Origin of the sequence: Sphingobacterium sp. UBA1498 (assembly GCF_002325125.1) — a bacterium.
Taxonomy (GTDB): Bacteria; Bacteroidota; Bacteroidia; order Sphingobacteriales; family Sphingobacteriaceae; genus Sphingobacterium.
This window is the reverse complement of sequence record NZ_DCRG01000014.1, coordinates 1-57,671: the sequence shown is the minus strand read 5'-3', so window position 1 is coordinate 57,671 and position 57,671 is coordinate 1. Positions and strand designations below refer to the sequence as shown.

48 protein-coding genes, 1 pseudogene and 1 riboswitch (1 of these 50 running past the window's edge) are annotated in these 57,671 nt (G+C 40.0%); of the genes and pseudogenes, 19 read left to right on the top strand and 30 right to left on the bottom strand.

Annotation, left to right across the window (positions count from 1 at the left end; genetic code table 11):
- Positions 1-1,374 carry the 3' portion of a lipopolysaccharide biosynthesis protein gene (locus B3139_RS09085; RefSeq protein WP_293882100.1) on the top strand. 63 nt of this gene lie to the left of the window's left edge, so only the last 1,374 of its 1,437 coding nucleotides appear in the window; the start codon falls outside the window, past its left edge; it ends in the stop codon at positions 1,372-1,374.
- Positions 1,375-1,433: 59 nt separating this feature from the next.
- Here the strand turns inward: B3139_RS09085 and dusB are convergent, their stop codons facing one another.
- From dusB to trmD, 13 genes are all read right to left on the bottom strand, one after another.
- The gene (gene dusB, locus B3139_RS09080) at positions 1,434-2,429 is read right to left on the bottom strand and encodes a tRNA dihydrouridine synthase DusB (protein ID WP_293882098.1); all 996 of its coding nucleotides are present in this window, start codon (positions 2,427-2,429) and stop codon (positions 1,434-1,436) included.
- 66 nt (positions 2,430-2,495) lie between these two features.
- The gene (locus tag B3139_RS09075; protein ID WP_293882096.1) at positions 2,496-4,937 is read right to left on the bottom strand and encodes an outer membrane beta-barrel family protein; all 2,442 of its coding nucleotides are present in this window, start codon (positions 4,935-4,937) and stop codon (positions 2,496-2,498) included.
- A gap of 28 nt (positions 4,938-4,965) precedes the next feature.
- On the bottom strand, positions 4,966-6,099 hold the full coding sequence (locus B3139_RS09070) for a PepSY-associated TM helix domain-containing protein (protein WP_293882094.1): 1,134 nt from the start codon (positions 6,097-6,099) through the stop codon (positions 4,966-4,968).
- A gap of 111 nt (positions 6,100-6,210) precedes the next feature.
- Positions 6,211-7,419 (bottom strand): hypothetical protein, encoded by a 1,209-nt coding sequence (locus B3139_RS09065; RefSeq protein ID WP_293882092.1) that lies wholly within the window; start codon positions 7,417-7,419, stop codon positions 6,211-6,213.
- A 2-nt stretch (positions 7,420-7,421) separates the two neighbouring features.
- Positions 7,422-9,845 (bottom strand): TonB-dependent receptor, encoded by a 2,424-nt coding sequence (locus tag B3139_RS09060; RefSeq protein ID WP_293882090.1) that lies wholly within the window; start codon positions 9,843-9,845, stop codon positions 7,422-7,424.
- A gap of 113 nt (positions 9,846-9,958) precedes the next feature.
- Positions 9,959-11,047 (bottom strand): hypothetical protein, encoded by a 1,089-nt coding sequence (locus B3139_RS09055; RefSeq protein WP_293882088.1) that lies wholly within the window; start codon positions 11,045-11,047, stop codon positions 9,959-9,961.
- Positions 11,048-11,189: 142 nt separating this feature from the next.
- Entirely contained in the window at positions 11,190-11,828 is a 639-nt protein-coding gene (locus B3139_RS09050) for a hypothetical protein (protein WP_293882086.1), read from the bottom strand.
- Between the two features lie 56 nt (positions 11,829-11,884).
- Positions 11,885-12,400 (bottom strand): RNA polymerase sigma-70 factor, encoded by a 516-nt coding sequence (locus tag B3139_RS09045; RefSeq protein ID WP_293882084.1) that lies wholly within the window; start codon positions 12,398-12,400, stop codon positions 11,885-11,887.
- A 67-nt stretch (positions 12,401-12,467) separates the two neighbouring features.
- The gene (gene trpC, locus B3139_RS09040) at positions 12,468-13,250 is read right to left on the bottom strand and encodes an indole-3-glycerol phosphate synthase TrpC (protein ID WP_293882082.1); all 783 of its coding nucleotides are present in this window, start codon (positions 13,248-13,250) and stop codon (positions 12,468-12,470) included.
- An 11-nt stretch (positions 13,251-13,261) separates the two neighbouring features.
- Entirely contained in the window at positions 13,262-13,837 is a 576-nt protein-coding gene (locus B3139_RS09035) for an anthranilate synthase component II (protein WP_293882080.1), read from the bottom strand.
- Positions 13,824-14,117, bottom strand: a complete 294-nt coding sequence (locus tag B3139_RS09030; protein WP_293882078.1) for an isochorismate pyruvate-lyase — start codon at positions 14,115-14,117, stop codon at positions 13,824-13,826. Before B3139_RS09030 ends, B3139_RS09035 begins: the two co-directional genes overlap by 14 nt.
- Positions 14,114-15,517, bottom strand: a complete 1,404-nt coding sequence (locus B3139_RS09025; protein ID WP_293882076.1) for an anthranilate synthase component I family protein — start codon at positions 15,515-15,517, stop codon at positions 14,114-14,116. Before B3139_RS09025 ends, B3139_RS09030 begins: the two co-directional genes overlap by 4 nt.
- 259 nt (positions 15,518-15,776) lie before the next feature.
- A complete protein-coding gene (gene trmD, locus B3139_RS09020) occupies positions 15,777-16,454 on the bottom strand; it encodes a tRNA (guanosine(37)-N1)-methyltransferase TrmD (protein ID WP_293882074.1) in 678 nt (225 codons plus the stop codon).
- A gap of 84 nt (positions 16,455-16,538) precedes the next feature.
- On the opposite strand from trmD, the gene B3139_RS09015 reads away from it, so the two are divergent.
- Positions 16,539-18,170, top strand: a complete 1,632-nt coding sequence (locus tag B3139_RS09015) for an ABC-F family ATP-binding cassette domain-containing protein (RefSeq protein ID WP_293882120.1) — start codon at positions 16,539-16,541, stop codon at positions 18,168-18,170.
- 122 nt (positions 18,171-18,292) lie between these two features.
- Here the strand turns inward: B3139_RS09015 and gndA are convergent, their stop codons facing one another.
- Positions 18,293-19,708, bottom strand: a complete 1,416-nt coding sequence (gene gndA, locus B3139_RS09010; protein ID WP_293882071.1) for an NADP-dependent phosphogluconate dehydrogenase — start codon at positions 19,706-19,708, stop codon at positions 18,293-18,295.
- Between the two features lie 181 nt (positions 19,709-19,889).
- On the opposite strand from gndA, the gene B3139_RS09005 reads away from it, so the two are divergent.
- The 9 genes from B3139_RS09005 to B3139_RS08965 all read left to right on the top strand — a co-directional run bounded on the left by B3139_RS09005 (position 19,890) and on the right by B3139_RS08965 (position 31,018).
- The gene (locus tag B3139_RS09005) at positions 19,890-21,401 is read left to right on the top strand and encodes a gluconokinase (protein WP_293882069.1); all 1,512 of its coding nucleotides are present in this window, start codon (positions 19,890-19,892) and stop codon (positions 21,399-21,401) included.
- A 16-nt stretch (positions 21,402-21,417) separates the two neighbouring features.
- Positions 21,418-22,740, top strand: a complete 1,323-nt coding sequence (locus tag B3139_RS09000) for a gluconate:H+ symporter (protein WP_293882067.1) — start codon at positions 21,418-21,420, stop codon at positions 22,738-22,740.
- 125 nt (positions 22,741-22,865) lie between these two features.
- Positions 22,866-24,350: a TPM domain-containing protein gene (locus B3139_RS08995; RefSeq protein ID WP_293882065.1), complete on the top strand. Its 1,485-nt coding sequence runs from the start codon at positions 22,866-22,868 to the stop codon at positions 24,348-24,350.
- A 164-nt stretch (positions 24,351-24,514) separates the two neighbouring features.
- A complete protein-coding gene (locus tag B3139_RS08990; RefSeq protein ID WP_293882063.1) occupies positions 24,515-25,120 on the top strand; it encodes a CDP-alcohol phosphatidyltransferase family protein in 606 nt (201 codons plus the stop codon).
- Positions 25,113-25,958: a phosphatidate cytidylyltransferase gene (locus B3139_RS08985; protein ID WP_293882061.1), complete on the top strand. Its 846-nt coding sequence runs from the start codon at positions 25,113-25,115 to the stop codon at positions 25,956-25,958. Before B3139_RS08990 ends, B3139_RS08985 begins: the two co-directional genes overlap by 8 nt.
- A gap of 70 nt (positions 25,959-26,028) precedes the next feature.
- The gene (locus B3139_RS08980; RefSeq protein WP_293882059.1) at positions 26,029-27,060 is read left to right on the top strand and encodes a patatin-like phospholipase family protein; all 1,032 of its coding nucleotides are present in this window, start codon (positions 26,029-26,031) and stop codon (positions 27,058-27,060) included.
- An 82-nt stretch (positions 27,061-27,142) separates the two neighbouring features.
- Complete coding sequence (locus B3139_RS08975) at positions 27,143-27,898, top strand: SDR family NAD(P)-dependent oxidoreductase (RefSeq protein ID WP_293882057.1); 756 nt, start codon at positions 27,143-27,145, stop codon at positions 27,896-27,898.
- Positions 27,880-29,205 (top strand): phosphatase PAP2 family protein, encoded by a 1,326-nt coding sequence (locus tag B3139_RS08970; RefSeq protein WP_293882055.1) that lies wholly within the window; start codon positions 27,880-27,882, stop codon positions 29,203-29,205. Before B3139_RS08975 ends, B3139_RS08970 begins: the two co-directional genes overlap by 19 nt.
- Positions 29,206-29,311: 106 nt before the next feature.
- Positions 29,312-31,018, top strand: a complete 1,707-nt coding sequence (locus tag B3139_RS08965; protein WP_293882053.1) for a bifunctional alpha/beta hydrolase/class I SAM-dependent methyltransferase — start codon at positions 29,312-29,314, stop codon at positions 31,016-31,018.
- A 395-nt stretch (positions 31,019-31,413) separates the two neighbouring features.
- On the opposite strand, the gene B3139_RS08960 is transcribed toward B3139_RS08965, so the two are convergent.
- From B3139_RS08960 to B3139_RS08920, 9 genes and pseudogenes are all read right to left on the bottom strand, one after another.
- Positions 31,414-31,797, bottom strand: coding sequence for a helix-turn-helix domain-containing protein (locus B3139_RS08960; protein ID WP_293882051.1), 384 nt, complete (start codon positions 31,795-31,797; stop codon positions 31,414-31,416).
- Between the two features lie 118 nt (positions 31,798-31,915).
- Positions 31,916-32,050 (bottom strand): annotated as a pseudogene (locus B3139_RS08955) (type II toxin-antitoxin system YoeB family toxin); the annotation flags it as partial.
- Positions 32,051-32,085: 35 nt separating this feature from the next.
- Positions 32,086-32,292 (bottom strand): DUF2683 family protein, encoded by a 207-nt coding sequence (locus B3139_RS08950; RefSeq protein ID WP_108636245.1) that lies wholly within the window; start codon positions 32,290-32,292, stop codon positions 32,086-32,088.
- A 239-nt stretch (positions 32,293-32,531) separates the two neighbouring features.
- A complete protein-coding gene (locus B3139_RS08945) occupies positions 32,532-37,376 on the bottom strand; it encodes a DNA repair ATPase (RefSeq protein WP_293882045.1) in 4,845 nt (1,614 codons plus the stop codon).
- A 102-nt stretch (positions 37,377-37,478) separates the two neighbouring features.
- A complete protein-coding gene (locus tag B3139_RS08940) occupies positions 37,479-39,596 on the bottom strand; it encodes a flotillin family protein (protein ID WP_209577633.1) in 2,118 nt (705 codons plus the stop codon).
- An 88-nt stretch (positions 39,597-39,684) separates the two neighbouring features.
- Positions 39,685-40,410 (bottom strand): OB-fold-containig protein, encoded by a 726-nt coding sequence (locus tag B3139_RS08935; RefSeq protein WP_293882041.1) that lies wholly within the window; start codon positions 40,408-40,410, stop codon positions 39,685-39,687.
- Positions 40,411-40,422: 12 nt separating this feature from the next.
- Positions 40,423-40,617, bottom strand: coding sequence for a DUF4177 domain-containing protein (locus B3139_RS08930; RefSeq protein WP_293882039.1), 195 nt, complete (start codon positions 40,615-40,617; stop codon positions 40,423-40,425).
- The gene (locus tag B3139_RS08925; RefSeq protein WP_293882037.1) at positions 40,604-41,311 is read right to left on the bottom strand and encodes a PspA/IM30 family protein; all 708 of its coding nucleotides are present in this window, start codon (positions 41,309-41,311) and stop codon (positions 40,604-40,606) included. The genes B3139_RS08930 and B3139_RS08925 overlap by 14 nt, the downstream gene beginning before the upstream one ends.
- Before the next feature lie 4 nt (positions 41,312-41,315).
- Positions 41,316-41,705 (bottom strand): YbjN domain-containing protein, encoded by a 390-nt coding sequence (locus B3139_RS08920; protein ID WP_209577641.1) that lies wholly within the window; start codon positions 41,703-41,705, stop codon positions 41,316-41,318.
- A gap of 90 nt (positions 41,706-41,795) precedes the next feature.
- Here B3139_RS08920 and B3139_RS08915 point away from each other — a divergent pair, with 90 nt between their 5' ends.
- On the top strand, positions 41,796-42,455 hold the full coding sequence (locus tag B3139_RS08915) for a helix-turn-helix domain-containing protein (protein ID WP_293882033.1): 660 nt from the start codon (positions 41,796-41,798) through the stop codon (positions 42,453-42,455).
- A 111-nt stretch (positions 42,456-42,566) separates the two neighbouring features.
- Here the strand turns inward: B3139_RS08915 and B3139_RS08910 are convergent, their stop codons facing one another.
- Positions 42,567-42,962, bottom strand: coding sequence for a single-stranded DNA-binding protein (locus B3139_RS08910; protein ID WP_293882031.1), 396 nt, complete (start codon positions 42,960-42,962; stop codon positions 42,567-42,569).
- A 174-nt stretch (positions 42,963-43,136) separates the two neighbouring features.
- On the opposite strand from B3139_RS08910, the gene B3139_RS08905 reads away from it, so the two are divergent.
- Complete coding sequence (locus B3139_RS08905; protein WP_209577646.1) at positions 43,137-43,502, top strand: hypothetical protein; 366 nt, start codon at positions 43,137-43,139, stop codon at positions 43,500-43,502.
- A gap of 31 nt (positions 43,503-43,533) precedes the next feature.
- On the opposite strand, the gene B3139_RS08900 is transcribed toward B3139_RS08905, so the two are convergent.
- Positions 43,534-44,124, bottom strand: coding sequence for a helix-turn-helix domain-containing protein (locus B3139_RS08900; protein WP_293882028.1), 591 nt, complete (start codon positions 44,122-44,124; stop codon positions 43,534-43,536).
- Positions 44,125-44,547: 423 nt separating this feature from the next.
- Between B3139_RS08900 and B3139_RS08895 the strand changes: the two genes are divergently transcribed.
- Positions 44,548-45,078: a hypothetical protein gene (locus B3139_RS08895; protein WP_293882026.1), complete on the top strand. Its 531-nt coding sequence runs from the start codon at positions 44,548-44,550 to the stop codon at positions 45,076-45,078.
- A 95-nt stretch (positions 45,079-45,173) separates the two neighbouring features.
- Here B3139_RS08895 and metE read toward each other — a convergent pair whose 3' ends face one another.
- The 3 genes from metE to B3139_RS08880 form a co-directional block, all read right to left on the bottom strand.
- Positions 45,174-47,486 (bottom strand): 5-methyltetrahydropteroyltriglutamate--homocysteine S-methyltransferase, encoded by a 2,313-nt coding sequence (metE, locus tag B3139_RS08890; protein WP_349676341.1) that lies wholly within the window; start codon positions 47,484-47,486, stop codon positions 45,174-45,176.
- Between the two features lie 77 nt (positions 47,487-47,563).
- A riboswitch (SAM riboswitch) is annotated at positions 47,564-47,667 on the bottom strand.
- 185 nt (positions 47,668-47,852) lie between these two features.
- The gene (locus B3139_RS08885; protein ID WP_209577652.1) at positions 47,853-48,542 is read right to left on the bottom strand and encodes a response regulator transcription factor; all 690 of its coding nucleotides are present in this window, start codon (positions 48,540-48,542) and stop codon (positions 47,853-47,855) included.
- Between the two features lie 101 nt (positions 48,543-48,643).
- Complete coding sequence (locus B3139_RS08880) at positions 48,644-50,476, bottom strand: sensor histidine kinase (protein WP_209577654.1); 1,833 nt, start codon at positions 50,474-50,476, stop codon at positions 48,644-48,646.
- A 400-nt stretch (positions 50,477-50,876) separates the two neighbouring features.
- Between B3139_RS08880 and B3139_RS08875 the strand changes: the two genes are divergently transcribed.
- The gene (locus B3139_RS08875) at positions 50,877-51,209 is read left to right on the top strand and encodes a hypothetical protein (protein WP_209577656.1); all 333 of its coding nucleotides are present in this window, start codon (positions 50,877-50,879) and stop codon (positions 51,207-51,209) included.
- Positions 51,210-51,253: 44 nt separating this feature from the next.
- On the opposite strand, the gene pyk is transcribed toward B3139_RS08875, so the two are convergent.
- Both pyk and B3139_RS08865 read right to left on the bottom strand, forming a co-directional pair.
- Positions 51,254-52,681, bottom strand: a complete 1,428-nt coding sequence (gene pyk / locus B3139_RS08870) for a pyruvate kinase (RefSeq protein WP_209577658.1) — start codon at positions 52,679-52,681, stop codon at positions 51,254-51,256.
- A gap of 134 nt (positions 52,682-52,815) precedes the next feature.
- The gene (locus tag B3139_RS08865; protein WP_209577660.1) at positions 52,816-53,280 is read right to left on the bottom strand and encodes an IPExxxVDY family protein; all 465 of its coding nucleotides are present in this window, start codon (positions 53,278-53,280) and stop codon (positions 52,816-52,818) included.
- Positions 53,281-53,597: 317 nt separating this feature from the next.
- Between B3139_RS08865 and B3139_RS08860 the strand changes: the two genes are divergently transcribed.
- The 4 genes from B3139_RS08860 to hisS all read left to right on the top strand — a co-directional run bounded on the left by B3139_RS08860 (position 53,598) and on the right by hisS (position 57,347).
- Positions 53,598-53,834 (top strand): acyl carrier protein, encoded by a 237-nt coding sequence (locus B3139_RS08860; RefSeq protein ID WP_028070665.1) that lies wholly within the window; start codon positions 53,598-53,600, stop codon positions 53,832-53,834.
- A gap of 27 nt (positions 53,835-53,861) precedes the next feature.
- On the top strand, positions 53,862-55,115 hold the full coding sequence (fabF, locus tag B3139_RS08855) for a beta-ketoacyl-ACP synthase II (protein ID WP_209577662.1): 1,254 nt from the start codon (positions 53,862-53,864) through the stop codon (positions 55,113-55,115).
- A gap of 84 nt (positions 55,116-55,199) precedes the next feature.
- The gene (gene rnc / locus B3139_RS08850; protein ID WP_209577664.1) at positions 55,200-55,940 is read left to right on the top strand and encodes a ribonuclease III; all 741 of its coding nucleotides are present in this window, start codon (positions 55,200-55,202) and stop codon (positions 55,938-55,940) included.
- A 24-nt stretch (positions 55,941-55,964) separates the two neighbouring features.
- Positions 55,965-57,347 carry a histidine--tRNA ligase gene (gene hisS / locus B3139_RS08845; protein WP_209577667.1) on the top strand — a complete coding sequence of 461 codons (1,383 nt, stop codon included), beginning with the start codon at positions 55,965-55,967 and terminating at the stop codon, positions 57,345-57,347.
- The last annotated feature ends 324 nt before the right edge of the window (positions 57,348-57,671 follow it).

Sequence of the window (57,671 nt, the reverse complement as noted above, 5' to 3'; positions counted from 1 at the left end):
ATCTATTCTAATTTTTATGCCTGGATGTCTATGTTGAATGCTGTGCTGGCATTTGGTATGGAGACGACGTATTTTCGCTATTTGCAAAAGGTCGAAACACAAGATAGATCCAAAGTATACAATAATAGTTTCTTTATTACGTTAGTCACTTCGTTTATTTTATTGTTATCTGTCTTTGTATTTACGCGGCCCATTGCAGCATGGTTTGCAGATGGTGGCGATGTTGATCTGTATGAACAATATATTAAATATTTCGCTTTTATTCTTGTTGCTGATGCCCTTGCCGTTATCCCATTTACAAAACTTCGCGCTGAAGGAAGGCCCTATAAATATAGCGCACTAAAATTCGTTAATATTGGAGTTACGGTGATTTCAAACCTGTTCTTCATTTATTTCTTGCCTGATTGGGTTCACCAGTATAGCTTTTGGGCTGATTTTGCCGGAACATGGTTTAAAGAAGGCTGGATTGGCTATGTCTTTATTTCCAACCTTTTCGCGAGTGTTGTTACATTAATCCTACTACTGCCTGAATTGCTCACTTTCCGATTTAGTCTAGATCGAAAATTACTGCATGAAATGTTAACTTATAGCTTCCCAATTTTAGTCGCTAATATTTCATTTATTATTAATGAGAATCTAGATAAAATGTTCTTTCTGAAATTGTTGCCCGGAGAGACTGGGAAAGACGAATTAGGTATCTATGGTGCGGTTGCTAAATTGGCCGTATTTCTAAGCTTATTTGTTACGGCTTTTCGGCTAGGGGCAGAACCCTTTTTCTTTTCGTATTCGAAAAATCAGAATGCATCGAAAACCTATGCACTCATCATGGAGTATTTTGTTATTTTGATGGTCATTGCAATGGTTGGACTAACCGTTAATCTCGATTGGCTTAAGTACTTCATTAAAGGAAATGAATCGGAGGTTGCGGTTTACTGGACCGGACTCAAAATTGTTCCAATCCTACTGTTTAACTATGTCCTACTAGGGATATATATGAACCTGTCAATTTGGTACAAGTTGACAGACCAGACACGATATGCACTCTATATTTCAGGAATAGGAGCTTTATTAACGATTATGCTGAATGTTTGGCTGATTCCGGTGTATTCCTATGTTGGGGCTGTTTTGTCTACGACAGTGGTGTACTTGGTGATGATTGGTTTTTCATTGTACTGGGGTCAGATGTATTATCCTATACCTTATAAATTGATAAAAATTGCCATTTATCTTGGGGTAGGGCTTCTGATTTCATGGATGAGCTTTCAAGTTTTTCATAGTAACATCTGGATAGGCAATGGGATGCTATTGTTATTATTGGGCTTCACTTTTATGCTTGAAAAGAATCGGTTGATGGGGTTGGTACGACGAAAATAATCTTATTTATACCTCTTACAAACAAGGCAATAGTTTTATCTTATTGCCTTGTTTCTTTTTTAGGCTCCTTCGGGAATGAAGGAATTTTCAATCTCATGGAGTACCTCTAAAATTTCAGCCTGGCGCTGCAAACTGACTAATTTCATTCGATACTCTTTAAAATTAGGAATTCCTTTGAAGTAGTTCGCATAATGTCTACGCATTTCAAAAATACCTAATTTGTCACCCTTCCATTCGATGGATTTGTTCAAATGGGTTCTACAAACTTCGACGCGTTCGGCAATGGTAGGTCCTTCAAGACGTTCTCCAGTATTGAAAAAATGTTTGATCTCTCTAAAGATCCAAGGGTATCCGATTGCTGCACGGCCAATCATAATGCCATCCACCTCAAACTCCTGGCGCCAAGCTGCTGCTTTTTCGACAGAATCTACATCGCCATTGCCGAAAATTGGGATTTTGATACGCGGATTACGTTTGATATCCCGAATCATGGACCAGTCCGCCTGACCTTTGTACAGCTGCGCACGTGTACGTCCATGAATTGCAAGTGCTTTGATGCCTACATCTTGTAATCTTTCAGCAACCTCATACACATTTTTTGTGTTGTCATCCCATCCAAGGCGTGTTTTCACCGTTACCGGTAAATCAGTAGCTTCAACAACAGCTTTGGTCATGGCAACCATTTTATCAATATCCTGTAAGAGGGATGAGCCAGCACCTTTGCAGACTACTTTTTTAACAGGACAGCCATAATTGATGTCAATTAAATTAGGTCCTGCTTTTGCGCAGATTTCAGCCGATTGACGCATACTTTCGATATCACCGCCGAAGATCTGGATACCAATAGGTCGTTCATATTCAAAAATATCTAGCTTTTGAACAGATTTGGCAGCATCACGGATTAGTCCTTCCGAAGAAATAAATTCAGTATACATTAAATCAACACCATTTTGTTTGCATACGTAACGAAACGGAGGATCACTTACATCCTCCATAGGAGCTAATAGCAACGGGAATTCCCCCAAATCAATATTTTCACCAATCTTGACCGACATCTTCGATAATTTTTTACAAAGGTACAAAATTTGGTGTTAGTATAAAGTTAGCGAACTGTCACGAGTTTAGAGCCGACTTTTGATTTCCTCAGAGCTTGTTGAACGTTGACTGTTCAAAGTTCCAGCTCCTCCAAAGCGATAATTGAAAGATAGGATGGCTGTCCTGCTGTCGGGATTCGACTGTCCAATAAGTCGAATTGTTGAAGAAACGGTTTCGTATCGGCGACTGTTCGTTCTAAAAATGTCATTTACCACCAGTTTAATGGACGCTTTTTTATTGAGAATGTTCTTTTGGATACCGCTATATAACTGGCCATAGCTTTTGATCTGGCTTAACCCTATCGTCAATCCGGAGGTGTAGCTCCCGCCCACTTCTATGGACCAGTCGTTCGGTAGTTTGAATGTATTCTGGCTATTCAGGGTCAGCGTATTGCCTTTACGGTTAATCAGTATGCCGTCCTGTGGAATTTCATATTCATTACGGTAGTAGTTTGTGAAGTGCGTGGCTGACCACCAACTTGTCAATTGGGTCGGAGCGATAAAAGAAACGCCAAAATTTTTGAATGAGCCGATATTCTCTGGCCGTTCGTAAGTTATATACGGATTGGATAAATCCCTTCCTAGGATGTCGTTGACAACGTCAGTTCGTGAAGCATAATTCAGTGTGAAAATATATTTGTTAGAAAAAGTATATCCCAGCTCAAATGCATGTTCATATGCCGGGTTCAGACGGGCATTTCCCTCCGTATAAGAAAACGGATCGGTGTATACACGAAATGGATTGAGGTTCCAAAAAGACGGTCTCTGAACACGATAACTATAACTTGCCTGTAGTTTGTTTTTTTCATTGACAGCGTAAGTTAGAAATGCTGATGGAAATAGTTTGAAATAGGATTTTTCAAAGTGTTCATTCAGCGTAATTTGATGGCCTGATGTATGTGTGTGTTCTCCCCGCAAGCCAACCTGAGCCGAAATTTTTTTCCAACTTTTGGAAAGATTAATATAGCCTGCCTGTATGGTTTCTTTGTAAATGAAATGATTGCTTGTTGTCAGGTCAGAGACATATTGATCATTTTGTAAGGTATCGTAATGTAGGTCATTTTCTGTACGGACATGACTGGCTTTCCAGCCAGCCTCCAGTTTATACCCTTCGGCCAGGGGCAGTGTATAATCCAACTTGGCGACGTACACTTTATTGTCTGAGGGGATGTCGCCTCGACGTGAAGAAGGCCGATTGAGCGGAGTGCCATCTGCTTTTATATAGTTGGTGTTCAGTTCTTGATCCATTTTGGAATAATGGTCTACAAGATCAAGATCGATTTTTAATTCGTGTCCTTTCTCATTAAATTTAATGCCGTAGTTGAAATTATAAAGCATATCCCGCCAGCGTTCTTTTCCTTCCGTTATCGTAGATGAAGACCATATTAATCGATTATCGTCAAAGGTACTGAAGCTATTTGTCGTGGGTTCATACTTCGGGTATTTGCCGAATCCACCATTAATAAGCACGCCCAGTGTTTGTCTGGAATCTATGTTGTAATCTATACCAGCTCTAAAGTTATTAGATCGAAGTTTGGGCTGTATCTTATTTTCCTGTTGTGTATAAGATTCGGGGCGGTTACCTTGATCCGAATAGAAGTAGCGTGTGAGGGAATTAAAGTACTCCAGGTTCTGATGATACTGATTATAGATTCCGAATACATTGAGTTTTTCAGTGCGGTAATTAAGATTAATACCTCCGCCAAAATGCGGCCCTCGGCCTGCACCGCCATTGAGGGAAATAGAACCATTCCATCCCTCTCTTATTCCTTTTTTCAAAACAATATTGATGATTCCGGCCGATCCGGCCGCATCCTCTTTGGCACTAGGATTAGTCATGACTTCAATTTTGCTGATATCAATGGAAGATGTGCTCCGTAATAGATTTGCCAATTGGTCACCAGAAAGATAAGTCAGTTTTCCATTGATCATTACCGTTGCACCTGATTTCCCTTTAATGAATAATGTTCCGTTGTCATCTGCTACTACGCCCGGTAGCTTGTTGAGCAATTCAAGCCCGCTATTTCCCTCCGCAAGCATGGAATTTTCAATATTAAATACTAGTTTATCCCGTTGCTGTTCAATAAATTGCTTTTTGCGTACCACAAGCACCTCGGCTAAGTATTCATTATTTGTTAGCAATACAATCTGACCAAGGTCGTATCCACCGAGTTGTTCATCCAAACTGAAATGTGGACTAAAGGTCTCTTGGTGTGTGATGCTTTTTACTTTTATATAATAACGGCCTGCCTTTGTGTCACCGAAAATAAAATGTCCGGTACTATCAGCGGCGATAGTTTTTGTTAATGTGCTGTCTTTCGCTTGATGAAGGCTGATATTCACATATGGAATTGCCTGCTTATCTTCACCGATAATTTGACCTTTGATGTGGCTTCTTTTTTGGGCAAAGCTACTGGATACTGTACAAATTAATAGTAGACTAAAGATATGACGATTGAAGTAGCGCATAATGGTATAGTTACGGTATTGCTAAAATTTAGGGTGTTGCTAATGGAGTGCGTTTCGTTTTTTTTATCGCTTTTCTTTTCTTCCCCCACCAGATATAAAATCCTGTTATTGGTAGGGTTGAACATATCAGTGAGGCGATAAAATAGATGATTTGCGTTATCATTCCTCCAATATAACCCGTGTGTAGTGCATAATTGGAGCGCATCAACCATTCTGTCGCACTGGCCTCATCAATGGGTCCTTGTTTCCGGCCTGTAAGTTCAAGTGTATTTCGATCGAAATTGAGATCTCGCCAGGTGCCGCCTTCCATATCGGTACATGCGTATACTGTTTTGTCTTCGCTCTCGGGATAATGGACAATAACTGCTTCTTTGTTGTATTTGGCATACTCATGGCGTACCTTATACCAAATTTGGTCGGCAACTTGTAGCGCGTCATTTAAAGGCTGATCGATTTGACTGCTGTGGTCTACTTTTTCTATTTTATTGTCCTGAGGATAACCGCCTGTCAGCCAAACAACAGAATTTCTTATCCAAGGAAAGCTCATAATGAGTCCTGTTAAACACATGACAAAAGCTAATGTAAGTGAATAGAAGCCGAGTACATTATGTAAATCATAGTTGACTCGCTTAAACTTAGCTTTCCATTTGATTTTAAAACTTTGTTCTTTTGATTTTTTATTCCATTTTTTTGGCCACCACAGAATAAGTCCTGTGATCAGCAAGATAAAGAAAATGAAAGTACTCCATCCAACAACCTGCCGGCCTATTTTAACAGGCATCCATAGATGGCGGTGCCCTTCATCCATAAAATGAAAGAAATCTTCATGATCGACAATAGCCAATACTTCCGCTGTATAGGGGTTTACATACACCAGACTGTCGGAATGATCCAAACTGACCTTGACAGATTTATCAAGTCCATAATACCATGAACTTGCAATTTCTTTATCCGGAAGGATGTTGTTTACGGCCTTGTAAATCGCTGAAGGTGGAAGTTGCTCATCTGCCCTTCGTGGTTCGATGTGGATATAGTTTGTTGTTAATTCTTTGATGTCATGTTCAAAGACAAGTACGCAGCCTGTAATTCCTAATATAATAACGGGTATACCGGCAGCAAGCCCTAACCAAAGATGGAGCCAGGCATTAATTTTACTTAGCATAATTGACGGATTTGATCATCGTCCCCTAGTGAGGACTGAGGGAAAGACGTTTTGTAGGCATCGGGAATAGTTCTTCTATAATGCTTACAAAGTGACTTTCTTTAATTATAGTTATAATTTGACCATTTTATTGACGGCATTTATACCTTCAAGTTTTAGTCCTCTAGAGACAGCTTGAGAAGAAGTGTTGTATTGATACACATAGTAACCCTCTGCTGTATTCGCAGCAATGTAAATATTGTCCCCATCCGACACTACGTTTTCGGCAAAAGGAGTTCCTTTGGCCAAAGGGATATTGATTTTTGACTTGGTCTGTGCTTTTACGTCAACCAAATAGAAGCTTGTGATATATGCTGTTCCATAAGAATCTGAGTCCTTAATTTTAGTTTTATCCAAGATTCTAACAACAGCCTTGTTGTTACCGACATAGGTAAGTCCAACAGCTTCTTCTTTTGTGCGGTCGGTCAATTCGTAGAAATAGGTTGGATCGATCTCTTTTGAATTGTTCTGTACCCTAAAGATTCCGAAAGGTTCACCCGTTGTTTTTGTTGACCAAATCGTAGGTGAAGTAATAAAATAAGCTGTCTGATCTTGCGTAAATGAGGATTGTACATTCAAGGTGTAATGACTTGGGAAGGTGAACCGGTCATCTTGTGTCACTGTAATGTTGCTCATCGAAGGATAGTCCATACTCGCCAGATACGTTTTGCTTACAGAGATGCCTGTATCATTGTTTTCCTGTGTGTAGGCTAAATACAATTTATCACCAATAAAAGCGGCATTGTAAGCCCAGAAATAATATCCGTCCATTAGGCCGGGAATATTCAATTTACCACTGCTGGTAATTTTCATATTCTCGACATCGAGGATAGCATATTCAAATTGAATTGCAGCATCTGAACTAAACAAGACCAGTGTTTTGTCATCTTTCCATTTATAGAAACTGGAGTAATATGCCCAGCTAATTGCAGGAAATGGAATTTCTTTGACAACTGTAATTTTGGAGTTATCACTTGTGTATTTGACTAATGTTTTAGAATCTGTGTCGATCCCGTAATAAAATTCACCTTTTGAGGTTATGGCTGCGTAATTGGATTTTGCACCGTTAGCGGCAGTGGTAAGAATTCCTTCTGTTAGGGAGTTGGCAACAAGATTGTAAGTTGCGGCTGGTGTTCCTGCCTCGACAACAAAACCATATGTTGCACTTTCCTGTGCAGGAGGCTCTACTTCGCTACCGGGATTGCTTTTGGAACATGCGGCCAATGTTACCATAAGACTCGCGCTAAAGAGAACTGCTGTGGATTTTAAATTTGAAAACATAATTAATTGTGATTAAAGCTATTTAAGAAATATCGGAGTTTGACGTGAAATGAACGCCCTGGTTTTTGTAACCTAAAGTTGTCATAAGCCAGCTCATTGGTCAGGTTTCTGCATTCGACAGAAATATTGTATTTGTCTTTTACAAAAGAATAGGAGAGAGCTGCATTGTGGATAAACTGTGTAGGTATTTGGTTTTTAGATTCCTTACTACCCACACTTTCCCAATCCAAGTAATACCAGTGGGTGTAATTTGAGGACCAGATAAACTGCAATTTCGTATCCGGTGCCAACCAATTATTTTTATAGATGCTCAAATTAAGATTCCCATACAACCAAGGTTGATTGGGTACTCTGTCGTTATAGGTTATGTCGGGGTTAGCGGTTTGCCCATCAATGTATTTGGATTTATTCGTTGAATTTTGGTACGTACCGTTGATCGAAAAGTCCAGCAAATTAGCATACTGATATTTTAATTCTGCTTCAAGGCCATTGATTGTAGTCTTATCCAAATTTTGGTAACTGGAAAACTTTCCACCCGTGGGCTTGAAATAGATGAAATCGCTTGCATACCGTAGGAAATAGGAACTTTCAAAGTTAAGGCTGTGTCTACCGAAGTGTTGATTGAGATAGAGCCCAGCATTGATGTTGTTGCTATTCTCAGGTTTTAGCTTGTTATTGGCGATGATATTGATCCCATCACCAAACATTTCTTGCGATTCCGGAAGACGATAGGTGCGTTCGTAGGATGCCTTGATTCCGAGATTCTGCCTTAGGCTGAACCGGGAGGCAAGACCATAACCGATATAGTTTTTATTGAACCTGTTGTCTTTATTTGTATAACCGTTGCCATCGCTGCCACTGAAATAGACGACGTCTCGGGCAAATGTTCCCAAATTATATAATTTCGTAAAAATGGATGTACTAAGACGTTTGTCCAGTGCAAGATTTTGATAGGCAAGTCCTAAAATATTTTTGGATATGGTGTTGGGAGTTCCCAATGGATTGCTTTTCGCATTACCAAGTTGTTCTTCTGCAGACCTGCTGCTATGTGCAAAATTATAGTTGAGGTTGAGCGCGTTGAATTCGTCCAACTCATAACTAAAGTTTGTACGTATTAGTGCGCTTTTGTTTTTATAATGATAGATGGTTTTGATGTCATTGAGTTCTCCCGAAATTGCTAATGGGATTCCTGTTCCACCGCCCCAGCCATAGCTTTGGCTAGCTGTATCGATGACACGGTATCTGTCGATACCATAAGAAGCATAGGCGTTCATATTTAGCTTTTCGATCAAAAAGTTGTCTTTTTTGTATTTGAAAGAAGGCATTATATAGTTGCCCACAGTACGGAGTTCACCGTATACCGTATTTTGGGTAGCACCGGTCTGTATTTCTTTGTTGAAGTACGAATATGTCAATCCGAATGAAATCTTATCTGCCCAAGCTTTGTCGGATAAGGATATTTCGAATTGTGCCATATCGGAACGGTACCTATCGTGAAAGCGTTTGACATCGCGTTCTATGATTTTTTCATTTTCAATCACTTTAATCGGTGCCTCATTTTTAGGATTGTTGCGCATCCAGTAATTATTGTCGGAAAGATTATGGAAGGCTCCTAATTGAATGGACAGGCCAGTTTTGTGATCTGTAAATCGACCATTTACTGCAGCACGCATGGTATTGAAGGAGCCATAAGCAAGGCTGGCATCCAGCATATTGCCGGCAGACTGATTGGTGATGATATTGACGGCACCGCCGAGTGCATCCGAACCAAGATATGCTGGAACGGCACCTTTAAATACTTCGATGCGTTCAATTAGGTTAACAGGTATGTTGTTTAACGTCAATCCTGATCCGAAGTTTTCCATTGGAATGCCATCAATAAAGAAGCGAACCTGTTTTTCTGAAAGTCCATTGATAGAAAATTTAAAATCAGAACCGAGACCCGCCGATTCGCGGATATTTACACCGAGACTGCGGGATAATACCTGATTGATGTCGAGATTTAGATTGGCAAATTGTCTTGTTTCTATCGCATTAACAGCAAAGCCTGTTTCCTTCAGTTTGGTGCTTTCCGATTTTCCATCCACTTGAGCTGTACCCAATTGTTGCGCTGTTGGATCGAGATCAATGTTTAATTTTTTTGTAGCAATAGCAGATATATCAATTTGAACTTCTCGACTAGCGTAACCTACGGTAGATATAAGTACTTTATATTTCCCGAAGGGAATATGCGGCAGTTGAAAATTTCCCGATGCATCGGATGTTGTTCCTAGTTGCGTATTTTTTATTTTGATACTAACCGAATGTAATAAGCTCCCATCTTTCGAGCTTTTTATTTGTCCTTGCAATACGCCGTATTGTTGTGCAAAGAGTGCGGAAGAAAACGACAGCAATGCACAGGTAGATATCGCTCTAAAATTTGACATACACTTATTTAGATTAAATACATATTAACTAAGTAGCGTATGCCTAGATTTACCGAAGGTCTTGCGTTGAAAAAAAAGAATATTTATTGTAATCACCTGTTTTACAGGTGGAATTAATTTAGTCGATCTATCCTTACGATAAAGTCCGTAGCCTGATCCAGTTGAAGCCCCGCCTTTATCTCTTCTGATTTGATATCATAGATCCAGACCTGATGTCGGTCTGAGCTGTCGTCGATAGCAATATAGGCTTTGCCATTTTCGACGAGAACAGATTCTTTGCGGGTTCCTTTGTCGAAAGGGAGGTCAAGTTTGTGCGTAGTCTTTTTGACGAGGTCAATGCGGTAATATTCGAATTGATAGGTTGAGTGGTGGTCGCTGAAATCTGTATAACGATCTTTGCGTTCGCTTCGTATAATAGCTTGGTTGTTACCTAAATACCAGATTCCGTAGGCGTGATTGTGGGTTTGTGCTGTTACATCAAAGAAGTAATTTGGATCGATCTGTGTGGATTCTTTCTCAATCTTAAAGATTGCTGTGGGCTTTGAAGGTATATTGCCCAAGGCAATACCGGGACAGGCCATAAAGTAGTAATTTCCGTTTTCATCATTGAAACTGTAAGATTGGACGGTGTTTATTCCACCTGGATAAGTAGATCGGGTATCTTCTTGGACTCCCTTTAGCTTTAGTGTTGTTTTATCTAGGGTAGCCACATATAGGGTATCTATTGTGGTAAAGTCTGTTTCATTGATAATTTTATTAAACGTGTAACCAATTAGCAGCTGTTGCTGGTGTATGGTACTAAAACCAACCGAGATAATATTAAAGTCAGGAGCTGAGGAAGGTATTTTTAATTCTTGTTGCTGAACGATTTTAAAAGGTTTGATAGTGATCTTTGTGTACCATAGACGCCGGTTAGTTTTGTTGTCTGATGTAAATAAGAGCAGTGTATCGTTATTTATCCAGTTGATATTTTCTATATGCTGGTCGGGCATTGGCAGTTGTCCAATTTCTTTTAGACCTGATTTTTCGAGTGTATATTTTCTGAATTTCCCTTCATTGAGGAAATAAAATTTACCATTTTTAACAATGATACTGCGATCGAACTCCTGCGTAGGAATAGCCACTCCATTTTGCTGAATAGTCAATTTTCCGCTATTCATGCTGTTAGTCGTGACGATAGTGTTACCTAAATCCTTATCCATTGTATAGAGGCTATATTTGCCTACTAAGCTCTTCTCCCTATGTTCTGATTGGCAACTTATCATTAAGCCAAAAAGCAAAAGTGGGAGAAATAAGATAAGGCGGCTTGATAGCATAGTACTATGGGTGGTGGAGTTTTGTCGATTAAATGATGTTAAATTGCAATTTAAGTTCGTGTTGTAATGTCGGCGCCAGAAAGGTTAGTTCGGATTTTGCAATAATAACCTGTTTCCCATTTTTTTGTGGCTGCAGAACAAAATAGATTTCGCCCGTTTTTAATTCTTTCTTTTTATCAGCCCCCGGCATGCTAAAAGCAAAGTTCCTTTTGGGGATAAAGAGCATATTGCCTGTAGTCTTAATTATCCCTGTATCGGTATTGATCTGAGCCGTCGCATTTTTACCCAAAACTATTTTATAATTTTGTTGATTGATATATTTCAAGTTCCCATTCCGCGCGTTGTCAAATGTTGCATCAGTTTTCTCCTTCATGTTATTGAACTGATGGAGGCCAAAGCTAAGCAGGATTAGGAAGGAAGCTGCAATGCCAACATATTTAAGCGGGTATTTTTTGCTCTTAATTTCTATCGGAGCTTCTGCGGTCTCGATATAGGTGTTGATATCTGCCCAGATATCGTTTTCCAATTTATTTTTTTTAGCTGTTGAAATCGGTATTGGGTTAGATTCGAACGTATCATCCATCAGCCATTCTTCTACCAGCAGTTTTTCTGTTGGAGAGCATTGCCCCAAATGGTATTTCGCTATTAACTTATGATCTATTTTCATCCGTATATTCAACTCAATAACAAAAGTACGAGATTTCTCTTTTCTGCATCAACAACTTATGATATATATTCTATTAATTCTGTCTTCAATGTTTTTAGGGCTCTAGAAATATGATATTCTACAGCTCTTTCAGAGATTACCAATTTCTCTGCAATTTGCTTATTTGTGAGTCCTTGCTCTCTACTCATCTGAAATACTTTTCGGCATTGGTTAGGCAATGTGGTTACCAGATAGGAAATTTTGTCTGCAAGTTCTTCGGCAATCAGTGTATTGTCTGAATATTGAGATTCCGTTATGTTCGAAATATTGTTCAGATGTTGTTGGCGGGATACTTTATTACGTATATATTCAAAAGTCTTGAGTTTGACAGATCGGATCAAATAGCGCTCAACCTCCCTCAGACGGAGTTCTTCCTTGCGCTCCCAAAGTGATTTAAAAACATCCTGTACAATTTCTTTTGAATGCTCTTCATCGTGGATATTGCTAAGGCAAAAAGCAAACATACCTTCCCAGTGGCGAAGATATATTTGCTCAAAACTCTTTCTATCGATAATAAAAAAATCCGTTTCCAAAATACAAAGACCTTAGCATATGTCTTTGGCAAAGATAGTTTTATTTAGATTGGTTTTAAATAAGTTTTTAGATTTCTTTTACGAATTCCTTGATCGCTCGACCAGGATCGGCTGTCTTCATAAAATTTTCACCAATTAAGAATCCCTGGAATCCAGCTTTTTTAAGTGCTTTAATGGTTGAAGGATCCGATATACCGCTCTCCGATACCCGGATATATTCTGTTGGAATTTGGTCTAAAAGATTATAAGAATGTTGAAGATCCACCGAAAAGTCTTTCAGGTTTCTATTATTGACACCAATTGCATCAATGTCGTCAAAAAGATTGTCTAATAGCTCCTGTTGATTGTGTACTTCGAGCAAGACATTTAAGCCAATTTGTTTAGCATATGCGGCGAATTCCTGTACTTCTTCCTTTTTCAGGCATGCAGCGATTAAAAGGATGACGTCTGCACCATAGGCTTTAGCTTCAGTAATCTGATATTTATCCACGATAAATTCTTTTCTTAAAATAGGGATACTGATTGCTTCACGCGCTTTAGATAGATCCGCTAAATTTCCTTTGAAAAACTCTCCATCAGTGAGAACAGAAACTGCTGAAGCACCGGCTTCTTCGTATGCCTTAACAACATCTTCTACGGTGGAGGTACTGTTGATTTCTCCTTTTGATGGTGATGCTCTTTTATACTCGGCTATTATTCCTGTTTTTTCAGGATCAAGAATAGACTCTCTCAACGATAGGCAAGCAACGCTGAAATAGGGATAGTTTAATAACTCCTCGAAGGGAACTGAAGCTTTTGCTTTTTCCACTTCTATCTTTTTTCTTTCAATGATTTTATCCAGTATAGTCATTTTTATAAATTTTAGATTCCCAACCAGTTTTCAATTAACTTTTTTCCATTCGTCGTCAATACCGATTCGGGGTGAAACTGCATCCCCCTAACATCGTATTCAGTATGGGTTAAGGCCATAATAATGCCATTCTCATCAACTGCTGTTACCTTAAGGCATGTCGGTAATGTATTTTTACTTACGGCCCAAGAGTGGTAGCGTCCAATTTTCGAATCTTTTGGGAAGTCTTGGAATAGCTTTTCCGATTCATCAGTAACGGTGATATTTGTTGCCACGCCATGTAAGGGTTTCTCCATATTGAACAGTGTGCCTCCAAATACCTCCGCAATAGCCTGTTGGCCTAAGCAAATACCCAATATACTTTTGTGCGGGGCATAGGTGCGGATGACATCAAGCAGTAGCCCTGCTTCTTCCGGAATACCTGGACCGGGGGAAAGAAGTATCTTATCGAAAGCATCAATATCTTCCAGTTTAAACTTATCATTTCTCCATACAACATACTCTTGATCTAACTCCTGTAATAAATGGACTAAGTTGTACGTGAAGGAATCGTAGTTATCTATAACGACTATTTTATTGTTGCTCATAACCTTTTGCTATAAAATCTTGATGAATGTAGTGTTCAATTTCTTGGAATATGGATTGAATAAATTCAGTAGGCAAATTAAATTTTTTTGCTAGTACCCCATAATGATTGTTTAAATTCCGAATTGGTGGCTGTTCTTCTGCTTGCTCATCGTCTAGCGATTTGCCTTTGTCAATATAGGATTTTCGCAGGGCCAATAGCTCCACAATGCGGTTATCAATGGTATCTATTGACGTGCGGATATGATGCTTATCGACGCAGTATTCCAATGGTCTGATCATAATGTTTCTGCTAGTTGTAGTGCTTTTCGCAATGCAGCGATTTTGTTATTTACTTCTTGAAGTTCCATTTCAGGATCTGAATCGAGAACAATACCACCGCCTGCTTGGTAATGTAAGGTGTTTTGTTTGCTTAGGAAGGAACGAATCATAATGGCGTGATTAAAGTCTCCGTTAAAACCCATAAATCCAATTGCACCGGAATAAAAAGAACGTTGCAATCCTTCATAGCGATCGATTAAGGTCAGCGCCATATGTTTTGGTGCCCCCGACAATGTGCCGGCGGGATATGTATCGCCTACAATGTCAAACGGATTGATGTTATCTTTCAATCTGCCCGTTACTTTGGAGACCAGATGGATAATATGGGAGTAATATTGCGGTTCCATGTAGGACTCAACTTTAACTTGTGTACAATGTCTACTTAAGTCATTGCGGGCAAGATCGACAAGCATAACGTGTTCAGAAGTTTCCTTTGGATCTTCTTTGAGTCTGGAGGCAATTTTCTGATCTTCCTCCATGTTGCCCGTACGTTTGAATGTTCCTGCAATGGGGAAGATGGTTGCCTGTTTTCCGTGAATGCGTAATTGCGCTTCTGGCGAGGATCCGAAAAGTTTAAAATCACCGTAATCGAAATAGAAAAGGTAAGGTGAGGGATTGATGGATCGCAATGCACGATAGACATTGAATTCATCACCAGAGAACGGTGTTTTAAACCCTCTGGATGGAACAATCTGAAAAACATCGCCACGTTGGATATGTTCTTTCATTTTCTTGACCAACTGACGGTGCTCTTCATCGGTACGATTGGAGCTTTCTTCACCGGCAAGTTTAAAGGAATATTCAGGAAAGTTTTTGTTCTGAATTAGAAACTGCATTCTTTCGAGTTCTGATTCTTCGTCATCCAGCAGGTGTTCAAAGATGTAGAGTTGGTTTCGGAAGTGGTCAATAGCAATAACATATTTGTAGATATGATATTGCATAAATGGTATTTTCCGCGCCGGATCTGGCGAAGTGGTCAGTTTGATATCTTCAAAGTGTTCGATACAATCGAAGGTGAAATATCCAAATAAGCCATTGGAAATGAGGTTAAGTTCGGCGATTGTATGGTCTTCGAAGGAGTTTCTAAAATCGGATACTTCCTGACGTAATTCGATTTCCTTCGCATTTTTTACGATACGCTCCCTATTAGGATACGTAAGCGTTAGCTCTTTTTCATCGAGCTGGATTCCAGCAATTGGCTGGCAACAGATGTAGCTAATGTTATTGTCGCGACTATGATAGTCGGAGCTTTCCAATAGCAATGAGTTTGGAAAGATATCTCTTAGACGAAGATAGATGCTCACTGGCGTAGTTGTATCCGCAAGCAACTTTCTGCTTTTTGTTTTGAATGTATACTTCATTTTTTGTGTCTTATCTTCTTGTTGTAAATTTATGCATAAAAAAACCCCGATACTGGTTAGCATCGGGGTTGGAATTTCCATAAATGGTTTTGGTTGATTATGAAATATTATAACAATACCAATTGATTCCCGATGCTTATTGCTCCAGGCCACCACCAATTTGTATTTGTATATCTTCGTGTCATTATTACACAAATTTATAAAAAAAAATAAATAAGCAAACTTTTTGTGACAAAAAAACAAAAATTCCCCTTATTTCTTAATCATTTAATAAATCAGGGCGTCTTTCTTGTGTCCTTCTCAACTGTTGTTCATCTTTCCATGCGGCGATTTTTGCTTCGTGACCGCTGAGTAGAATATCGGGTACTTTATGGCCTTTCCACTCTGCAGGGCGTGTATAGATAGGTGCGTCGAGCAATCCATCCTGAAATGAATCGGAAAGAGCGGAAGTTTCGTCTGATAATACTCCAGGGATTAATCTGATAATAGCGTCTGTAACAATTGCGGCCGGAAGTTCTCCTCCAGATAGCACGTAATCGCCGACCGAAATTTCTTTTGTTACGTAGATATCACGAATACGTTGGTCAATTCCCTTATAATGTCCACAGAGGATCATCATATTTCCTTTTGTAGATAGTCCGTTCGCAATATCCTGATTGAATGTTTCACCGTCTGGAGTCATATAGATGATCTCATCGTATACACGTTCGGATTGCAGTTGCTCAATACACTTTGCAAAAGGCTCGATTTGAAGAACCATACCGGATCCGCCGCCGTAGGGATAATCATCGACACTTTTGTGTTTATTGGTTGAATAGTCTCTTAAGTTGTGAACATGTATTTCAGCCAAACCTTTATTCTTCGCTCGTTGCAAAATTGAGTGTGCAAATGGACTTTCAAGTAGGTCTGGTAAGACCGTAATAATATCAAAACGCATGGCGCAAAGATACACAAAAATGCACCATTGTCTATTTATAAGATTGATTCGCTTATCTTTGTGCCAAAATTAAGTGAACATACAGTGATTGACGTAAATAATATTTCCGTTTCCTTTGGGGGAACGACTCTTTTTTCAGATGTGTCTTTCTCGATTAATGAGAATGACAAGATCGCATTGATGGGCAAAAATGGTGCTGGTAAATCTACCTTGTTGAAAATTATAGCGGGGGCAGGAAAGCCTACGACAGGTCATGTTTCGGGGCCAAAGGATGCGATTATAGCCTATTTACCGCAGCATTTGCTGACACAGGATAATGTGACTGTTTTTGAAGAGACATCTAAGGCTTTCGAAGAAGTCTACGGAATGCGTGATGAGCTGGAAGGCTTGAATGAGCAGTTGAATATTCGTACGGATTATGAATCTGATGATTATATGCAATTGATCGAACGGGTATCTGAATTAAGTGAGAAGTTCTATTCGATTGAGGAAGTTAATTATGATGCGGAGGTTGAAAAGGTCTTGAAGGGTCTTGGTTTTGAGCGTACGGATTTTACTAGACAGACTTCTGAATTTTCCGGGGGCTGGCGTATGCGCATCGAGTTGGCTAAGATATTACTAAAAAAGCCAGATTTGATTTTATTGGATGAGCCTACCAATCACATGGATATTGAGAGTATTCAATGGCTTGAGGACTTCTTGGTCAATTCGGCGAAAGCAGTTATTGTGATCTCGCACGACCGGGCTTTTGTCGACAATATTACGAATCGGACCATCGAGGTGACGATGGGACGGATTTATGACTATCGCGCCAAGTACAGTCATTATCTGGAATTACGTCAGGAGCGTCGTCAGCATCAGTTAAAAGCGTATGAAGAGCAGCAACGTTTTATTGCAGACAACCAAGAGTTCATAGACCGTTTTAGGGGTACATATTCAAAGACTTTGCAAGTACAGTCGCGTGTAAAAATGCTGGAAAAATTGGAAGTTATTGAGATTGATGAAGTGGATACTTCAGCGCTGCGCCTTAAATTTCCGCCATCTCCACGTTCGGGCCAATATCCGGTTATTGTGGAAGATCTGACGAAAGCTTATGGCGATCATGTCGTCTTTCAGAAAGCAAATATGGTTATCGAACGTGGAGAAAAGGTGGCTTTTGTAGGGAAAAACGGTGAGGGTAAATCGACGATGATCAAAGCAATTATGGGTGAAATCGATTTCGAAGGGACGTTAAAGGTTGGGCACAACGCGAAAATTGGTTACTTTGCACAAAATCAGGCGGCATTGCTGGATGGTGAAATGACCGTTTTTGATACCATTGATCAAATCGCAGTAGGTGAAGTACGTGTTAAGATGAAAGATCTTTTGGGCGCTTTTATGTTTAGTGGCGATGATACGACCAAAAAGGTGAAAGTGTTATCTGGAGGAGAAAGAACGCGTTTAGCCATGATAAAATTATTGTTGGAACCGGTGAATGTACTTATCCTCGATGAGCCGACCAACCATTTAGACATGAAGACCAAGGACATTATTAAAGATGCTTTAAAAGATTTTGATGGTACGTTGATCCTTGTTTCGCACGACCGTGACTTTTTGGATGGCTTAGCCGAGAAAGTTTTTGAATTTGGAAACAAGCGTGTACGTGAGCATTTCGAGGATATCAAAGGTTTCTTGGAATACAAGAAAATGAGCAGCTTAAAGGATATCGAACGTTAGCCTCTAGATAAAGGGCATATAAAACCGATAGGGATTCAGTTGTAAAAAGCGGCTTTTATATAAAAGAGCCGCTTTTTTGCATTTCAAAGGAAGATTCAATTGAATCTTCAAGCTTTTTTCGTTTAATCCCAAAGTGTATGAAAGATGCCTTCTTGATCAATCCGTTCATAGGTATGTGCGCCAAAATAGTCTCGTTGTGCTTGTATCAGATTTGTCGGTAATTTCTCCGATCGGTAGGCATCAAAATAAGCGAGTGCGTTTACGTATCCGGATACGGGTATCCCGTTTGCGATAGCATCTTTGACTACCTCGCGAACGCTGGCCTGCGTGCTCAGTAGCTTCTGTGCAATGGTGCTATCAAGTAGGATATTGCGTAAGCCCGGATTAGTCGCATAGGCTTTTCTAAAATCTTCGAGCAAAGACGCGCGAATGATACAGCCGCCTCGCCAAATTTTGGTTACCACCTGTAAATCTAGCTCATAACTATAGTTCTCTGATGCGACAGTGAGCTGTGCCAAACCTTGCGCATAGGTCGTGATGATCACAAAGTACAATGCATCTTTTAAGCGAGCAATAAGCGTTTCGGCGGGCAGATCAATAGGCTGTCCATCCCATTTAAGTAGTTTTGCCGCCTCCACACGTTCGGGTTTGTATTTGGACATATCGCGCATATTGACCGCTGCATCAATCACCGGCACTGGCACCTGTAGATCCATCGCATTTTGCGAAGTCCATTTACCCGTTCCCTTTGATCTTGCCCAATCTGAAATCAGGTCCACCAAATACTGGTCGCCCTCTTTTTTCTTCAGAATCTGAGCGGTAATCTCAAGCAAGAATGCGTTTAAATCGCCCTTGTTCCATTCTTCGAAGGTCTGCTGTATGGTTTGGGTATCAAAACCATATAATTTTTTCATCAGGTCATAGGTCTCTGCAATTAACTGCATGATACCATATTCGATACCGTTATGTACCATCTTTACATAATTTCCGGCCGACCCGTTGCCTAAAAATTCCACACAGGGTTCGTCGGCTACCTTGGCCGAAACCGCCTCGAATATTGGCCTTAGTCTTTCGTAGGCCTTTCTGTCGCCTCCGGGCATCAAGCTTGGGCCACGACGAGCGCCACTTTCTCCTCCAGATATGCCCATTCCGAAGAAATGTATACCCTTAACGGAAAGTTCATTAAATCTTCTGTCTGTATCCGCGAAGTATGTGTTTCCGCCGTCGATGATTATATCTCCTTTATCTAAAAGCGGAACAAGACTGGCAATCGCCATATCAACCGGCTTTCCGGCCGGCACCAACAGCATAATTGCTCTGGGCTTTTGCAAAACTCCTATAAACTCTTCTACTTGGGTTGTCACTTTGATGCGATGTCCTTCACTTGCTTCAGCTTCCAATGACTCAGCTTTGTGTGGATCGAGGTCTAAGCCTGCTACCGCGAAACCGTTGTCGGCGATGTTGAGCAATAAATTACGTCCCATTACGCCGAGTCCAACTATTCCAAAATCGCAGTTATTCTTTTTATCTATGCTCATCGTTTAATATCGTTTTTCTAAGTTGAAATTTACCATTTTTGTTGATACTATGAAAGACAAATTATCAGCAGATCGTTATAAGGCGTTTTTCTCCCTTCAATTACTCCGCTGGTAATGAAGCTTTTGTTGTAAACCCACAGATAATTCGTATATTGAACTCTCCTAAACATCAATTTTATTTATGATTATTGGATTAGACATTGGTACATCATCTGCGAAAGCTGTTGCATTTGACTACGCGGGGAACATCTTGTCACAGCATAGTATATCTTATCCCATATTAAATCCGTCGGAAGGCTGGTATGAGCAAGATCCAGAGATTGTTTATGACGCATGTATTGATTCTATTAGGTATGTCATGATTAGCCTAAAGCGATCTATTGCTGAGATACCGAAACCTGTGTGCATTGCGGTGAGTAGTGCTATGCACGGGCTGATCGCTGTTGACGCGACAGGGAATCCACTTAGCAATTGCATGATATGGGCAGATCGCAGAAGCGAGGATATCGCGGTTGCCTTAGAGACGAGTGAGCTGGGCCGACTGCTTTATCAGCGGACAGGAACGCCAATACATCCCATGTCTTTGCTTTGCAAATTAATGTGGATGAAGTCCAACGATCAAAAATTATTTGCTCAGTCGCACAAGTTTATCGGTATCAAAGAATTTCTTTTTTACCGGCTCTTTGGCGTTTATGTGGTCGATCATTCCATTGCGTCTGCAACAGGGCTTTTCGACATACATCAATTAACATGGTCTGATCAGGCGTTAAGGTTGGCCGGCATATCTGAAGAGCAATTAGCATCTCCAGTTCCGGTCGATCATGTTTTAAATATGCCTAACCGAGAAATTGCGGCCTTGATGCACATCCCTGAAAATACCCCTTTTGTGATAGGTGGTAGCGATGGTTGTTTGGCTAATCTCGGTGTAGGAGCTATACGTCCTGGAGTGGCTTCGGTAACTATCGGTACGAGTGGAGCTATTCGCGTAGCGAGTTCGCAGGCAAATCAAGAAAAAAAGCAAAGGCTATTTACATACCTACTGAGACCAAATGAATATATAATTGGTGGCGCGGTCAACAATGGCGGTGTATTACGCAACTGGTTTCGAGACAACTTTTTACGCGAATTTATTCAAATGGAAGCAGATGGAGATCCTTCCGCGTCGTTAGATGTTTTGATCGACTCCGTCGTTCCCGGGGCAGAGGGCTTGATATTCTTGCCCTATCTCACTGGTGAACGGGCACCACATTGGAATTCCAATGCAAAGGGCGTTTATTTTGGAATACAGTTGCATCACGGCAGGGCACACTTCGCACGTGCCATGATGGAAGGGATGTTGTTTGCAATTTACAGTGTAGGAATCGCATTAGAGGAGAACACCGGGCCAATTCATACGCTCTTCGCAAGTGGCGGCCTGGCGCGTTCATCATTGTTGGTGCAGATGCTTGCAGACATTTTCAATAAACCTGTATTCACCAAAAATACAGTAGAAAGCTCTGCATGGGGAGCAGCATTGATCGGCTTGGAAGCATTGGGTATACAGGGAGGTGAGCCCACTATAAAAAGCAAACAAGCGCAAGGAAAGCTAGATCCCGAACACTATTATAGACCGAGTGAGGAGAATCACGCCGTATATATGAAAAACTTCCAGAAATTTGAACGCCTGTACCATATATTGGAAGGTGAGTTTTAACTAGATATAAATTATTATGCCGCTAATCATCGTTATTTTGGGAGTAGCTTTATTACTTCTCTTAGTTACTGTCGTCAGATTAAACACGATCTTTTCATTACTGATAACTTCTGTTGCGGTCGGTTTTGCTATGAATATGAGTGCTGTCGATATCCTTAAATCTGTTGAAACCGGAGTGAGCAGTACCATGGGCCAGTTGGCACTTTTGTTGGCTTTCGGGTCTTTACTCGGGAAATTGATGGCGGAGGGTGGTGCTGCAGAGAAGATTACAACGGTATTAACGGCTGTGTTTGGGAGAAAGAACTTACCGTGGGCAATGGTTCTCACGGGCTTTTTAGTAGGGATTCCCTTATTTTACAATGTCGGTTTTATCGTTTTGGTTCCGTTTGTTTTCATGGTATGTGCTTCCAATAAAATGCCTTTACTTTATGTCGCTATTCCGCTGCTCGCAGCGCTTTCCGTGACGCACGGGTATTTGCCGCCACATCCGGGAGCTACAGCCATAGCGGTTACTTACAATGCGGATATCGGGTTGACGATGGCCTATGGCATTGTTGTGGCCATTCCTGCCATAATTATCGGAGGACCACTCTTTGGCAGGATGCTTAAGCACATTCCGACCAACCCACCGACCGAGTTTTTTCCTGAACAGAATAACGCAGATAGAAAAGAGCTCCCCGGATTTGCAATTAGCATATTTACGGGTCTTTTTCCAATAGTTTTAATTGCTTTTGGTTCATTTTCACATCTCATATTTCCAGCAGGTTCTTCTTGGTTGACGGCACTACGTTTCTTGGGTGACCCAGTGGTGGCTTTAATGATCGCATCGCTAATGGCGATGTACACCATGGGTATTCGTCAAGGCAAAAGTTTGCGGGACCAGTCCGCAAGTGTGGAAGAAGCAATCCGCGGGATCATGATGATCCTTTTTATCATTGCAGCATCAGGCGCCTTCAAGCAAATTTTGGTAGATAGTGGTGTAGCGAACTACATCGCTGACCTAACCGCAGACCTGAGCTTGTCACCTCTTGTGCTTGCATGGTTGATAGCTGGTATCATCCGTCTAGTGATTGGTTCGGCTAGTGTTGCTGGGCTAACGGCGGCGGGCATTATGCTTCCCATTGTGCAGGCAGGCGATGTTACTCCCGAATTAATGGTGCTAGCGACGGGAGCGGGTAGTCTCATGTTCTCGCACGTCAACGATCCGGGATTTTGGATGTTTAAATCTTATTTTGGAGTGAGCATGAAGGATACGTTTCGCTCATGGACTGTGATGGAAACGCTCGTCTCTGTTGTTGGATTGATCGGTGTCTTGATTTTACACTGGCTTGGTCATTGACAGCGATGAAATAGTTTCATACGGATACTTTCACCCTTTTTCTAGGCATCGCCCTTTAAATAAACAACATAAATTTTTTTTTCTTAATATCGTGAAAATGAACCGAATTTTGCTGTTCTAAAATTATGCTGAAGTTACATCGATTTTATATCTTTTTTTTGTTGTGGTTGGGAACTTTCCTAACTGGACTAACATCTTTTGGACAATCTACTGCTTATACAGTAGATAATTTGCCCAATCCAAAAATAAAGGGGCAGGATTATTTTGTGTCCAATCCCGATGGGATTCTATCTTCGGGTGCTGTGTCTGAGTTAGATGGTTTGTCGTCACAGATTGAGGCCGCTACAAAAAGTGAATTTGCCATCGTTGTTGTTAACAATTATATGGGTGACAGTGATTTTGAATTTGCTTTAAAATTATTCAATACATGGGGTATCGGTAAGAAAGAAAGCAACAATGGGCTTTTATTGTTTATTGCAAAAGAGAGGCATGAATACCGCTTTATTACTGGATATGGTATGGAGAGTATCTTGCCAGATGCTTATCTTAAACGTATAGGAGAGAAGTATCTCGTACCCAACTTCCGAAATGAAGATTATGACCGCGGTGTTTTAGAAGCTTCGGGTTTTATAAAAACAATACTGACTTCCGCAGACAGCAAGGCTGAACTGGAGCGCTTAATGCCGGAAGCGATACCTGTTTGGAGCTTTAAAAGTCCTATCCTGCGCAACGCTCTTTTGGTCTTGGGCTTGTTTGCAATATGTTATATCTGGCTGGGTGAGGTGACTAGAGCAATAAAGGGGCAGCTGACGAAAAAGAGTAAGTATTTTCCACCTTTGGTAAGCGGATGTGGCTGTATGGGGATACTAATGTTTATCAGTGTGTTTATCTGTGCCTTTGCCTTAAACAATTTTGAGGTGGTTTATCAGTGGAAAAATTTACCCTATTTTATATTTGTATTTGGCAGCATCACTTTGGCGATGAAATATAATGCTAGCCGCACACAGATTGTTAACTCCTATCGCGATGAGGAGAATATTCAGCGGGCCTTACGTAAATTTCGTGTGTGGGGACTTGTACCACTATTGCTTAGTCCATTGGCCTTATTTGATCTTATTGGATTGAATAAACGGATTCGGAAAAATGAACTGCGGCTGGCCCCGCCTGATAATTCAGGACGTTGGTTACGGATGAATAAGGATGATGTATCTACGCGAGAAAGCGCATATCTGGATGCTGGCCGGCTTTTGGAAGAGAAAATTGGCAGTCGATCTTACGAGATCTGGATAAACCAGACAAGCAATGAAATCAAGCTGGTTCCATGGGATGAAAATGCTGGCTTTGTCGATTGTCCTGCATGCCATTATAGAACCTTTGAAACAGGGCGTACTAAAACGATCCGAGCCGCAACCTATAGTTCACAAGGGCTAGAAGAACGTTTTGACCTCTGTAAGAATTGTGGACATCGTGTATCTCATGGGGAGCATTCAATTCCTGTGAAGGTGCGGTCTACATCAAGCAGTTCTGGCGGTGGATCTAGTAGTAGCGGTGGTGGCGGTAGCTTTGGCGGTGGATCTTCTGGCGGCGGAGGTGCCGGCGGACGATGGTAATCCATAATTTAAGGACAAAAAAAAAGGTTTTCAAACGGGGAGAATGAAAACCTTAAATAACCAATTATAAACCTAAATTATGATGACACAAATATAGTGTATTTATTACACTATGCAAATTTTTTTAAAAAAAAAATAAAAAAGAGAGCTATAGCTCGTACAATATGATTTCTATTTATAAATTAAAACCAAAATTTCAGCAGTTGTTGATGCCCATTTTGAACTTTTTGCATCGAAAAAAGGTGACCGCAAATCAAATTACGATCGGGTCGATCGCACTGTCTATTCTTATAGCGCTGCTGTTTTGGTATGCCGATCGTTTCCCGGTTTTCTTTTTGGCATTGCCAGTCGGATTATTGTTTCGAATGGCGTTGAATGCATTGGACGGTATGATGGCCCGTCTTTTCAATCAGACGAGTAAAACAGGTGAAGTTCTGAACGAGGTGGGCGATATTGTCTCCGATGTCCTGATCTTTTTCCCCTTGCTGAAATTTCATCCCGAGAGTTTATACCTGGTTGTATGCTTTATTATGCTGAGCGTGATCAATGAATTCTGTGGTCTAATTGGAAAAGTGGTTACCAATGACCGTCGTTATGACGGGCCCATGGGGAAAAGTGACCGTGCACTGCTGTTGGGGTTATATGGTATTTTGAACTTGTTGCAGATCTCAATAACGACTATTTCGGTCTATATTTTTGCTGTGCTATGTTTATTGTTGGTCTTGAGTTCGATAACGCGATTGAGAAAGGCATTGGTGGTCCATGAGTGAGTTATCCAATCCGAAGGACAAGTTTGCTGACGTACCTATCCGGGTAAGAAGCTGGGGCTATATTGTGCTTGTACTGGCGATTGCTTTCGTTTCCCAAACGACATCTTTACTGTTTGTTTCCTGGCTGACGTTTCAGGGCATGCGCGAATTTATGAAGATGTTTGTGCCAAATTTTAATCTTGTATTGGTCTTTGCTGTTGCAACAGGCCTATTGCAGCTGATCCTTTTACTGTACTGTTCATACAGCGGCTACCTATTATGGGCGACACTATTGTGCATAGGGATTGGGCTGTTTTTCAGGTTGGGGCAGAAAGCAACGATGGATGTTGTTATCGGAATGACCTTTGGAGCGGCTGCTTGCCTACTTGCATTCAGCCAGCTGGCTTTTATCCGGGCAGTAGAAATTCATCAGAATGAGTGGATGGGATTGCAGCTTTTGGCCTATATCATCGTTTTAACGGAACTGAATGATGTATTCCAATACCTCATGGGCAAATTCTTTGGTAAGCGAAAGATCGTTCCGCGCATCAGCCCAAATAAAACTGTTGTCGGATGTATCGGCGGTATCGGAGTGACGATAATTCTGAGTAATATCTTGGGCTATTTGTTATTACCCTTCGGAGATTTTATCTGCTTTTCTTTGTTAGGTCTACTCTTTGGTGTTTTAGGCTTTTTCGGTGATGTGCTTTTTTCCTTTTTGAAACGTAGGACGGGAGTCAAGGATACGGGAACATTAATCCCCGGACATGGTGGATTGTTGGATCGGATAGATAGCCTACTTTTTAATACGCCTGTTTTCTATGGTTTGATTTGTTTGATAGAAATGACGAATTTGTAATGGTGACTAAAAAATTGGGATTAGGTCTTGACCTTGTAAAAGGATACACGCACATCTAATATATCGCGAAATGCATTATCAACGGGCAGTTTTATTTTCAGGTGGTGGTACTCGTTTTGGCTTGTACCTAGGAATGTATGCGGCGTTGGGCGAACTGGGGTTAAAACCGGATTTACTGATAGCTACCTGCGGTGGATCATTGGCTGCTGCGATTATTCAGGCTTTTGAAAGGGATGCAGAACGGAAATCCTATCTCCAGTCCGAAGAGTTTTACCGCTTCTTCTGTGGACATCAGCTTACGGAGCAGCGCCATCTGGGCAAACTTGGTTTATATGTATTGAAAAAGCAATGGGATAAACGATCGGCTCCTTATCTGGAAGATGTCTTTGATCGCTACCTGGTCAAGATGGAACATGATCTTTCCCCCTTATTACCGACTTTGAACCGCCCATTTTCCCAGGAAATACCCTCAATTATTATTGGTTCGAGAATGCTTTTTGACCGTTCGGAAGTTGGGGAGAGACGTGGCGAACGTAAGCTCTATCAGAAAGTCCTGATGGGGAATGCAACTGCCCTGTCGAACGTAAATCTGGATGGTATTCAACTCCAAGGTGTAAACTATGCACAAAGTGCTGTTGCTCCAACGACAGTGATCAATAGAACGGTAACATTGTTGGAGGCTGTTCGTATTTCGATGTCCGATATGTTTTATATTGAGCCAATAGAGCGGAATGGGGAGTATTATGCCGGCGGAGCCATTGATCTGGTGCCTGTGGAGCTCGCGCAGTCTTTGGCGACAGAAGTGATCGGTGAACGGAAGCAGCTATACAAATTGCAGGAAGAAGGATTGGTCAGAGCTGTATTAGGCTTCAGTGGGAATCAACGTCTGAGGGATATTAATCAGCAATTTCGGGAAATCCGATGGATTGATACAAGGGATGCTGCGGAACAGCTGGTAGGAAGCTATTGCAGAAAAGGTATAGATTGGCGTAAATTTGAAATAACATTGTCCCTGCCGACCAGTCTGGATGAATTTGCGGCTGCTATGGAAACACAGTGGAATTATGGATATAGCAAGACGATGGAACTGGGGATGGGCTAAGGAACGACGGATTGGAATAAGTGGAATTCGGGGGAGGTTCTGAAGAGGTGGAAATAGTATATGATTTGATCATTCTTTTAATATGAAGGTATTTATCGCAGGTGGAACAAGTGGAATAGGTCTAGCATTAGCAAAAAGCTACCTCCAACAGGCGGCGGAAGTTGCCGTATGTGGCCGGGACCTTTCAAGGCTGACTAATCAGCCAGCATACGATGCGCTCGTCAAGTTTAAAGCAGATGTATGTGATCGGGATGCTTTGGCTGCTGCTGTTGATTCTTTCTGTCATCATGAAACATTGGATCTTTTTATCAATTGTACAGGAAGCTATGCCGATGATGTAGCACAGTGCATCAGTTATGAGGAGGCAAGTGCTATGCTCCGAGTCAATATGTTGGGTACCTTAAACTGTTTTGAAGTCGCCCGCGAAGTCATGCGTGGACAATCAAAGGGGCAAATTGCAACAATAGCATCCGTCTCGGGAACTTTAGATTTTCCGAATTCCAGTTTGTACAGCAAAACAAAACGAGCCGCAATCCAAGTGGCTGATGCTTATCGGAGGGCATTGCTTCCGCTTGGGATTGCAGTGACAGTCATCGCACCAGGGTATGTGGATACAGCCAAGCTCCGTCAGCTTAACCAGCAGGATCTCTCCAAAAAGCCCTTTTTGATCGATGTAGATGATGCCACGCAGCGCATCTTAAAAGCGATACAGCAAAAGAAAGAAATCGTGATTTTTCCGAAGCGTATGAAATGGCTGATGGGATTTTTAGGCCTTATCCCCCATGTATTATTAAGTAAAATCATGTTTAGGAAAGCCAAATGGATGAAAAACGATTAAATAAAGTAGGAGGGCAGCTCTTTGTTGCCATCTATTGCCTGTTGCTTTTTCAATTTACCTATCCCTTTACAGCAGCCTACGCGTCTGGTTTAGCTGCGGTCCCTTCTTTTGTATTCGACTTTGAACAGCATATTCCGTTCATTCCATGGATGATTTTGCCTTATATGAGCAGTGGACTTTTTTTTTGCATTGTGCCCTTTTACTGTGGGGAAAAGAAGGAACTTCTGTGCTATGCAAAGCGATTTACGTTTGTCACCTTGATTGCAGCTCTATGTTTTCTTCTCGTTCCGCTGCGGTTTTCTTTTGACCGGTCGCAGGTCGAAAATCCTTTATTTGCAATTTTCTTTTCCTTCTTAACGGAACATGATTCGCCTTTCAATCAGGCACCCTCCCTTCATGTCGCTTATGCCTGTCTTTTTTGGTCGGTGCTGCGCCGGAGGTTCAACGGATGGAAGAAAATAATCTTGGGCATCTGGATACTGATGATGGGCTTAGGGACATTGACTGTATATCAGCACCACGTGATCGACCTATTGACAGCTTGTATACTGGTTCAGTTCAGTTTTATCCTCTTCCCGAATGCCATTGAACAATCGGCACAAAGGGTGTCTATAGCGAATAGTTATTACCTCGTCGGGTGGATATTCACGCTGCTAGCACTCCTCTGCGAGGCATATGTGTTGCCCTTGATTGTTTTTGCTTGGATAGCTTTTGTCTGCTTTGCGGTAGGTTACAGTTACCTGCGCAATAATACGGGGTTTTTAAAGGGTCATCAGGGTCGAATACCGCTGATAAAGAAAGTATTTTATGCTCCTTACCAATTTGCTTACTGGTTGATGTGGCGTTTTTTTAGAAAGAGAAATAATCCGCCGCTGATGGAGTTACTTCCGCGCTGTTACGTGGGACCAAGATTGAGTGATTCGGAGCTTGTATACTTGGGACTAGGTCGCGATCTGGTTGTTTTTGACCTCGCAGCTGAACTGCAGGAGGTAAAACTCTTAGGTGCCATGGGAAAATATTATTCTTTTCCTTTACTGGATGTTGCGGAGGTCGATGTGGAAGATGTCCATGTGATCATAGACGCAATGCTATCTGCTTACCGGAACTTGAATGCGCATGAAAATATGGTCATTCATTGTACCATGGGATATAGTAGAAGTATGATTTTTGCTATTCTTATGACGCGGGAATTTTTATCTTTAGACTTAAATAATGCTATAGATCACGTGAAGTCGATCAATAGGCATATGGTACTGCGAAGTCATGCGATCCAGTTGATGAAAATTATAGTCGCTGGCCGATCCTGATCAAAAAATGGTGGCTTGATCTTTGTTTTTAGTAGTCACAGCTGAATAGATACGGAAATTACATACTTACATACGCCATTGTATAGATGGGATAAATTATAAAAAGATGAAATCAGGTTATTTTAAGAGTTTCGATCAGGGGGAACTGCTATATCGTGTTTGGAATTATCAAGAGGGCCAAAAAGCTTTAGTTGTATTGCACCGTGGGCATGAACATTCAGAACGCCTGCAGGAGATGGCGACCGATCCGCAGTTTGCCGATTATTCCATCTTTGCATTTGATTTGCGGGGCCATGGCCATACTAAAGTGCCCGTATCATCAGTATTCATGGATAATGTGCGCGATCTGGATTATTTTGTCTCCTATATGCGTACCGAATATGCAGTTGACACCGAGGACGTCTTTGTCATCGCCAATAGTATTGCTGGGGTCATTGTAAGTGCTTGGGTACATGATTTTGCCCCTCCGATCGCAGGTATGGCTTTATTGGCCCCTGCCTTTGAGATTAAACTGTATGTACCATTAGCCAGCCAAATGATTGCACTTGGAACCAAGCTGAAAAAGGATCTCGTTATCCAAAGCTATGTTAAGGCGAAAGTACTGACCCATGATATTGAGCAACAACAGGCTTATGATGCTGATCCCCTGATCTCAAAATCCATTAATGGCGCCTTATTGGTCGACCTATTGAAAGCGGGTGTGCGTATTGTCGATGATGCGGCTGCAATCGATATTCCCGTGATTGTACTATCCGCCGAAAAGGACTATGTGGTCAAAAACTCAGTGCAAAAGCAATTCTTCGTGTCCATTGCTTCCAAGCTGAAGACATTTATTACCCTGCGCAATTTTTATCATGGTATCCTGTTTGAATCCAACAGACAGAAAGTCTATACCTATTTAAAAGATTTTATTACGAAAGCCTATGCAAGGCAAAAGCCTGAACAGGGGCTTGAGCCCGACGAATTTTCCGTAAAGGAATATGAGAAATTGTATCATAAGGTGATGCCTGCGGCTGAGAAGCTAAACTATGCTTTCCAAAAATGGACTTTAGGCAAGATCGGATCATTGAGTCATGGGATGAACTTAGGTCTTCAATTTGGCTTTGATTCAGGAATTTCATTGGATTACGTTTATCGCAACGAGCCAAAGGGTAGGTTGGGACTAGGTAAAATCATCGATAAAGGGTACTTGGAGGCGATTGGATGGAAAGGAATACGTTTACGCAAACAGCATCTATTACGTCTATTAGAAGAGAACATTGAGCAGGTCAAGTCTACAGGCCGACCTGTGAAAATTCTGGATATTGCTGGCGGTACCGGAAATTATTTGTTTGATATCAAAGAAAAATACCCAGAAGTGGAGATCGTGATCAATGAGTTTATGTTGTCAAATATTGCAGTCGGTGAGAAAATCATTAAGAGGAAAGGGCTCCACGGAATACGTTTCAGCAATTACGACTGTTTTGATCCGGAGACTTACGCAAAACTGGATTTTGTCCCTAATATTGTGGTGATCTCGGGTATTTTCGAATTGTTTGGTAACAATGAAATGGCGAGCAGGGCTGTACATGGCGCGACTTCCATTTGTGAGGAAAACAGCCATCTGGTCTATACCGGACAGCCATGGCATCCACAGTTGAAAATGATCGCTTATGTGCTGAATAGTCATCAGAAGAAAGACTGGGTCATGCGCCGACGGTCCCAGAAAGAATTGGATCGGATTATGGCTTACAATGGTGTGCACAAGGAGCGGATGCTTATTGACGATTACGGGATATTTACCGTTTCTTCGGGGACTGTGAAAGCCGGATAATCGTATTTCCGAAAGATCTGTATATAGAATCGTAACCAGGTAAGCTGTTAAATTATTTTCATGTTCTTGGTTAATAGGATTGTACGTATGAAATGAACAGCATAGGGGGTGTGCTAAATAGATAGTGTTTAAGCTATGGATTTGGCGCAAGTTGACCCCCTTGTCTACGCAAAATAACCCATTTTCTGCTTCCATTGCTCAGAAATGCAGATCCAATCCGTTTGACAAAAAGACTTTATTCCACTTTTCAGCTCGAAAGATCTACGAAAAGTAGTTGTAATATCTATATACTCCAAATATGTTAAACGAGCTGGAGAAGACAATAGAATATCTTGAAGAGAGCTTTAGCGGAGAAGAGAACAAAAATTAGCTCAAAAGATTGAAAAGCTTATAGCCTAGTAGTAATTACTAATATGCTTGTATAAGTACACTTGTATAAGTACATCTGTAGGGATATTGAGTTTTTCGTGAAGTTTTCTAATGATCTCAAGAGAGAGTTTCCGCTTTCGATTTAATATTTCACTTGCACGGCTTTTTTGACCAAGAACATCAGCAAGATCATTCTGTGTAAAATTTAGTTGCTCCATTCTGAATTTGATGGCCTCAACAGGATCAGGGAGATTAATAGGAAAATGTTCGGTCTCATATTTATAGATGAGAAGCCCCAAAACTTCCAATTCATCTCCTTCTTTTGAACCTATTTTAGCATCAAATATTACTTCAAGGCGGTCTAAAGCCTGTGCATAATCTTCTTCAGTTTTAATAAGTTTTGCTTCCATCCAGTATTTTCGCTGAGTTTATTATCTACAGATAATGGCCTTTAAGAGACTGTATTTCGAGTATTGTTTCTCCATTTTCTTCGTATACTTCATAGATAAGTCTGTGCTCCTGATCTATTCATCGTGACCACGAGCCGGATAATTCATATTTCAACGCTTCTGGTCTGCCTATACCCTCAAATGGTGTTTCTAATATAGAAAGAATAAGAGTTTGAATCTTCTTCTGGATTATTTTGTTACCTGATTTTTTCCAGAATTTTAAATCTTATACCGCTTGCGGAGTATAAATTATTTCCATAGATCATCAATGCCGATTTTAGTCCCTTTGCCGTTCTTAACATCAGCTCGGCCATTTTGTATCTTTTTTACAAAATCTGGATTATAGGTACTGCCTTCTACAGTGGTAGTCTCAAATTTCATTTTCAATGCTTTGGCAATTGCCTTGATTGCTTCAAGTTGCTCTTTGTTTTGCGGATGTAAAAGTATTGCTTCCATGATTAAGTCCTTTAAGTTCGTTCTTCTGCTAAATATTTATCCAAAGATCCTTTGCATAAATCTGCTATCCAACTAGCGTGATCTACTTGTTAAAAAATTACAGCTAGTCAAACTCTTACAAAGATACTAGTTTTAAAACATGCTAACAATTTACAGGTCAATTACCTTATGATATTCTGCTGTTCAAATTCTCTCATTGACTCTATTCAAGTCAATGGAGAGTGATCGGGTATGTGGTTTTAGTTCTTATACTCCCGAATTGCCTGAATAATACCTTCCAGATTTTCATTGAAGTCCAGTAGCTGACCGAAGACTTTATCGTCTTTGGCCAGTCCTCCATGTTTATTGTTTTTGCGAAAGATTTCTTTGATGGCTTCCCAACGTTCCTGCTCGACAGGGTTCAGTAGTCCGGCAAGCTCTTTTAGTTTTAAAAGGTTACTTTCAGTGTCCGCAGTTAGTGTCTGCGATTCGCTCTCATAGTGTGCGAGAAGAACCTGATCAATTTCTTGCTCATTCATCATAGGGACCACCTGTGCAACCAGTTTGCTCATATTCCGATACGATCCCTGCATTTTAAATGGCGGTTCGGTACGGTAATTATCCTGCATCGCTGCACTCTGAATATAATTCTGATTCACTTTGATCACGACATTTCTGATTTTTAGCACATGCCGTAGCACAGCGATAAAGTCATCAATATCCTGTTTCAGATAGTTTCCCTCTAAATTGGGCAATTGATCCATAACAGACTGTGCATAGTTGACTAGGGCATAGAAGTCATTAAACGACTTGCTTGCAATCTTCTCGAGGTAACTGTTTTCAATCGCCGCATTTTCAATCAAACTGAGGTTGAATAATGCTTCGGTATCACCGATCACATCGCCGAGATTGTACACGTCGGCCCGATTGGCAAGCATGTCGGGAATCTGAAACTTAGAGCCGCTCTCGGTATACGGGTTTCCGGCCATCACAATGCAGAAGCGCTTGCCACGGAGGTCGTAGGTCTTGCTCTCACCCTCAAAAATACCATCAATCTTACGTTGACCATCGGCCAGAGAGATAAATTTCTGTAAAAACTCCGGATTTAAGTGCTGGATATCGTCCAAATACAGCATGACATTGTCAGCCATCTCAAATGCAAGATTGATCTTTTTGAGCTCTTCCCGTTCTCCGGATGTTTTCGCTTCAATCGGGTCAATGGATGTAATCGAATGACCAATGGTTGGGCCATTGATTTTGACAAAATGTAAACCCATAGTTTTGGCAAGATATTCCATTAAGGTGGTCTTACCGTAACCCGGAGGCGAGATCAACAGAAGCATGCCCATACGGGCCGTACGCTTGTTGTCACCTGCAGCTCCCAGCTGTTTCGCGAGGTTATTTCCGATCAATGGAAAGTAAACTTCGTTGATCAGCTTATTACGTACAAAGGAAGTCAGTACTTTGGGCTCAAACTCACCGATCTTTAGTTCTTTGGCATAGGACTTCGCAAGCTGCTCTTTCAATGTGGAGAAAGCCACAAAACGAGGTACATTATACGCACTGAATTGCGCGAGACGTGCTAAAAATTCATGATATTGGATATGTTCTTCTCCATTGTTCAGGATCGCATGATTGCCTTTTAATCCGCTGATATGCGTCTGGTCCTTTGCGATGATCAGGTGATATTCATGGGTCGGATATAGCAACATGATCGCTGCTTCCTCAATATATTTGCGTAGTGTAAGATATTCCGGATGCTCATCAACGAAGGAGTTGAGCCAGTTTAGGGTCAGGTAAAAGCGATCTACCAAGCTAAATTGTTCGTTCTGAATATCCGCTTCAAAAAGCTTGTAACTTTTCTTGGATTCCAGCAATCGAATAAAAGCCTTTTTCAGTTCATCGGACTGTTCACTGACGACAAAGGTATTGTAGCTCGTAAACGTCTGAAAAAGGTAAGTAGCCAGGTCAGGACCATGAATGCTGGAGCGATCCAAATGTGTCTCCCATGCATTGAATAACTTGGTCAGTTCATCAATGACAGACTGGTAACGATTTGAAGTTGGAAACGTTTTTAATATCGTGTAGGTAGAATGTATCAGTGCCCGCTGCTTTGTCCGTTGATCATCTGAAAGGGATTGCCAAAATAGCTGAGCCATCGTACGCAATAGGGGATCGTAGCGAAGCAGATCCAATTTGGTATCCAGCTGTTTGATAGTGTCATAAATCAACAGTGCATCCACATTGTGAACTCCTTTGACATAACCTTCCGAATAACTTTGCTCCACGGTCTGTGTAATAAACAACGGCGCATCAAAATTTTGTTGTCCTTTCGACGCAACGAAAGCTTTGTATGCAAGGTATTCTGCACGATAGACTTCCTTATTTTCAGAGACAAGTTCCTGATCCCAGATGTCCTGAAAACTGTTGATTTCCTCGGCCTGCACCTTTTGATAGAAACTTGTCCCAGTCAGGTGGAAATACAGTTCGTCATTTCTACGCAGCAAGGTGAGGCTAAGGGATTGGTTGTTGACCGCAAACTTATGCTTGCCCAGTGCGATGATATTTTCGCCGTCCACAAAGAGGTCATTCTTATCCCGTAAAACCCGTAAAGCGTCTTCCTGTGATTTCTTTAATAGGTTTTCAAGATTTTCTGCTTTTGAGACATCCTGCAGTGTTTTTAGCTCCTGTACCAACTGTCTGATCTTGTCGATCATCAGGTCCGAGGCAAAGAAGCTGAGGATCTCTTCCCGCGTTGCAAATGTCTTGGATTTGTTCTCAATGTTCTTTAATACACGAAGACCGATCTGTTCGATCGAGGACGTACGCTTGTTGATCTGTTCTACGATTTGTTCTCTGCGGGAATTAAAAGCTTTGATAACCTCATCACGTTTGTCCGCGATCTTGAGGGCAAAATCTTCAAATTCGGAAAACTTACTTTCAAGTTCCTCCAGCTGAACGATCACTTTCGTGTAATACTCGTCTACCTTTTCGGTTGTCGTTGACAGTTCGAGGTAGTTGGTCACGGATTGCTCCAACAGCGTTAGCTGTGCCGAGAATTCGGCTATTGCCTCTGTACTCTTTAATGAATTTAGTTTTCGCGTAAGCTGTGCACGAACCTCATTTAAGGAGGAGAAGATAACCGAAATCTTCTCAATGATTTTGGTTGTCTGCGTGGAGTCGTCAATTCTTAGACTATTGAGGATATCAATCAATAGTTCCAGTTCACTTGAAATGGCCGAATTGGCTTCCTCAATCGCTTTGGCATCGTAGACCTTCACTATGGCCTCCACATTCTTCTTTTGTTGTTCTACTTTCTGTTCATAGGGAAGCAGCGCTTCATCACGTAGCAGAAAAGCAATGGTTTTTTCGGCCAGCTCAGAGGTGATGCCCTGCAGTTTTTCCAATAGGCTATCTATCCTGACCGTATCAATATATTTTACATTTTTAAGGTCAATGATTTCACCCTGAAGACGACGGGAATCGGCCAATTGATGAACGAGCTGATCGAGTTTGTCTACAACGGTACTATTGATGGAGAAGGTGAGTTCTTCCATCTTCTTTTCTGCTGCGATATTTAATTCTGCGGCATGTTTACGTTGCGCCTGTACTTTGACGAACTCATCAATAGCGGTATTGGCGACTTCCTTGATCTGTGTTAATGGCTTGCCAAGATTTGATAAAGCGTCATCTTTGATCCAGAAATAGGAATCCAATAAAACCGTGGACTTTTTGAGGATATCTTCGTATAAACCTTCGTAACTGTCCTCTTTATTGATCAGTTGTATGACCTCCTGTGCCTCGGCCATCGCCTGCACGATCTGTTTATTGCCTACTTTATAAAGGGGATCATCTTTCTTCTGCTCATTTTCTTTGAGCATGGCCATATAAGGTGTTTCCCAAATCTGCACCTGATGATGCCTGGTGGCTTCCGCCTCGGTACGGAAATAAATTAAACTACCATCTTTAAACAGTGTGAAGCCATTACAGATGATCGGAGTTTCTACATGTTGCTGAATAATGTTATAGGACAGTAGGATATAGGTATTGGTTTCTTCCTGACAGAATATATACAGAAAATCTTCACCATTGGGAGAGGCTATCCTTCGTAGAAACGATACCTGTTCAAATTGGGCGTCAAAAACTTTATGTGTACCATTTTGTAAGTAATATCCATTCGAGAAAATAATTCCTTGGTTGTCTGGTAATAATATTGCGGATTCATTCAGTGATTTGAGGTTGACAACTTCCTTAGTCCGTTGGTTATAGACAAAGGCTCTAAAATCTTCCTGATAAGGCTTGATGCGAACTGCGATAAGATTGCCAAGATCAGCATAGTAATAATCTGCATCATCCAGTTGTTGGTCTGCATTGACCACTTTTTCGGAATAGATCCCTTTGCCGCTGTCTGTGTTGTTTTCGATCTTGAAGGTGATGTCACCATTGATTGCTTCGATAAAGATCTTATCCATAATCGATATATGGGGATGCTTACCAAGCCGACGGTCTTCAAGCGTGGTTTTCGTCCAGTCAAATTCAAATTGATTGGGCAATTTGACTTCGTGAATGCTGCGGTCATCCTGATATTGGAGCTGACCATCTTTGATTAACCATTTGAATGCTTTCAGGTCAGCGGGATTTTTGCTGGTCTGAAAGATCATGTACAAATAATTCTCCGTCCTACGAAATTTGGAGAATATGGAGTCCCGATAGTATTTATATAGATTTTGATAATCTGAGATGAAATTTTGATCGTTGATCAGGTCGAGGGGCTGCGGAATGAATTGATTATTCTCAAATGTGTAAACACTGAAAACATCTTCCAGCTTGATCTCGGTACGCAGTCCGAAATGCACATTATACCCAAAAATACATTGATTATCCAACGCCAGAATGCCGCGGGCAACACAGTTGTTTTCTGTGGTGATCCGTTGATTGGCCTTGAGGACAAAGCTCGTTGAATTGAAGACTTCTTTACGGGCTTCATTCAACTGTTGGAGCTTGGTCGCAAGTTCTTCTTTTTGTGTAAGAAGTCGTTTTCGGATAATCTCATATGCACCTTGATCAAGGCTATCGTTCTGATTTATTACGTTTTCTTCTGGCATAAAATGGACAGTTCTCTACTGTATTGCTGTGAAAAAATCAATGTAGTGCGTGTGAGAAGTTTTCGCTTATCTCACACGCAGTATGTGTAGGCTTAACATGTGTTAAGACAACTTCTTGTTTGAAATGCCTAAGTTTTTTGCCAACCCAAATAGGGAATTGATAAAGCCTGCATCTTCACCGTTCTCGGCATCTGTAGCTGCCTGCTGCAATTTGATCAACGCAGCAGAAACTGTTAAGTTCTTGATGTCATTGGATGAGATCCCATATTTATCTGCTAATCCACGTACTTTTTCAGCAAGATCACCTTTGCCGTCTGGGCCCAATAGTGAATTCTTGATATCAGTCGCATGTTTCGAATTGTCGATCAGATGGTCAAAACCTTTAGCATTGGATACCTGACGTACAATGTTTTCGAAGAACATGGTTTCACCACCAACGATGTCAATCTTCGCTGTTTTAAGTGCTTCGGACAATACACCAGCCTGTGCTTGTGCAATATCTTTTTGGATATTGATCTGTGCAAGTTCGATGTCACGTTCTTTCTGTAACTGTAATTTGAACTCCTCGTGGTCTTTACCCACACCATCCAGTTTTTTCATGGCCTCGGCTTTCTCTTCGATACCTTTTGCCTCCGCAAGTGCTTTTTCACGAACAACTTCCGCCTGCGCTAAACCTTCTTTGCGCATGGCTTCGGCTTTTTTCTCGATCACATTTGCCTGTACTGTACCTTGCTTTTCTTCGGCTTCGGCTTTTGCAACCATTACTTCGGCTTCTGACAAGCCTAATGCGGCTTCTTCTTTCGCCTGAGCTTCAGCTATGATCTTACGGCTTTCAGCCTCTTTGAGGGATGCTTCTTTTTTCGCTTCGGCGTCTATTAATAATTCCTGTGCACGTTTTTCAGCAATCTTACGTGCTGCTTCAGCGTCGATCACTTTTTTCTCAGCTTCTTGTTCTGCCGCAATTTTCGCTGCTTCAGCAGCTTTTACCGTAGAAATTAATTTTTCTTCGGCTTCTTGTGATGCTGCGATAACGCCCGCTTGTTTCTTCCGTTCTACTTCGCGGAATACTTCAATATCTCGGACTCCCTGTTGTTCTTCAATAACACCCTTCTCCAATTGTACACGTTCCTTAATAACCCCCTGGATGCTTTTCTTTTCGGTCTCAATTGAACGTTCTTTGTCAATCTGAGCCAAGGTAACGATACGCTCACGTTCGGTTTGTTCCAATGCACGATCTTTCTCTACACGTTCTGCTTCGACAGCATCTGTCCGTTGTTTGTTTTTCTCGGCAATAATGATCTGACGTAGTTTATTTTCTTCCTGTACGGCCAGCTGCTCTTCGGTCGAAATGCGGACGCTTTCATATTTCAGGCGTTCTTCCTCACGTACTTTTGCGATCTCCGCCTCTTCCCGTGCCTTGATATTATCAATTTCACGCTTTTGTTTTTCTTCTTTTTCAGCAAGTTGGCGATCCAGTTCTAAGATAGCCTCGCGCGCTTCGACGTTCTGCTTTTTAATCAGTTTCTCTTCATCTCGACGGATGAAGTTGGCATTGATATTTTGTTTTGCAGTCAGCTCGGTAATTTTCTTAATACCTTCACTATCCAGGATATTGCTGGGATTTAAGTGTTCAATATCTGTTTGTTCGAGATAGTCGATCGCACAATCATCAAGGATATAACCGTTCAGGTCTGTGCCAATGATGTCGAGGATTTCATCGCGAAACTCACGACGGGCTTCATACAATTCGATGAAGTCAAATTTCTTCCCTACAGTCTTGAGTGCTTCAGAAAATTTAGATTCGAAGATGCTCTTTAATGTTTCAGGTTCGCTGGCACGATCACAGCCTAGGTTCTGGGCAACGTTGATTACATCGTCCACGTTTTTGTTGACGCGGACAAAAAAGGCCACCTTAATATCAGCACGGATATTGTCTTTACAGATCAGTCCTTCGCCTTGCATCCGGGCAATCTCAATTTTTTTGATGGAGATGTCCATGATCTCCATCTTGTGGAAAACCGGGACGACATACATACCCTTGTTGAAGGCAACTTTCGTGCCGCCGACACCTGTCCTGACAATCGCCTTACCCTGTGGGATTTTTTTATAGAATGCACTCAGTACAACAAAGAATGCAAAGATTAAAAAGACAGTTAAACCGACAATCAGCAATATAATTCCGTTTAAGCCGCTTAAAAATAAAAGAGGTTGATATAGCATATGATTCGTATTTATTTAGATTTTAGTATTTAAATTTTGCTTGCAGAAGCTTATGAATGACACGGCGATTCTGTTTTCCGCATCGATTTTAAATATTGTCTATGGTGATTTCCTTTGTGACATAATAATATTTTTTGTCCCTAGATTCGTCGACAATAATAACGTCATCTCCATAAGCGATTTTCTCCCCATTGTGGCTGACTACATTGAGGCGGATAGGATCCTGTTGAATGATAAATTCTGCGGAGCCTATTTTTTTACCTTCAATGCTTGCGCGCATTTTGCCCATGCGACCAAGGAAATCATGGCTTTCTTCGCCATTGTAACCGATGCTTTTAAATATTTTAGCTAGTGGCTTAGTGAGAAAATGCATTAAAATAAAGGTGATGATGAATACCGGTATTAGGATTAAGACCGACTTTATACCCCATGAAGCAACGTCGATAAAGAGTGAGGAAACGATGGTAATAATCCAGCCTATAAATTTAAACAAGGTCACAATCAGCATGATCGGTACTTTTCCAACATTGATGTAATCCATCGCCTTTGCGAAGAAACCTGGTTCTCCATGGCTATCGGTATTTGTATGATGATGGTTTGCATGATCGGATCCCTCAGGTGCGATATCATGGGTGCCGTCAACATCAGTAACATCGGGGGTAGGGTGAAGGTCTATATCTGCATCTGCATCAAAGAAATTCACTCCGTCACCCATTAGAAAAATAAATAACCAATACACTACAGACAGGCCTGTTAGTACTGTCATAATTCCATTAGATAATGGATTAAATAAGATATTGATTAGTTCTGTCATCGTATTTTTCTTTTAAATTCTTTCTCGTTTGAACGTGTAATGAAACGACCAAGAGTGACCATTGACCTCCAAGTCTTGCATCGCAACTAATTCCCAGCCCTGATTACCTAGATCATTCAGGATCTCGTCGATTTTGTCCGGATCTAATTTGGTTCCCCAGAAACCTTTGGGCTCGATTTTGACTGTTTTATACTCAAATCTCCGCATCGCCATTTAATTTTCGTTTTAACTCTTCCAATTCATTGTTGACGGAGTCAGAACCTCCGAGGTTCTCATTGATCTCATCTATCTTGCTTTTGTTGCTCGTTGCGATTTCACCATATGCTTTGGCCAAGGCTTCATCTTCTTCGACCTTTTCTTTCATGCGCTCCAACATGGAAATTGTACTGTTAGAATCGATATTAGCGAGCTGTTTGTTGACCATTTTGGCTGCATTGGAAACTTTAACACGTGCTTTTAAAGTTGAAAGTTCACTTTCCCACTTCGATATGTTGAATTTTAGAATGTCTACATTTTTGTGTAGCTCGTCGGCTGAACTTTGATGAATCACTGCTTGTTTCTCTAATTCTCCAGCTTCGATTAATAACTGTTTTTTCAAAAGCAATGCTTCTTTTGCCAAGCCTTCTGCCTTTTCTGTTGTCAGCTCTCCCTTTTGTGCTTTTTGAAGTAAAAGAATAGCTTTGTTTTCAAATTCATGGGCTTCTTCTTTTTTCTTTTCACCATTGTTTTGGGTGCGTATGGCCAACGCTTTCACTTTGGCATAGGCTTCCAACGATTGTTCTAGGTCCTCTTTCATCTCACGGATACCTTGTTCCGTCATTTTGATGGGGTCTTCCATTTTATCCACGACCGCGTGAATTTCTGCTTGACCGATTCTGAAAATTCTCTTAAAAATATTCATTATTCTATAATTTTGAAAAACTTATTAACTGATTATAATATTCACTCATTAAAAGACTCAGCGAATTGATGGCAGCATCAAATTCATTCTGGTCGAGATTGTGTATTTGTAATGTATATCGAAATATAACTTTGGTACCGTCTTCTGTCAATGCAAAACCGCCGTGGATAATATCTCTATTTTTTATCAATAATGATTTGAACATATCGATGTTCTCATTGCTTATGGTAAAAAGGTATTGCTCAAAAATAACGATGGGTTGTGCAACGCCTACGATGAGGTTACGAATTCCATCATCTTCATTTTCGATGACAAAAACCCCCTCTTTTTTATCCTTATGAGTAATGGTATAACCAATATTGGCGATATAATTTTCAATTTTTGAGAAGTACATAATCAAGTTTTTTATATATTGCACATATTCTTTGCATAAAGATAATAAAATGCAAAAATATTTTGCAAAAATAATTCAATTTTTTTTAAAATGAGTCACGTAGGAAACAATATTAAGAAATTAAGAAAAGTGAAAGGAATGAGCCAACAGGCTTTCGGGGATGTTTTTAATCTTACTAGAGGGAATATTTCTTCTTACGAAGAAATGCGTGCAGAGCCGAAAATTGAAATTGTTCTAAAAATTGCAAATTATTTTGGCATTCCTGTGCAACACCTCATTGAAAGGAATCTTTCTGTCAATGAAATTCTCAATTTCAATGATTATTTTCAGGCTAATGTACCGGTGATCGGGAATAAGCGGTTTTTGCAAATCCCTTTTTTGGAGAGGGAAGCTGTTCTCGAAGCGAGCGCTCATTTTTCAAAATTCAACGAACTTCCGGTAATTGAATTTCCTGTGCAAAGCCGGAATAGATGTATAGCTATTGAGTTTTCGGATGCTATTCCCGCGCCAAGTGATTTCATAGTGAACTCGCATGTAATTTTGTTTTTCGAAGAGGTCGATATCGAATGTTTGCATACCCTGGACAACGCTTTTGGTTTATACTTCTCCGCTCAGGAATTTTTTATTGGGAAATATAGTTTAGCGGATAAGGAAATTAATCTGGTTCTAAATGCTTGGAAGAAAGTTGATTTTATATTGACTGAGAAAGAATATTTTTGGAAGTTATATGGTAAATATGAGCGTATCTGATGAGGGCAAGTCTTCAGTGGCTAAGGGTGTTTACCCTTTAAAAACAAATGTATCAGCAATGGATATGCAGTTTAAGGTAGGACTAATATCTTGTCCTACCTTTTTCTTTTATTAGAAGGGGAGATCATCTTCACTTTCATCTTCAAGGGTAGGAGGTTCTTGTTTAGCGCTGTTAGGGTCTGATAAAACCATGAAACTATCCACTTTAATTTCAGTGACATATTGTTTTACTCCTTCTGCGTTCTCATAGTTGCGATAGGTGAGCTTACCTTCAACCATCAGCTTCGTTCCGCGTTGACATTTCTTTTCTATGGTCGTATTTTGATTTCCCCATACTACGAGTGTATGCCACTGGACTTCCTCGACCCATTCTCCGGCTTTGTTCTTAAATAGATCATTGGTGGCGAGACGTAATATGGAATAATTTGTACCTGTGGAAGTTGTTTTGATGATCGGGTCATTTCCAAGATGACCTACTAACTGTACTTTGTTACGTAATGTACTCATGTGTCTAATTTTTAAATGTTTTCAATAATTCTTATTTTAGTTGATGTTCATTGGCTTTTGACACCGAATGATCTAGAGCAAAGATGAGAAGGGACATACATCTTATTCGTCTGTTTACCATTTGTATTCGACTGTAGTCGATTGTAACCGTTTGTTGTCGTTTAGTAATTTTCTATGAGTTCTGTTGAGAGAGTTTGCCTTGAATGTGGCAAGGGTATACGTGGCCGTTCTGACAAGCGATTTTGTGATGATGCTTGTCGGAATGCCTATAATAATAAATTAAATAGCGACCAAACCAATTTGGTGCGTAACGTGAATAATATCCTGCGAAAAAATCGCCGTATATTGTTAGATACCTTGAACGGGGAGGGGATGGTCAAAATACAGCGTGAAAAGTTAAAACAATTGGGGTTTGATTTTAAATTCCATACTCATATTTTTTCCAACAACAAAGGTCAAACTTACCAGTTTATTTATGAAACAGGCTATCTGTTGCTTGAGAAAGATTGGGTGTTAATCGTTCAAAAGAAGCCGCTGTGATTTTGACTGCAATAGATTCATTTGTATTGGTTTAGTTTGCAGAACTGAACTTGGCCTTTCTTATTGCGATATAATTAGAAATAGTAAACGTTAGAATCAAGATATAATAGCATACCGGGATGAGTAAAATATAGGCACTATTGAAGATATTGCTTAAAAAAGACGGTAGTGCAATCTTAAAAAAATCTGCAATAATGATATAGCCTATGAAACTTCCTAGAAAAAATAGTCCAACAGCATGTATTACAATTATTCTTTTTAGGTGCTTACTGTATAAAGCGTCTTTGTTTTGTTTCGTATAGCCCATAATTGCTGGGACCAATAACCCTAATAATGGATTGATCAGAAAGGTAAGCGATGCTAAATATAAAGCTTTAATACTTCCTGTTTGATTGTTGTCGATACTGATTTGATTTATATTTGGCATAATGAGTTGTTCTAGAGGTATTTCCAAAATTTGACTAATTTGTTTGAGACTAAATCCACTGATTTCTTCAGTGCCTTTTTCTATGCGTTGCACCGTTCTTAGCGATACCCCTGCTTGATCGGCGAGTTCCTGTTGCGTTAATCCCTTACGTTTTCTTGATAGTTTGATGAATTGATTAGCTGATTGATTTTCCATAGTCCAAATATGAGGAAATAGTCGTTAAATTTTAGCGAAATTGATGCGACAATAATGCGCCAATAGCACCTTGTAGGATTTAAGCGATTAATAATCACAAGTTTTTGGGAATTTGGTAAATATTTTGAATCTTTGTAATTCAATAGATTAATTAATAAAAACGGAAGAATATGTTTGCTATATTAGAAAATCCCGCTTCGTCCACAGAGAAGATTCTCGGGAATATTCTTCGGAATACGGCCCTTTCCTAATCTTCTTTCTTAATACGTTAAATAACCTACGTTGCTATTGGCTAAAACTTGGCGCTCTAAATAGTAGTCCATTTTTCCAATGTGCTTAGCTTATTATGGAATTTTAAAAATCCAGTTACTTTCAAGTGTTATTATGAAAGCTGGATATGAATGTTATGTTTTAGAAAATTTTATGAATTCAGTAAATAAATATGTCCTTCAGGCGCTGGATAACTATCCTATATATTTGGAGGAGACCATGGAGTCCTTATCCTATGCACTGTCTTATGATGAGTCCAATACAATGGCGCTATGTTTGATGGGAAGAGTTCACGCCGAGCAGTTGTTTGATTATGAGCAGGCAAAAAGGTATTTCCAGGAAGCTTTGGTGCATAATGTGCAGGCAGTGGAAGTATATCCTTATTTTATTCAGACATTGATTGATATGGGAGAATATGAAGCTGCAAAAAAGACGATTAAATTTGCTTTGACACTTCCGGCGATGCCCTTGGCAGGGATCTGGATAAAGAAAGCACTTCTATTTGAAAAAATGAGAAAATACAAAAAGGCGTTGAAGGCGTTAAAGATGGCGAAACTTGAAAATGTTGATCTTGATTTTTCATCAAGCTTGAAGTCGATTGAGGATCGGATTAAAGGGAAACAGGAAATTAGTAAAGGAAGTGGGAAAAATAGTAAGAAAGAAAGTAATACTGTTCGTAAATAGGATCACGATCTAGATACAATTTTAGATTAATATGAGTACAATAAAAAAGCCCTAGGTGAAATTTCACCCAGGGCTTTATCAATATAGTTTAAGAATTATTCTGCTCTTAAGATTTTGGCAGCTTCTACCATAGACTCTAAAGCTGCTTTGGTCTCTGGCCAAGCACGGGTCTTCAATCCGCAGTCAGGATTAACCCAAAGTTGTTCTGCCGGAACTACTGCTTTTGCTTTACGCAATAGATCTACCATCTCGTCTTTGCTGGGTACACGTGGAGAGTGAATATCATAAACACCTGGACCAATATCATTTGGATATTTAAAGTCGCCAGCGAAAGCATTCAATAATTTCATTTGAGAACGAGAAGTCTCGATCGTGATAACATCAGCGTCCATTGCAGCGATATCTTCGATTACATTATTGAATTCTGAATAACACATGTGTGTGTGGATTTGTGTATCGTCTTCTACATTTGAAGAAGAAACACGGAAAGCACGTACTGCCCAGTTCAAGTAATCTTTTTGATCAGCTTTACGTAAAGGTAATCCTTCCCGGATAGCTGGTTCATCAATTTGGATGATTTTGATACCTGCTTTTTCCAAAGCTTGTACTTCATCCAAGATGGCCAAAGCAATTTGGTAAGTTGTTGTTGAACGCGGTTGATCGTTACGAACGAAAGACCATTGCAAGATTGTTACAGGACCTGTTAACATACCTTTCACCGGACGGTTTGTCAATGATTGTGCGTAAGATGACCAACGTACAGTCATGTCCTCTGGACGGTAGACATCACCATAGATAATTGGAGGTTTAACACAGCGAGAACCGTAAGACTGAACCCAGCCGTTTTGTGTGAAAGCGTATCCGGCTAATTGTTCACCGAAGTATTCCACCATGTCATTACGCTCGAATTCCCCATGTACCAAAACATCGATGTCCAATTGCTCTTGAAGGCGGATGGTGTTTTCAGTTTCTTCTGCGATTGCTTTATCGTATTCCGCTTGAGTAATAGCACCTTTTTTCAAATCTGCTCTCCATTTACGAACATCTTTTGTTTGTGGAAAAGAACCTATCGTTGTGGTAGGGAATGCCGGCAAGTTAAATTTCGCTTGTTGCGCTGCTTTACGGTCTGCAAATGCTGAAGTACGTTTTGCATCGTCATCAGTGATATTGCTTGTACGTGTTTTAACTTCAGGTTTGTGAATTAATGGAGAAGTGCGACGGCTTTCAGCAGCAGCTTTGTTCGCTTCAAAACGTTTCGCTGTTTTCGCATCAACTTCGCCTTCTGCCAGTACAGCTAAGTCTTTCACTTCAGCTAATTTTTGTTTGGCAAAGGCTAACCAATTTTTTACTTCAGCAGGTAATGATTGTTCATTATGCTCATTATCTAGGTCAAAAGGAACATGCAGTAAAGATGAAGAAGGAGCCACCCAAACGCGGTCTTTTCCTAATGCATCAACTGCTTGCTTGATTTTAACCAATGACTTTTCGTAATCGTTTTTCCAGATGTTACGGCCTTCAACAATACCTAAAGATAATGTCAATGAAGCGGGAACTTTAGCTAAAACGGTATCCAGTTGGTTTTCACCACGGACAAGATCCAAATGTAAAGCATGAATAGGCAAATTAACCGCGATATCTTCGTTATCTTTTAACGCTTCGAAATAAGTGGTAGCGATTAATTTGATGTTTTTTGCTGCAGCAGCTAATTTTTCAAAAGTAGGCTGATATAGCGCTTTTACTTTAGCATCTAAATCCAATGCTAAGAACGGTTCGTCAATCTGAACATATTGCGCACCAGCTTCAGCTAGTTTAGACAATATTTGCTCATATACAGGGACAAGTTTATCCAATAAATCGATCCTGTCGAAGCCAGCTTCTTTTTCTTTACCGATCAATAGGTAAGTGATCGGACCAAGTAAAACTGGTTTAGTATCAATGCCCAATGATTTTGCCTCGTTGTATTCATTTAAGAATTTTTCAGAAGTCAATTTGAATTCTTGATCTTTTGTGAATTCTGGTACCATGTAGTGGTAGTTTGTGTCCAACCACTTGGTCATTTCCATTGCAGTTACGTCAATTCCTTCTTGTTGGAAACCGCGGGCCATTGCAAAATATAAGTCTAAGCTGTAGTTGTTGTCTACTTTATTCAATAAGGAATGGTAACGGGCAGGAATTGCACCAACCGTAAGGGTTAAATCCAATACTTGATCGTAAAAAGAGAAATCATTGGAAGGGATTAAATCTATTCCAGCATCTTTTTGTGTTTTCCAATTGCCTTCACGTATTTTTTTTGCGGTGTCCAATAATTCCTCAACAGAAGATTTTTTAGCCCAATAGGCCTCATTGGCTTTTTTCAATTCGCGGAACGCGCCCACACGAGGGTAACCTAAATTGTTAGTCAATAACATAATGAATGTTTTTAATATTTTTTTTCAACTATATTTCTTGCTAGAGAGAGAAGGACACACTAGAATTTGGTGACTTCGGCTTATCATTCCCATATACTAATGGGTAGAATTTAGCACCTTGTCAAGGGACAGGTTGCTAAGGCTTCATCGGGTCTATTCCCTCTGCCTTTCTCTATAAGCGATGCTAAGGTAGCGCAATTATTTTAAAAATGCAAATTTTTTATGAAAGTGCACCTATTTTTTATATTCTACTAAGAATGAAATTCTTTTTTTCTCTTCTTTTCATCGAATCATTCCTTTATTTCATAATTCAATGCATTACAGACAAAAAAATGGGAATGATCGTATGACTCATTCCCACTGTTTTTAGCTTACCAAAAGTTTGTAACCTTTTCCATGCACATTTACAATCTCAACTTTACTATCCTCTTTCAGGTATTTTCGAAGTTTACTGAGAAAGACATCCATACTTCTACCAGTAAAATAGTTGTCATCATGCCATATTTTTAATAAAGCCTCCTCTCTTGTCAATACATCATTTTTCTTTAGGCAGAGCAGGCGTAAAAGTTCAGCTTCTTTAGTCGATAGTTTCTGCATCTGCCCTTTATAGGAAATCTGCTGACTTGTGTAATCAAAGAAATAATCGCCAATTTCAAATTTGTCTGCAACTACCTCTTCTTCTTTATCCCGAACACTGCGTTTTAGCAGGGCATTGATGCGAAGTAACAATTCCTCAACCCGAAACGGCTTAGTGATATAATCATCCCCTCCAAGTTCAAAAGCTTCAGTTTTATCTTCCATCATACCTTTCGCTGTGGCAAAGATTATTGGAACAGTATTGTTTGTTTTTCTGATTTCACGTCCAACAGAGAAGCCGTCTTTCTTAGGCATCATGACATCGAAGATGCAGAGGTCATAGTTATTTTTCTTGAACTGGGATATTGCTTCATCACCATCTGTACATAGTGTGACGTCAAATTTTCCCTTTAATTCGAGATAGTCTTTTAAAAGATCCCCCAAATTAGGATCGTCTTCTGCTAATAATATCTTTTGCATAATGAATACTTTAATTTTAACGAATTCCCTTGATGCTGATAAATCAGCTTCCTCTACCTTTGAAATTCTTTTACAGAGGAAATATACAAAAAAGGAACCTTTTATTTTTTTGTAGGCAAAATTACTTCAAAGGTCGTGCCCTTATCTTTTTCGCTTTTAACCGTAATTTTTCCGTTCAGTCTCCTCAGAATATCTTGTACATAACTTAGACCAAGACCAAATCCTTTTACATTGTGGACATTGCCTGTCGGTATCCGGTAAAATTGGTCAAAAATCTTTTGCAGGTGATCTCGGCTCATACCGATACCGTTGTCAGCTATAGTGACCACAATACTATCACCGACGTTTTTTGATTGTATACTCACATGTAGATCACCTTTATTGTATTTAATTGCATTATCCAATAGGTTATAAAATACGTTTGAGAAATGCAGTTCGTCGCCAACGACGACATCTTTCGTGGCTGCCAGATCAATACTGAATTTTCCGCCAATATTTTGCATTCTCAGTTGCATACTGTCCGTAACAGCAGAAACAAGATCGTTAATATGAACATCTACCTGATCTAGTTTTAAGGTTTCTTTTTCTAATCGGGCTAAATCAAGTACACGTTCAATGTGATTTCCTAACCTAACGTTCTCGTCGTAGATGATATTGGCTAATTTTTGAACGCGTTTATGATCGGCATTGATATCGGGGTCCTTAAGCGATTCACTAGCAATCATGATAGTCGCAACTGGCGTCTTAAACTCATGTGTCATATTATTGATAAAATCGGTTTTCATCTCCGAAACTTTCTTTTGTCTAAAGATGATAATCAGCGTGTATGCAAAACACCCCACCAATAAAAAAAGTAGCGCAAGCATAGGCAAAAGTAGATAACCCATATTATCTGCGATGATCGCCTTTTTGTTTGGGAAATAAATCGTTAATTTTCCCGGTGCAGCACCAATGTCGCCTTTAAAGAGAGCAGTGGAGTACCGGGTTGTATTTGAAGGATTTTTTAAAGCCGCTTCGTCAAGGATATTATTGAGTAAAATATTGTTTGTGCTCCATATTTCGATATTAAATGGCGCTTTAATGTCGCGTTGAGCCAATTCCTCTTTGATAAGCTCTTGAACGATGATAATATTCAGTCGATCTTTCAATGGGCGTTTAGCTAATTCCATTCCAATAGCGACATCTTCAATATAGTCAGCCTTTTTACCCCCCAACATGGCAACAGAATCATAAACGTTAAACCCCGACCAAGAGTTCTTTTTATTAAGCACATCCAGTCTTTTTTCTAAATCAGCGATCGTTTTTGTAAGTTTTGCATTCTCTCTTGGAGGTAAGGTGGCTACCCTGAATTTGGTTTGCTGATCAACCAGGCCATCGAGCAAAGGAATAACAAAGCGCGTACTATCATCTTTTCCGCTCACCTGATCATCTACCTTCGATGCGTTTAGCATGATGAAGGCTTGTACTAAATTGTCATCGGTAAGCTCATTTGAAACAGAAAATTTGATGTATTTTTGGTACTCCGGTCTCTTGATGTATGTTTCATAAAATGAATTTTTAATTTCGATGACATTCGGATATAACGCACGTAATTGATCTTCTTGCTCTTTGAAGTTGGAGAAAATAGTATGCTGCTTGTTTTTTAACTCTTCAATTCTATATTGGATTTCGAGTTGCTCGGCTAAAAGGCGTTGTTTTGCCTGCTCTTGTTTGGATTTTTCAAGATTTCGTTCCTGTTGAACTTTAGCAAAGTCAACAACTTCCCGCCGTTCCAACTTTCCCGCAACAGCTGTTATCGCAGCATTCACGGATTCATCAAACAATTGGGATTTTTGACGATAAGAATCTCTTAAAAAATAGAATTGCATAGCCAAAACACCGATAAGGGCCAATGACATCAGTCCAATGATTAATACAATGCTATTTTTCTTCATTTGAATAGAGGGTTAAATAAATATAATTTTTACTGTATCACAAAGTTTATAGCGTATCGTTTGTTTCCATTTGCATATTTATCCTGAGGCCTACTTCTGATAGCCCCATGATTGACAGCTCATTTTCTAAATTGTTACAAATATAAAGATGCTAATGTGTTTTGAAGCCGTTTTAACAATGTTTAACAGCGATCTATTTAAAAATAGATGTGGTTGTTTGTAAATTAGTGTGGGTAATAGCTTATATGAAGAATTTTACCGTATTATAGATATATAATCTAATTAAGCTAATGTAAGCTATTTTCATTTCAATTTAAGATAACCAAGAGTCAATAAGCATGGATAAAGCATATGCTGATCCCACATGAGCTTTGGGACTCTTAAAAAAAAGGATATAGAGATGAAAAATTACGTATTATCATTGGTATTGGCTTCTATCGGTCCCGTTGCTTTGGGGCAAGAAGCTAAGGTGAAACCGCAGCTTCCTCTAGTGGAGGAAAAGAAATCGAAAATGCCTATTCTAAAATTAGACTCCTCAGATGAGAAGTATCACATGCCCGTTAAAAAGTTAAGGCGTATGGATAGTCTAGCTCCGATGCCCGGGACGGAAAAGATGCCTAAAGCAGATGGACAAGCTGCTGATCTTCCGCTCAAACGAATAAGCGATTCACTGAAGATGGAGGGCTTTAAATTAAAGATAGATTCCTTATATAAAAACAGACAAAAAAAATAGCGTTCCAAATAGAACGCTATTTTTTTTGTCCATATGTTTACCTTCTACAACTGGGAAACACGGATTGTATTTGTTTTACCTTTTTCGATCAACGGAGTTGAAGCGGTATTAATAATGATCGCTCCGGGCTGAACGTAGTTGTTTTTTACAATAAATTTGTTAACATCATGGATAGATCCGTCGGTGCTTTCGAACTTGTCATAAATAAAAGTTTTTACGCCCCAAAGTAAGCTGAGCTGTTTTAGCAATTTTTGTGTTCCTGTAAAAACTAAAATATCAACATTTGGTCTATAACTGGTAATTTCAAATGCTGTTGCTCCTGAAGATGTCAATACAGCAATTGCAGAAGCATTTGTTTTTTGAGCAAGATAGACTGAGGAAGCACAGATAGCATCAGGAATAAGTGTACCATCGTGGATTTCACTAACTTTCTCATTATAATAAGGATAAGAAGTTTGTTCCACGTGAATAATGATTTTGCTCATTGTTTCGATCACAATTTCAGGGAATTCACCTACAGAAGTTTCTCCACTTAACATAACGGCGTCAGCCCCATCTAATACAGAGTTGGCTACGTCATTTACTTCTGCACGTGTAGGACGAGGTGTAGTGATCATGCTTTCTAACATTTGCGTTGCAATGATCACTGGTTTAGAAAGATCTCTACATTTTTGTACAATGATCTTTTGAAGTCCTGGTACTTCTTCCATGGGAAGTTCGACACCTAGATCTCCGCGAGCAACCATAACAGCATCTGTTGCTTCGATAATTGCATCAATATTTTCGATCGCTTCAGGCTTTTCAATTTTTGCGATTATGCGCGCATGACTTCCTTTTGCTGCGATGATTTTTTTACATTGGGCAATATCTTCTGCTGAGCGTACAAATGACATGGCTATCCAGTCTGCACCATGGTCCAAAGCAAAGTTCAGGTTATCTAAATCTTCTTCTGTCAATGAAGGAATAGATACTTTGGTATTTGGTAAATTAACACCTTTACGCGAAGTAAGGACACCACCGTGTACGACTTCACAAGTAACTGTATCTTTATGATTGGTCTCTAAAACACGAAGTTGAAGTTTTCCGTCGTCAAGTAAAATGATTTCGTTGGCTTCAACATCGTTTGGAAAGTTTTCGTATGTAATGTAAATTCTGTTTTCGTCTCCGATAAGTTCGTGTGTGGTGATTTCAACTTTTGAACCGTTAACCAGAACAGCTCCACCTTCTTTCATTTTTCCGATCCGAATTTTCGGACCTTGTAAATCGGCTAAGATGGCAACATTGAATCCTGTTTCATTATTTATTGCATTTATAGTTTCGATTACCTTAAGGTGATCTGCCTGGCTGCCATGAGAGAAATTCAACCGACACACATCAACCCCTTTAGCAATCATGTTGGTCAAAACTTGTTTGTCTGCCGAGGCAGGGCCTAATGTTGCGACAATTTTAGTCCTTTTTTGAACTTTTTCCATCTGTTATTTTGTATTTTAAATGTTCTTCATTAATCACAACAGATAGCGAGCTATGTTGTTGTGTTTTGTCAAAACTAAATCGAATTAATTTAGATCTAAACGGAAGTGTATTTGCTACACTAACCTACAGTTTGCTAAAATATGAGATTTTCTTTAGATTTCAATATTTTTGGTGATATTTCTTTTGCGATGACGACTTCGGGTAATTTGCTGATCCTTTTGATCATATGCGCTACATCTTCTTCGCAGATGAAGTTTTTGATAATGATAAAAAAATCAAAGTGCGGGTTTTCAGGAATTAAATAAGTTCCTTCGATGCTCTTATTGTTGATTAGGAAATATTCTGTGTCAGCGTCGGGTATAAGATAATGAAAAGCAGTGAAGTGGTAGTTGATTTTTTTCTTTGGGTCAAAGACAATATGATATTCTAGCTCCTCTTCGGATTTATTTTTTTGTCGTCCGTCATGATCATATTTGCTCTCCTTGCCTCTGGAAAAATTCAGGTTAGTCTCCTTGTTGATGAAGTGACAGAGTCGGTAATCTTTCAACGGGCAGGTGATGGCGAGTAGGGTGAAATCCAACTCTTCTTCCATGTCCATGTCTAATCTTGTTACTAACTTATTGACCACTTTAATGCTTAAATTTATCTCCCTTTTATAACGAAGGTACTAATAATTTTAAGGTTGGAATATACTTTTTGTGTAAAATTTGAGTTAATTAGCTGAGTGTTTGGAATACAAAATATTTTTTGTTATACTTGAACTAAGTTAATATAGAGTGGGTTAGCTAGTATAATACGCGAATTAGTTCGGTCGCCTAACATGGTGACTTTCATCTAAATATCAATTTAGGTTTGAATTTTGATGAAATTTATTTTTCTTTGCACAGATTTATTAAACAATTAAACTATAAAATCATGTCAGATATCGCTTCAAGAGTAAAAGCAATTATCGTTGAAAAATTAGGTGTTGACGAAAACGAAGTAACACCAGAAGCTTCATTCACTAATGATTTAGGTGCTGATTCACTTGACACTGTTGAGTTGATCATGGAGTTTGAAAAAGAATTCAACGTTGCTATTCCTGATGATCAAGCAGAGACTATTGGTACTGTTGGTCAAGCAATCGCTTATTTAGAAAAAAACGTTAACTAACTAATTTAATTAGGCTAATCGTAATAAATGGAGCTTAAAAGAGTAGTAGTAACAGGATTAGGCGCCCTTACACCAATTGGTAATACCGTCTCAGCTTACTGGGAGGCTTTAATAAATGGTGTAAGCGGGGCTGCTCCTATTACGCATTTTGATGCGTCAAAATTCAAAACTCAGTTTGCGTGTGAGGTAAAGGGGTTTGATCCACATGATTTTATGGATCGTAAGGAAGCTCGTAAAGTCGATCCTTTTGTACAGTATGCAATTGCGTCAACGGATGAGGCAATTAAAGATGCTGGCTTAGATTTTGAAAAATTAGATACAAACCGTATCGGAGTAATTTGGGGTTCAGGAATTGGGGGCTTAACAACCTTTACTGAAGAAGTTGCAAATTTTGCAAAAGGAGATGGAACCCCGCGTTTCAATCCTTTCTTCATTCCTAAGATGCTCGTTGATATTGCTCCAGGACATATTTCTATGCGTCATGGTCTTCGTGGACCTAACTTTTCTGCAGTGTCGGCTTGTGCGTCAGCTACCAATGCAATGATAGATGCTTTCAACTATATTCGTATGGGGAAAGCTGATGTGATTGTTACGGGTGGATCCGAGGCAACAGTTAATGAAGCTGGAATTGGTGGATTTAATGCAATGCACGCTTTGTCAACTCGGAATGACGATCCAAAAACAGCCTCACGCCCTTTTGATAAGGATAGAGATGGTTTTGTTTCTGGTGAAGGTTCAGGTGCTTTGATTTTAGAAAGTTTAGAGCACGCTTTGGCACGTGGAGCAAAAATCTATGCAGAGATTGCTGGTGGTGGAATGAGTGCTGATGCACATCATATCACGGCCTCGCATCCTGAAGGTTTGGGTGCTAAACTAGCCATGACAATGGCAGTCAACGATGCAGAGATGGATTTTTCAGATATTGATTATATCAATGTTCACGGAACATCTACTCCTGTTGGTGATATTAGTGAAACTAAGGCTATTGTCGATTTGTTCGGTGAACACGCATATAAACTGAATATCAGTTCAACTAAATCAATGACTGGGCACCTTTTGGGAGCTGCAGGAGCGATAGAAACTATTGCTTCTATTCTTGCTGTCCAAAATGATATTGTCCCACCGACAATCAATCACTTTACGGATGATCCAGAAATTGATAATAAATTGAACTTTACATTCAATAAAGCGCAAAAACGAACTGTTAACGCAGCATTGAGTAACACATTTGGTTTCGGAGGGCATAATGCTACCGTTATTGTGAAAAAATATAAAGCTTAATGTTTGATCCTTCAAACATGGTTTGATAATATGAGCTAGCGACAGGTTCTTTAATTAGGACTTGTCGCCTTATTTTTAGAAGAGATGCCTTTTGCTAGGATATATAAATTATATATTTCGCCGGAGCGGGAATACGTTAGAAAACTAAAAAACCTGCTTGGATTTGTGCCCGGAAATGTACACTTGTACAAAATGGCTTTCAGACATAAGTCTGTGGCTATTACAATTAAAGAGGGCGCAAAGAATAGCAACGAACGTTTGGAATTCTTAGGTGATGCTGTTTTGGGTTCGGTTGTCGCCGAATTGTTATTTAAGAAATATCCTTATAAAGATGAAGGTTTCTTGACCGAAATGCGCTCGAAGATTGTCAGTAGAGCAAATCTGAATCAGCTGTCCCGAAAATTAGGATTTAATGAACTGATTCAGTTCGATGCACGAATGATCAGTTTTCCGAATAAACAAGGGTCGTTACTAGGCGATGCTTTCGAAGCATTAATAGGAGCCGTATATCTCGATAAAGGCTATGTTTTTACAAAAAGCTTCCTGCTAAATAGAATCATTAAGCAGCATGTTGATATTCTTCTATTGGAACAGACTGAAACAAACTTTAAAAGTAGGTTGATTGAATGGTGTCAGCATACGGGCAAAGAGATCGTATTTCAGCAAACAGACAATCCGCAGGGTGAATCTTCTAAAATGTTTAGTATTGAAGCCGTCGTTGATGGTGTGGTATGCGGACTAGGTCGCGATTTCAATAAAAAATCTGCAGAGAAATCAGCTGCGGAGAAAGCCTGTGAATTCCTTAAAATTCTAGAAGTAGAATAAAGGATTTTATTAACTTTGCCAAATATGGCAGTAGTAAAACCTTCTTTGGCAAAAGGAACGCGTGATTTTTCGCCTTCCGAAATGATCAAACGCAACTATATTTTCGATACACTGAAAACGGTATTCAGAAAATATGGCTATAGTGAAATACAGACCCCTTCATTTGAAAATTTAACAACACTTACCGGTAAATATGGCGATGAGGGTGATAAGCTGATCTTTAAGATTCTTAATTCGGGTGATTACATGGCAAAAGCGCCAGACAGCCTGCTTCAAGATAAAAATTCCAATAAACTCATTCCACATATTTCAGAGAAAGCGCTAAGATATGACCTTACTGTGCCTTTTGCACGTTACGTCGTAATGCACCAGAATGATATTGCTTTACCATTTAAGCGTTTTCAAGTACAACCCGTATGGCGTGCTGATCGTCCACAGCGCGGAAGATATCGTGAGTTTTATCAATGTGATGTGGATGTGGTTGGATCTGAAAGTTTACTGAATGAAGCAGAGTTCATTCTGATTTATCAAGAGGCCTTCGAGCGTTTTGGACTGAAAGACTTTACTATTAAAATCAACAACCGGAAAATTCTATCAGGTATTGCCGAAATTATCGGAAAGCCGGAGTTGATTGTCGATATGACTGTAGCGATCGACAAATTGGATAAAATCGGCTTGGATGGAGTCAACAAAGAATTGCTTGAGAGAGGCTTTACAGAGGCGGATCTTGCTATTTTAAAACCTATCATTTTATTGGAAGGCTCGAATGAAGAGAAACTGTCTTCCTTAAAAGCGATTTTAGCAACTTCTGCTGTCGGTTTAATCGGTATTGCGGAAATTGAAGAAGTATTTGATTATGTCGGCAAATTAGGTGCTGAAGAAAAGTTGCTTAATCAAATCATAGATCTGGACATTACATTGGCTCGTGGTCTAAATTATTACACGGGTTGTATTTTTGAGGTCAAGACCAATGAGGTTGCTATGGGAAGCATCGGTGGCGGCGGTCGTTATGATGATCTCACAGGGATGTTTGGACTGAAGGGGTTGACCGGAGTCGGGGTTTCTTTTGGTGCTGACCGAATTTATGATGTACTCGAAGAATTGAATCTTTTTCCAACCGGTAAAGCAGAAACCACAAAACTTCTTATTATTAATTTTGATAAGCAACTCGAAGTGTATACACTTCGCTTACTGAACAAACTTCGTCAAGAAAATATTGCTTCGGAACTTTATGCTACTCCTGTAAAATTGAAAAAGCAAATGGGGTATGCGGATGGTAAAGGAATTCCCTATGTGTTATTGGTAGGGGAAGAAGAGGCTGCTTCGGGGCAATTGTCTTTAAAAGACATGGAAAGTGGTGAGCAAATAAAGCTTACTGAAAGTGAGCTGATCCAAAAACTTCGATAACGAGCAGTTTGTGTAAAATAGATTAAGCCAAATGATTATTAAGTCGTTTGGCTTTTTTATTTTCATAAGTTTTTGATTTATTTGGTTGTGCCGTTCATTTATTTGTAATCAAATGCTTTATACTTTAAATCAAATGTCTTAGAAGTGTCTTAAAGTAGAAATAAAATTGATTTTTGGACAAGGAAATTCGTCCAAAATTATTAGATTTGTAGTCTAGAATAGTAAGAAAATCAAAACTTTGAAATGAGTTCAACACCTATAACAAAAGAGACATATTTGGAGTGGTATAAGTCGATGTTACTTATGCGTAAGTTTGAAGAAAAA

Coding starts and splice junctions, on each gene's coding strand:
- B3139_RS08930 (WP_293882039.1), bottom strand. CDS start 40,617: ATGCGGAGATTTGAGTATAAAACAGTCAAAATCGAGCCCAAAGGTTTC.
- B3139_RS08895 (WP_293882026.1), top strand. CDS start 44,548: ATGAATTCAGTAAATAAATATGTCCTTCAGGCGCTGGATAACTATCCT.
- B3139_RS08910 (WP_293882031.1), bottom strand. CDS start 42,962: ATGAGTACATTACGTAACAAAGTACAGTTAGTAGGTCATCTTGGAAAT.
- B3139_RS08920 (WP_209577641.1), bottom strand. CDS start 41,705: ATGTACTTCTCAAAAATTGAAAATTATATCGCCAATATTGGTTATACC.
- B3139_RS08880 (WP_209577654.1), bottom strand. CDS start 50,476: ATGAAGAAAAATAGCATTGTATTAATCATTGGACTGATGTCATTGGCC.
- rnc (WP_209577664.1), top strand. CDS start 55,200: ATGCCTTTTGCTAGGATATATAAATTATATATTTCGCCGGAGCGGGAA.
- B3139_RS08875 (WP_209577656.1), top strand. CDS start 50,877: ATGAAAAATTACGTATTATCATTGGTATTGGCTTCTATCGGTCCCGTT.
- B3139_RS09000 (WP_293882067.1), top strand. CDS start 21,418: ATGCCGCTAATCATCGTTATTTTGGGAGTAGCTTTATTACTTCTCTTA.
- pyk (WP_209577658.1), bottom strand. CDS start 52,681: ATGGAAAAAGTTCAAAAAAGGACTAAAATTGTCGCAACATTAGGCCCT.
- B3139_RS08885 (WP_209577652.1), bottom strand. CDS start 48,542: ATGCAAAAGATATTATTAGCAGAAGACGATCCTAATTTGGGGGATCTT.
- B3139_RS09060 (WP_293882090.1), bottom strand. CDS start 9,845: ATGTCAAATTTTAGAGCGATATCTACCTGTGCATTGCTGTCGTTTTCT.
- B3139_RS09065 (WP_293882092.1), bottom strand. CDS start 7,419: ATGTTTTCAAATTTAAAATCCACAGCAGTTCTCTTTAGCGCGAGTCTT.
- B3139_RS08865 (WP_209577660.1), bottom strand. CDS start 53,280: ATGGACATGGAAGAAGAGTTGGATTTCACCCTACTCGCCATCACCTGC.
- B3139_RS08965 (WP_293882053.1), top strand. CDS start 29,312: ATGAAATCAGGTTATTTTAAGAGTTTCGATCAGGGGGAACTGCTATAT.
- B3139_RS09030 (WP_293882078.1), bottom strand. CDS start 14,117: ATGATCAGACCATTGGAATACTGCGTCGATAAGCATCATATCCGCACG.
- B3139_RS08980 (WP_293882059.1), top strand. CDS start 26,029: ATGCATTATCAACGGGCAGTTTTATTTTCAGGTGGTGGTACTCGTTTT.
- fabF (WP_209577662.1), top strand. CDS start 53,862: ATGGAGCTTAAAAGAGTAGTAGTAACAGGATTAGGCGCCCTTACACCA.
- trpC (WP_293882082.1), bottom strand. CDS start 13,250: ATGACTATACTGGATAAAATCATTGAAAGAAAAAAGATAGAAGTGGAA.
- dusB (WP_293882098.1), bottom strand. CDS start 2,429: ATGTCGGTCAAGATTGGTGAAAATATTGATTTGGGGGAATTCCCGTTG.
- B3139_RS08950 (WP_108636245.1), bottom strand. CDS start 32,292: ATGGAAGCAATACTTTTACATCCGCAAAACAAAGAGCAACTTGAAGCA.
- B3139_RS08860 (WP_028070665.1), top strand. CDS start 53,598: ATGTCAGATATCGCTTCAAGAGTAAAAGCAATTATCGTTGAAAAATTA.
- B3139_RS08945 (WP_293882045.1), bottom strand. CDS start 37,376: ATGCCAGAAGAAAACGTAATAAATCAGAACGATAGCCTTGATCAAGGT.
- trmD (WP_293882074.1), bottom strand. CDS start 16,454: ATGCGTTTTGATATTATTACGGTCTTACCAGACCTACTTGAAAGTCCA.
- B3139_RS08990 (WP_293882063.1), top strand. CDS start 24,515: ATGATTTCTATTTATAAATTAAAACCAAAATTTCAGCAGTTGTTGATG.
- metE (WP_349676341.1), bottom strand. CDS start 47,486: ATGTTATTGACTAACAATTTAGGTTACCCTCGTGTGGGCGCGTTCCGC.
- B3139_RS08900 (WP_293882028.1), bottom strand. CDS start 44,124: ATGGAAAATCAATCAGCTAATCAATTCATCAAACTATCAAGAAAACGT.
- hisS (WP_209577667.1), top strand. CDS start 55,965: ATGGCAGTAGTAAAACCTTCTTTGGCAAAAGGAACGCGTGATTTTTCG.
- B3139_RS08935 (WP_293882041.1), bottom strand. CDS start 40,410: ATGACAGAACTAATCAATATCTTATTTAATCCATTATCTAATGGAATT.
- B3139_RS09035 (WP_293882080.1), bottom strand. CDS start 13,837: ATGAGCAACAATAAAATAGTCGTTATAGATAACTACGATTCCTTCACG.
- B3139_RS08975 (WP_293882057.1), top strand. CDS start 27,143: ATGAAGGTATTTATCGCAGGTGGAACAAGTGGAATAGGTCTAGCATTA.
- B3139_RS08995 (WP_293882065.1), top strand. CDS start 22,866: ATGCTGAAGTTACATCGATTTTATATCTTTTTTTTGTTGTGGTTGGGA.
- gndA (WP_293882071.1), bottom strand. CDS start 19,708: ATGAGCATAGATAAAAAGAATAACTGCGATTTTGGAATAGTTGGACTC.
- B3139_RS09075 (WP_293882096.1), bottom strand. CDS start 4,937: ATGCGCTACTTCAATCGTCATATCTTTAGTCTACTATTAATTTGTACA.
- B3139_RS09050 (WP_293882086.1), bottom strand. CDS start 11,828: ATGAAAATAGATCATAAGTTAATAGCGAAATACCATTTGGGGCAATGC.
- B3139_RS09055 (WP_293882088.1), bottom strand. CDS start 11,047: ATGGATAAGGATTTAGGTAACACTATCGTCACGACTAACAGCATGAAT.
- B3139_RS08915 (WP_293882033.1), top strand. CDS start 41,796: ATGAGTCACGTAGGAAACAATATTAAGAAATTAAGAAAAGTGAAAGGA.
- B3139_RS08985 (WP_293882061.1), top strand. CDS start 25,113: ATGAGTGAGTTATCCAATCCGAAGGACAAGTTTGCTGACGTACCTATC.
- B3139_RS09025 (WP_293882076.1), bottom strand. CDS start 15,517: ATGAAGTATACATTCAAAACAAAAAGCAGAAAGTTGCTTGCGGATACA.
- B3139_RS09070 (WP_293882094.1), bottom strand. CDS start 6,099: ATGCTAAGTAAAATTAATGCCTGGCTCCATCTTTGGTTAGGGCTTGCT.
- B3139_RS08925 (WP_293882037.1), bottom strand. CDS start 41,311: ATGAATATTTTTAAGAGAATTTTCAGAATCGGTCAAGCAGAAATTCAC.
- B3139_RS09005 (WP_293882069.1), top strand. CDS start 19,890: ATGATTATTGGATTAGACATTGGTACATCATCTGCGAAAGCTGTTGCA.
- B3139_RS08940 (WP_209577633.1), bottom strand. CDS start 39,596: ATGCTATATCAACCTCTTTTATTTTTAAGCGGCTTAAACGGAATTATA.
- B3139_RS08905 (WP_209577646.1), top strand. CDS start 43,137: ATGAGTTCTGTTGAGAGAGTTTGCCTTGAATGTGGCAAGGGTATACGT.
- B3139_RS08970 (WP_293882055.1), top strand. CDS start 27,880: ATGGATGAAAAACGATTAAATAAAGTAGGAGGGCAGCTCTTTGTTGCC.
- B3139_RS08960 (WP_293882051.1), bottom strand. CDS start 31,797: ATGGAAGCAAAACTTATTAAAACTGAAGAAGATTATGCACAGGCTTTA.